Source organism: Aeribacillus sp. FSL M8-0254, assembly GCF_038008845.1.
Classification (GTDB): Bacteria; Bacillota; Bacilli; order Bacillales; family Aeribacillaceae; genus Aeribacillus; species Aeribacillus composti.
In genome coordinates this window covers 297,843-345,000 of the sequence record NZ_JBBOZY010000001.1, presented here as the reverse complement: position 1 = coordinate 345,000, position 47,158 = coordinate 297,843, and the positions used below count along the sequence as shown (strand labels likewise).

47 protein-coding genes, 1 tRNA gene, 1 pseudogene and 2 other annotated features (2 of these 51 only partly in view) are annotated in these 47,158 nt (G+C 39.1%); of the genes and pseudogenes, 8 read left to right on the top strand and 41 right to left on the bottom strand.

Annotation, left to right across the window (positions count from 1 at the left end; all coding sequences use genetic code 11):
• Positions 1–26, bottom strand: a tRNA-Asn gene (locus tag NSQ44_RS01730) (it extends 49 nt beyond the left edge of the window).
• Between the two features lie 135 nt (positions 27–161).
• Positions 162–620, bottom strand: a complete 459-nt coding sequence (locus NSQ44_RS01725) for a SprT family protein (protein WP_063388239.1) — start codon at positions 618–620, stop codon at positions 162–164.
• Between the two features lie 169 nt (positions 621–789).
• Here NSQ44_RS01725 and cmpA point away from each other — a divergent pair, with 169 nt between their 5' ends.
• Entirely contained in the window at positions 790–903 is a 114-nt protein-coding gene (cmpA, locus tag NSQ44_RS01720; RefSeq protein ID WP_094245000.1) for a cortex morphogenetic protein CmpA, read from the top strand.
• Positions 904–1,045: 142 nt separating this feature from the next.
• Here the strand turns inward: cmpA and NSQ44_RS01715 are convergent, their stop codons facing one another.
• The 15 genes from NSQ44_RS01715 to acpS all read right to left on the bottom strand — a co-directional run bounded on the left by NSQ44_RS01715 (position 1,046) and on the right by acpS (position 13,473).
• Positions 1,046–3,202 carry a Tex family protein gene (locus NSQ44_RS01715; RefSeq protein WP_340854614.1) on the bottom strand — a complete coding sequence of 719 codons (2,157 nt, stop codon included), beginning with the start codon at positions 3,200–3,202 and terminating at the stop codon, positions 1,046–1,048.
• 98 nt (positions 3,203–3,300) lie between these two features.
• Positions 3,301–3,900 (bottom strand): PP2C family serine/threonine-protein phosphatase, encoded by a 600-nt coding sequence (locus tag NSQ44_RS01710; protein ID WP_063388237.1) that lies wholly within the window; start codon positions 3,898–3,900, stop codon positions 3,301–3,303.
• A complete protein-coding gene (sigB, locus tag NSQ44_RS01705) occupies positions 3,897–4,682 on the bottom strand; it encodes an RNA polymerase sigma factor SigB (protein WP_094244998.1) in 786 nt (261 codons plus the stop codon). Before sigB ends, NSQ44_RS01710 begins: the two co-directional genes overlap by 4 nt.
• Positions 4,648–5,130, bottom strand: a complete 483-nt coding sequence (rsbW, locus tag NSQ44_RS01700) for an anti-sigma B factor RsbW (RefSeq protein WP_094244997.1) — start codon at positions 5,128–5,130, stop codon at positions 4,648–4,650. Before rsbW ends, sigB begins: the two co-directional genes overlap by 35 nt.
• Entirely contained in the window at positions 5,130–5,453 is a 324-nt protein-coding gene (locus tag NSQ44_RS01695) for an anti-sigma factor antagonist (RefSeq protein WP_063388234.1), read from the bottom strand. The genes rsbW and NSQ44_RS01695 overlap by 1 nt, the downstream gene beginning before the upstream one ends.
• A 60-nt stretch (positions 5,454–5,513) precedes the next feature.
• Entirely contained in the window at positions 5,514–6,521 is a 1,008-nt protein-coding gene (locus NSQ44_RS01690) for a PP2C family protein-serine/threonine phosphatase (RefSeq protein WP_340854610.1), read from the bottom strand.
• Between the two features lie 9 nt (positions 6,522–6,530).
• Positions 6,531–6,932, bottom strand: coding sequence for an anti-sigma regulatory factor (locus tag NSQ44_RS01685; protein ID WP_063388232.1), 402 nt, complete (start codon positions 6,930–6,932; stop codon positions 6,531–6,533).
• Between the two features lies 1 nt (position 6,933).
• Positions 6,934–7,296, bottom strand: a complete 363-nt coding sequence (locus NSQ44_RS01680; protein WP_063388242.1) for an STAS domain-containing protein — start codon at positions 7,294–7,296, stop codon at positions 6,934–6,936.
• A complete protein-coding gene (locus tag NSQ44_RS01675; RefSeq protein ID WP_130158217.1) occupies positions 7,296–8,129 on the bottom strand; it encodes an STAS domain-containing protein in 834 nt (277 codons plus the stop codon). Before NSQ44_RS01675 ends, NSQ44_RS01680 begins: the two co-directional genes overlap by 1 nt.
• A gap of 197 nt (positions 8,130–8,326) precedes the next feature.
• Positions 8,327–9,442, bottom strand: a complete 1,116-nt coding sequence (locus NSQ44_RS01670) for an IS4 family transposase (RefSeq protein ID WP_340854607.1) — start codon at positions 9,440–9,442, stop codon at positions 8,327–8,329.
• A gap of 476 nt (positions 9,443–9,918) precedes the next feature.
• Positions 9,919–10,269, bottom strand: a complete 351-nt coding sequence (gene ndoA / locus NSQ44_RS01665; RefSeq protein WP_063388230.1) for a type II toxin-antitoxin system endoribonuclease NdoA — start codon at positions 10,267–10,269, stop codon at positions 9,919–9,921.
• A gap of 4 nt (positions 10,270–10,273) precedes the next feature.
• Positions 10,274–10,555 (bottom strand): CopG family ribbon-helix-helix protein, encoded by a 282-nt coding sequence (locus tag NSQ44_RS01660; RefSeq protein ID WP_063388229.1) that lies wholly within the window; start codon positions 10,553–10,555, stop codon positions 10,274–10,276.
• Positions 10,556–10,702: 147 nt separating this feature from the next.
• Complete coding sequence (gene alr / locus NSQ44_RS01655; RefSeq protein WP_340854605.1) at positions 10,703–11,857, bottom strand: alanine racemase; 1,155 nt, start codon at positions 11,855–11,857, stop codon at positions 10,703–10,705.
• Between the two features lie 113 nt (positions 11,858–11,970).
• On the bottom strand, positions 11,971–12,987 hold the full coding sequence (locus tag NSQ44_RS01650) for a LolA family protein (protein ID WP_094244993.1): 1,017 nt from the start codon (positions 12,985–12,987) through the stop codon (positions 11,971–11,973).
• Between the two features lie 123 nt (positions 12,988–13,110).
• Positions 13,111–13,473: a holo-ACP synthase gene (gene acpS, locus NSQ44_RS01645; protein WP_094244992.1), complete on the bottom strand. Its 363-nt coding sequence runs from the start codon at positions 13,471–13,473 to the stop codon at positions 13,111–13,113.
• Positions 13,474–13,570: 97 nt separating this feature from the next.
• On the opposite strand from acpS, the pseudogene NSQ44_RS01640 reads away from it, so the two are divergent.
• Positions 13,571–14,155 (top strand): annotated as a pseudogene (locus NSQ44_RS01640) (rhomboid family intramembrane serine protease); the annotation flags it as partial.
• A 172-nt stretch (positions 14,156–14,327) separates the two neighbouring features.
• Here NSQ44_RS01640 and NSQ44_RS01635 read toward each other — a convergent pair.
• The 5 genes from NSQ44_RS01635 to NSQ44_RS01615 all read right to left on the bottom strand — a co-directional run bounded on the left by NSQ44_RS01635 (position 14,328) and on the right by NSQ44_RS01615 (position 20,576).
• On the bottom strand, positions 14,328–15,755 hold the full coding sequence (locus NSQ44_RS01635) for a PH domain-containing protein (protein ID WP_340854602.1): 1,428 nt from the start codon (positions 15,753–15,755) through the stop codon (positions 14,328–14,330).
• Entirely contained in the window at positions 15,745–16,224 is a 480-nt protein-coding gene (locus NSQ44_RS01630; RefSeq protein ID WP_063388223.1) for a PH domain-containing protein, read from the bottom strand. Before NSQ44_RS01630 ends, NSQ44_RS01635 begins: the two co-directional genes overlap by 11 nt.
• A 136-nt stretch (positions 16,225–16,360) precedes the next feature.
• Positions 16,361–17,740 carry a DEAD/DEAH box helicase gene (locus NSQ44_RS01625; RefSeq protein WP_340858078.1) on the bottom strand — a complete coding sequence of 460 codons (1,380 nt, stop codon included), beginning with the start codon at positions 17,738–17,740 and terminating at the stop codon, positions 16,361–16,363.
• Between the two features lie 317 nt (positions 17,741–18,057).
• Positions 18,058–19,422, bottom strand: coding sequence for a UDP-N-acetylmuramoyl-tripeptide--D-alanyl-D-alanine ligase (locus NSQ44_RS01620; RefSeq protein WP_340854601.1), 1,365 nt, complete (start codon positions 19,420–19,422; stop codon positions 18,058–18,060).
• 56 nt (positions 19,423–19,478) lie between these two features.
• Positions 19,479–20,576 carry a D-alanine--D-alanine ligase gene (locus NSQ44_RS01615; protein WP_340854600.1) on the bottom strand — a complete coding sequence of 366 codons (1,098 nt, stop codon included), beginning with the start codon at positions 20,574–20,576 and terminating at the stop codon, positions 19,479–19,481.
• 160 nt (positions 20,577–20,736) lie between these two features.
• On the opposite strand from NSQ44_RS01615, the gene NSQ44_RS01610 reads away from it, so the two are divergent.
• Positions 20,737–21,057 carry a thioredoxin family protein gene (locus NSQ44_RS01610; RefSeq protein WP_063388220.1) on the top strand — a complete coding sequence of 107 codons (321 nt, stop codon included), beginning with the start codon at positions 20,737–20,739 and terminating at the stop codon, positions 21,055–21,057.
• A gap of 223 nt (positions 21,058–21,280) precedes the next feature.
• Here NSQ44_RS01610 and NSQ44_RS01605 read toward each other — a convergent pair whose 3' ends face one another.
• Positions 21,281–22,075, bottom strand: coding sequence for an HAD family hydrolase (locus NSQ44_RS01605; protein WP_340858077.1), 795 nt, complete (start codon positions 22,073–22,075; stop codon positions 21,281–21,283).
• A 98-nt stretch (positions 22,076–22,173) separates the two neighbouring features.
• Positions 22,174–23,244 carry a branched-chain amino acid aminotransferase gene (locus NSQ44_RS01600; protein WP_340854599.1) on the bottom strand — a complete coding sequence of 357 codons (1,071 nt, stop codon included), beginning with the start codon at positions 23,242–23,244 and terminating at the stop codon, positions 22,174–22,176.
• Positions 23,245–23,429: 185 nt separating this feature from the next.
• Positions 23,430–23,682: a binding site (T-box leader), on the bottom strand.
• Between the two features lie 55 nt (positions 23,683–23,737).
• Positions 23,738–23,987, bottom strand: a binding site (T-box leader).
• Positions 23,988–24,175: 188 nt separating this feature from the next.
• Here NSQ44_RS01600 and NSQ44_RS01595 point away from each other — a divergent pair.
• Positions 24,176–24,655, top strand: coding sequence for a ferritin family protein (locus NSQ44_RS01595; RefSeq protein WP_094244986.1), 480 nt, complete (start codon positions 24,176–24,178; stop codon positions 24,653–24,655).
• A 6-nt stretch (positions 24,656–24,661) separates the two neighbouring features.
• On the opposite strand, the gene NSQ44_RS01590 is transcribed toward NSQ44_RS01595, so the two are convergent.
• From NSQ44_RS01590 to NSQ44_RS01530, 13 genes are all read right to left on the bottom strand, one after another.
• Positions 24,662–26,077 carry an FMN-binding glutamate synthase family protein gene (locus NSQ44_RS01590; protein WP_340854598.1) on the bottom strand — a complete coding sequence of 472 codons (1,416 nt, stop codon included), beginning with the start codon at positions 26,075–26,077 and terminating at the stop codon, positions 24,662–24,664.
• Entirely contained in the window at positions 26,070–27,206 is a 1,137-nt protein-coding gene (locus NSQ44_RS01585) for a GerAB/ArcD/ProY family transporter (RefSeq protein WP_340854596.1), read from the bottom strand. The genes NSQ44_RS01590 and NSQ44_RS01585 overlap by 8 nt, the downstream gene beginning before the upstream one ends.
• A 26-nt stretch (positions 27,207–27,232) precedes the next feature.
• A complete protein-coding gene (locus NSQ44_RS01580; protein WP_066247093.1) occupies positions 27,233–28,429 on the bottom strand; it encodes a Ger(x)C family spore germination protein in 1,197 nt (398 codons plus the stop codon).
• Positions 28,430–28,552: 123 nt separating this feature from the next.
• Positions 28,553–29,416, bottom strand: coding sequence for a VOC family protein (locus NSQ44_RS01575; protein ID WP_340854594.1), 864 nt, complete (start codon positions 29,414–29,416; stop codon positions 28,553–28,555).
• Between the two features lie 29 nt (positions 29,417–29,445).
• Positions 29,446–30,855, bottom strand: a complete 1,410-nt coding sequence (locus NSQ44_RS01570; protein ID WP_063388213.1) for a sensor histidine kinase — start codon at positions 30,853–30,855, stop codon at positions 29,446–29,448.
• Positions 30,845–31,543 (bottom strand): response regulator transcription factor, encoded by a 699-nt coding sequence (locus NSQ44_RS01565; protein ID WP_063388212.1) that lies wholly within the window; start codon positions 31,541–31,543, stop codon positions 30,845–30,847. Before NSQ44_RS01565 ends, NSQ44_RS01570 begins: the two co-directional genes overlap by 11 nt.
• Positions 31,544–31,997: 454 nt before the next feature.
• Positions 31,998–32,741: a glycerophosphodiester phosphodiesterase gene (locus NSQ44_RS01560; RefSeq protein WP_198318557.1), complete on the bottom strand. Its 744-nt coding sequence runs from the start codon at positions 32,739–32,741 to the stop codon at positions 31,998–32,000.
• 50 nt (positions 32,742–32,791) lie between these two features.
• Positions 32,792–34,141 carry an ABC transporter substrate-binding protein gene (locus NSQ44_RS01555; RefSeq protein WP_339210874.1) on the bottom strand — a complete coding sequence of 450 codons (1,350 nt, stop codon included), beginning with the start codon at positions 34,139–34,141 and terminating at the stop codon, positions 32,792–32,794.
• 15 nt (positions 34,142–34,156) lie between these two features.
• The gene (locus tag NSQ44_RS01550; RefSeq protein WP_094244980.1) at positions 34,157–34,969 is read right to left on the bottom strand and encodes a carbohydrate ABC transporter permease; all 813 of its coding nucleotides are present in this window, start codon (positions 34,967–34,969) and stop codon (positions 34,157–34,159) included.
• Positions 34,966–35,892 carry a carbohydrate ABC transporter permease gene (locus tag NSQ44_RS01545; protein ID WP_094244979.1) on the bottom strand — a complete coding sequence of 309 codons (927 nt, stop codon included), beginning with the start codon at positions 35,890–35,892 and terminating at the stop codon, positions 34,966–34,968. Before NSQ44_RS01545 ends, NSQ44_RS01550 begins: the two co-directional genes overlap by 4 nt.
• Positions 35,889–37,010 (bottom strand): ABC transporter ATP-binding protein, encoded by a 1,122-nt coding sequence (locus NSQ44_RS01540; RefSeq protein ID WP_340854590.1) that lies wholly within the window; start codon positions 37,008–37,010, stop codon positions 35,889–35,891. Before NSQ44_RS01540 ends, NSQ44_RS01545 begins: the two co-directional genes overlap by 4 nt.
• Positions 37,011–37,203: 193 nt before the next feature.
• Positions 37,204–38,427 (bottom strand): CynX/NimT family MFS transporter, encoded by a 1,224-nt coding sequence (locus tag NSQ44_RS01535; RefSeq protein WP_340854588.1) that lies wholly within the window; start codon positions 38,425–38,427, stop codon positions 37,204–37,206.
• A gap of 457 nt (positions 38,428–38,884) precedes the next feature.
• Positions 38,885–40,084: a CynX/NimT family MFS transporter gene (locus NSQ44_RS01530; RefSeq protein ID WP_340854585.1), complete on the bottom strand. Its 1,200-nt coding sequence runs from the start codon at positions 40,082–40,084 to the stop codon at positions 38,885–38,887.
• A gap of 163 nt (positions 40,085–40,247) precedes the next feature.
• On the opposite strand from NSQ44_RS01530, the gene NSQ44_RS01525 reads away from it, so the two are divergent.
• The 3 genes from NSQ44_RS01525 (at position 40,248) to NSQ44_RS01515 (ending at position 43,684) form a co-directional block, all read left to right on the top strand.
• Positions 40,248–40,892 (top strand): SDR family oxidoreductase, encoded by a 645-nt coding sequence (locus NSQ44_RS01525; protein WP_063388744.1) that lies wholly within the window; start codon positions 40,248–40,250, stop codon positions 40,890–40,892.
• A 24-nt stretch (positions 40,893–40,916) separates the two neighbouring features.
• Entirely contained in the window at positions 40,917–41,909 is a 993-nt protein-coding gene (locus NSQ44_RS01520; RefSeq protein ID WP_340854583.1) for an LLM class flavin-dependent oxidoreductase, read from the top strand.
• Between the two features lie 287 nt (positions 41,910–42,196).
• Complete coding sequence (locus tag NSQ44_RS01515; protein ID WP_340854581.1) at positions 42,197–43,684, top strand: peptide MFS transporter; 1,488 nt, start codon at positions 42,197–42,199, stop codon at positions 43,682–43,684.
• A 120-nt stretch (positions 43,685–43,804) separates the two neighbouring features.
• Here NSQ44_RS01515 and NSQ44_RS01510 read toward each other — a convergent pair whose 3' ends face one another.
• The 3 genes from NSQ44_RS01510 to NSQ44_RS01500 form a co-directional block, all read right to left on the bottom strand.
• Positions 43,805–44,329, bottom strand: coding sequence for a type 1 glutamine amidotransferase domain-containing protein (locus NSQ44_RS01510; RefSeq protein ID WP_066247109.1), 525 nt, complete (start codon positions 44,327–44,329; stop codon positions 43,805–43,807).
• 573 nt (positions 44,330–44,902) lie between these two features.
• Complete coding sequence (locus tag NSQ44_RS01505) at positions 44,903–45,763, bottom strand: fructosamine kinase family protein (protein WP_340854579.1); 861 nt, start codon at positions 45,761–45,763, stop codon at positions 44,903–44,905.
• Between the two features lie 94 nt (positions 45,764–45,857).
• Positions 45,858–46,061 (bottom strand): hypothetical protein, encoded by a 204-nt coding sequence (locus tag NSQ44_RS01500; protein WP_063388739.1) that lies wholly within the window; start codon positions 46,059–46,061, stop codon positions 45,858–45,860.
• Positions 46,062–46,282: 221 nt separating this feature from the next.
• On the opposite strand from NSQ44_RS01500, the gene NSQ44_RS01495 reads away from it, so the two are divergent.
• Positions 46,283–46,462: an SE1832 family protein gene (locus NSQ44_RS01495; protein ID WP_063388738.1), complete on the top strand. Its 180-nt coding sequence runs from the start codon at positions 46,283–46,285 to the stop codon at positions 46,460–46,462.
• A 564-nt stretch (positions 46,463–47,026) separates the two neighbouring features.
• On the opposite strand, the gene NSQ44_RS01490 is transcribed toward NSQ44_RS01495, so the two are convergent.
• A protein-coding gene (locus NSQ44_RS01490) for a hydroxymethylglutaryl-CoA lyase (RefSeq protein ID WP_340854577.1) crosses the window boundary here: on the bottom strand, positions 47,027–47,158 show its 3' end. Its footprint extends 819 nt past the window's final position; 132 of the gene's 951 nt are visible here — the last part of the coding sequence; the start codon falls outside the window, past its right edge — the gene reads right to left on this strand; its stop codon occupies positions 47,027–47,029.

Genomic DNA, 47,158 nt, shown 5'->3' with positions numbered 1-47,158 from the left:
ATGCTCTACCACTGAGCTACTGCGGAATGAAGAAAAAAATTGACGACTGTAACCATTGTAATGAGCATTTATAATTTTGTCAACAGTTCGTTATATATTGTTTTTCACTGCCATCCAATTAGCGACGGCTTTTATACTTTATCATATCTTTCTCCTTTTCGTCAACCATTATTTTTATAAAATTGAATTTTTCCTCCGCACTTTCCGCATAAATATCGTTCTGGGTTCATTTTTCTACGGCGAATAAAAGTGCTCATACATGATAGGCATTTATAAATATAAATAATATTATTTTTATTTTTTTCTCTTAATGGTGTGCAAAATCTAGGTGCACCTACTTTTTTTAAAAGCATTTTAAAGTCAGAGTCCCGATGCCGAAAACCTTTTCCTTCGATATGAAGATGGTAGTGGCAAAGTTCATGCTTAATAATCCCTATTAATTCGTCCATTCCGTATTGTTCATAATATTTTTTATTCACTTCAATATCATGGCTGTTTAATAAATATCTTCCGCCTGTTGTTCGAAGACGGTGATTAAAATACGCTTTGTGAACAAATTTTTTCCCAAAAAAGGATAGTGAAATTTGCTCCACAAGTTTTTGAAGCTGGTCATCATTCAATGTACTGCACCTACTTTAAAAACATGTTGAACAGGACAACAACTTAACGCATACAATAAATATTACTACATCTAATCGGACTCACATATTTTATTTTAGCATATGCTTTTTTTCTTGACCATAAAATGGCAAGCCAAAAAGAACAATACATCCAAGGAGGTATTAACCAATGCCGAATTGGCTTATAAATCAAATGAAGAAAGCATATTATGAAAAAAACGTTTATCAAATCAAGTTATTAAATCAATGCTGGTATTTCTATAGAAAAAAGCACTGCTCATAATTCAACAACTCTCAAAGAATAGACTAACTTTTTTTCAAAATTTTTGGTTGATAGATCGTTGTTTGCTTCCATCAGCATGCAATATAAGGTTGATAAAAAATCAGCTGTCGACTTTGCCGACAGCCGTGATTTCTGTTGTTATTTATTTAACCATTGTTAAAGCGACTCTTCCTTTATCAACATCAACTTTTTCCACCCAGACTGTCACGATGTCCCCAACCGAAACAACGTCCAAAGGATGCTTTACATATTGTTTGCTTAATTTTGAAATGTGCACAAGTCCATCCTGTTTAACGCCGATATCAACAAATACACCAAAGTCTACTACGTTTCGAACCGTTCCTTGCAGCTCCATTCCTTCTTTCAAGTCTTCAAGCTGCAGCACATCTTTTTTCAAAAGAGGTTTTGGAACTTCATCACGAGGATCGCGCTCCGGTCTCATTAAAGCATCGCATATATCCTTCAATGTATATTCGCCAATATGCAAGGCTTTTGAAGTTTCTTGAATATTCAGCGATCTGATTTTATCTTTCAACAGTTCTGTACCGATATCATCGACTGTCAATGAAAGGCTTGACAGCAGTTTTCTAGCGTCTTCATAGCTTTCAGGATGAATGCTCGTCCTGTCAAGCGGATCGTCGCCGTCCAATATTCTTAAAAAGCCGATACATTGCTCATACGTTTTCTCCCCAAGCCGTGGGATGGATTTTAAATCGTTGCGATTCACAAATTTCCCGATTTCTTCTCTTCGTTTCACAATATTATGAGCCACTGTTTTTGATAATCCAGATACGTATTGCAACAGAGACGGCGAAGCAGTATTTACGTTGACACCGACTTGGTTGACAACTGTTTCCACAACAAACGTTAAAGAGTCATGCAATTTCTTTTGGAATACATCATGCTGGTATTGACCAACACCGATTGATTTAGGATCAATTTTCACCAATTCAGCAAGCGGATCTTGAAGCCTTCTAGCAATGGATACTGCGCTGCGTTCTTCGACTTCAAGATCTGGGAACTCTTCCCGGGCTAAATCAGAAGCTGAATAAACACTTGCTCCCGCCTCGTTAACAATTAAATAATAAATATCTTCTTTTAATTCTTTTATTACATCTGCAACAAATTGTTCTGTTTCTCTTGAAGCTGTTCCATTGCCGATAGCGATTACTTCAATTTGGAAGCGTTGAATAATATCGATCAGCTTTTGTTTTGATTTTTCTATTTCATTTTTTGGCGGATGAGGATAAATCACATCAATATAAAGAACTTTTCCAGTTTCATCGACTGCCGCAAGCTTGCATCCTGTACGGTAAGCCGGGTCGATTCCTAAAACGATCGTTCCTTTTAATGGAGGTTGAAGGAGCAGTTTTCTTAAATTTTCGGAAAAAACACGAATGGCCTGATCTTCAGCTTTTTCAGTCAATTCTTTTCTAATCTCCCGCTCAATCGAAGGCTGTATAAGCCGTCTATACGCATCCTCCAACGTTTCAATTAAAATATCAGCAGCAATTGTCCTTTGATCCGAAACAACTTTTTTCTTCAAATAGGCTACTATTTGTTCTGTCGGCGGCTCGATTGCCACCCTTAAAATCCCTTCCTTCTCCCCTCTGTTTAACGCCAAAACACGATGGGGAACGATTTTTCTGATCGGTTCTTCATATTGGTAATACATTTCGAATACTTTTTTCTCATCTTTTTCTTCGTCTTTACACGTTGAGACGACCATACCTTCTTTCAACGTTTGCTCCCTTATCCATTGCCGATAATTCGGATCGTCTGAAATCCATTCTGCAATAATATCTTTTGCACCAGAGAGAGCATCTTCAACCGTATGGATTTCTTTCTCTTCATTGATGTATTTTTCGGCTTCTTCTTCAATCGATCCCGCTAGCGGCAAGGAATATATCCATTTGGCTAAAGGCTCAAGCCCTCTTTCTTTTGCAATCGTTGCTTTCGTTCTTCTTTTTTGCCGGTATGGCCGATACAAGTCTTCAACTTGCTGCAATTTTTCAGCCGCCAGTATTTCATTTCGTAAAGATTTTGTTAGTTTTCCTTGTTCCTCAATTAACCGAATAACTTCTTCTTTTCTTTTTTCAAGGTTTTGTATGTATTGCCAGCGTTCACTAATGTTTCGTATTTCCACTTCATTTAAAGCGCCTGTTTGTTCTTTTCTGTACCGCGCAATAAAAGGAACGGTGTTGCCGTCTTCAAGCAATGCAATGACATTTTGAATTTGTTTGGTGGATAGTGATAATTCGCTGCTTAACATTTGAAAAATTTTCTCATTATTTAACATTCTTTAGCCTCCACTACTATTTCCATCTACATAAACATTTTACCAAAAATTTTTTCAACATAAAAAGACAACCGTTATCCATCCGATTGTCCCAACAATTAAAAAAGCTGCCCGATTATATAAGTTAAATCATCTGTCCGATCGGAAAGAAATTTATTGAAGCCTTTCGCAATCTCGTGAATAGAAGAATGATCTTTTAACGCCGTTTTAATGTTTGAAGCATAAAGGCCATCAGTGTGAATAATAAATTTTGACCCTTTTTCATATGAAAAAGTGCGGATGCGATATTTTTTCATTTTACCAGGTAAATATCCAGCGGTTGGAATTGGATAAATGTATTCCCCAGAAGGCAAATATAAGATGAAACGAACGTTTCCTACCGAGCCGTATGTAATAGTTTTGTCTACGAAATCCACCTTTAATATTCCGACTGTCGCGCCTCTTTTACCTTTTAATTTCTTATGGCACTGTTTAAAAATCTCATGTACAGTTTCCTGCTGGTATTGCTTCACCGTTTGGCATATGATTTCAGATGATTCACGCGCAGCTTGTCCACTTCCCAACCCATCTGCGACAACACAAACAAATCTATGCTCGTCCGTACAGGTGAAAAAACTGTCTCCACAATAAGCACTGCCTACTTTTCCAACCTGACATGTCAAAAATTGAATATGTTCAGTTTCTTGATATTGAATCATTGCCCTATCTCCATTGGATCATCGTGAACAGCTTTTTTTAATTTTTTTAATGCTTGGCGCAATAGTCTGGAAACATGCATTTGGGAGATGCCTAAAATTTCACCTATTTCTTTTTGACTGCGGTTATGATAAAAAGAATGTAGAATAATTTCTTTTTCTCTCTCAGTTAAAACGTGCATAATGTTTTCAATAGTCAGTTTTTGAAGAATGCGTTCCAAGCCCTCGTCTTTTTGTCCGACAAGATCTAAAATGGTGACCGCGGTTCCATCCGGTCCAGCTTCTATTGAGTGATCAACAGAAAGCGTATGATAGTTTTTGACCATTTCCATAGCTTCCAAAACTTCTTCCTCAGCTGCTCCTAAATATTCTGCTATTTCCTTGACCTTCGGAGAGCGCTCCAGCTGACTCGTCAACTGCTCCACCGCTGCATTTATTTTTGGTCCAAGTTCTTTCATTCTGCGGGGCACATGGACGCTCCACGTTTTATCCCGAAGATAGCGTTTGATTTCTCCAATAATCGTTGGAACAACAAACGCATCAAATGATTTCCCAACTGTTGGGTCGAAGCGATCAATCGCTCCCAATAAACCGATCATCCCGACCTGTACCAAATCCTCCTGATACATTTTCGAACTTGAGTACTTTTTTGCCAGTGCAACAACAATTGGCTGATAAAGTTCAATAATTTGTTCTTGTGCTTTTTCATCTTTATTTTCCTGAACTTGACGAATGAGTGCATGGATTTCGTTATTGCATCGTTTTTGACCATGAGGTTTGTTCATTTCTCATTCGCTCCTCATTTAAAAGCTTGGACATCTTGACAGTTACTCCTGAGTTCATATCGATTGTCACTTCATCCATGAGCGTTTTAATTAGAAACAAACCTAAACCGCCCTCGCTCAATTTTTCAATCGGCATGGAAGGAGAATAAGGCCCAGTGTTTTCTTTCATTTTTGATAAATCAAAATTTTTTCCATCGTCTGAAACAGTGATCTCTAATCGATTTTCAAACAAGCTGAAGCCGATTCTCACTTCACCGTTTTCATCATGACCGTAGGCATGCTGCACCGCATTTGTACACGCTTCACTGACGGCAATCTTTAAATCTTCAATGTCATCATATGTGTACCCCATTCTATTGGCGATACCGGATAGAGTCAATCTGACAATCCCTATATACTCAGTTTTCGCAGGTATTTTCATTTCAATGTAATCAATACATTTATCCATTAATCCTCACCTTTTCTTGAAATCTCGATGATGCTGTCCAAACCGGTAATATGAAATAAGCGCTCCAGCCGCGGCGACAAATTTGTCAATTTCAGCTTTCCGCCTTGTTTTCTGACCGTTTTCAACAATCCGACAAAAACTCCTAATCCGGTTGAGTCCATATATTCAACATCTTTTAGGTTGACTTCAATAAAAGGTTCGCTTTCCTCAGAAATGGGCGCAAGTTTATTTTTTAGCGCTGGCGCAGTATAGGCATCAATCTCTCCTTTTAGATGCACATACGAAACCTTTTTTTCCCTTTTAATATCAATTTCAAGATTCATTCTGATCCCCCTCATAAAAGACAAAATCATCCATTCACTTATACCCTTTTTCGAAGCCGTTTAAACATTTTTTTTCATAATGATTAAGGTGAAATCATCCCGCAATTGAAAACCTTGCATTTTCTCAAAATCTTTATAAATATTTTCTACTATTTGCTGAGCAGGCAAATGTAAATGAGCTCGGATGGCGCTCGTCACTGCAGCTCTATCAATAAATCCTTCCTTCGTTCTTGTTTCAGTTACTCCATCTGACAAAAGAATAATCATATCGTTTTGGAAAAGATTTAATTCATATTGCTCATATTTCACTTGCCGATCAACACCTAAAACAAGCCCTTTTGATTGAAGGTCATAAAAGCGATCCTCACTGGCGCAATAATAAAAGCCCGGTTCATGTCCGGCTGATGCATATGTAATCTTATTCGTCCGAAAATCGTACTTACCAAAAAACATGGTAATAAACATATTGACATCGATGTTTTGTTCAACAACTCTATTTAAATTTTCTAATATGTAGCTCGGATTTTGCCTTGATTCCAGGAGGCTGTCCATCGCATATTTAATCATTGATATACACAATGCTGCAGGTATGCCTTTACCTATGACATCAGCAATCGCAACGCTCATTGTGTTTTCATGTTCTGCAAACTGGTAATAATCACCGTTCATAATTTTGGCAGGAACGCTGATGACCCCTATGTCCAATTCTTCGACTTTTGGAATATTCGTTTGCAGCAGTGCTTGCTGGACGTTTGCTGCAATTTCAATTTCGGATTTCAGTTCAAGCTGCCTGCCCCTCAAAAATTGATGTTCTTGATAAGCCAGACCGTATCCAACCATTACCTCCAATAAAAAGTCAAAGGAATGTAAAATTTTTTTTGGTATGTCTGGAAATAATTCTTTTAAAACTTTTAAATGGATGTTGATGATTTCCTCAGGCGGTATTTTATGTTCAATTGCTTTCCAACTGAAGCGCTGCCCTTCATATAAAGCTTGTTCGGTCAGTTCTTGAATGTAATTTGCTAACATCTCTTTATATTTCATTTGAATATCATCATCAAACGCCATAAAATCCTCCTAACGAAGCCATTTCACCACTTGTACAACGGTCCCTTCGCCTGTCTTTGAGTCGATATAAAATTCGTCCATTAAGCGCTTAACACCAGGCAATCCAGCCCCAAGTCCTCCTGACGTCGTAAATCCATCCTCCATTGCCTTGCGAATATCAGGAATTCCCGGCCCATGATCAGAGGCGGTAATTTTAATTCCTTTTTTTTCTTTTTCTTCAATTTTATCGATGTAAATTTTCCCACCATTTGCATAATGATAAATGTTCCTTGCTAATTCTGATATTGCGGTGGTAATCCGGGCTTGGTCCACTGCGCCGAATCCAAGTTCTTTCGCAGCATGACGACCCAATTGGCGGGCAGCCACAATATCCCATTCGTTCATAATCATTACACAGGATTGGCCATCCATTCTAATCCTCCAGCTCCTTAAGCAATTCCAGCCCTTTTTCCAAGTCAAGCGCAGTATGAATATCTTCCAGTTCAATGCCTAATTCGATCAGTGTAATAGCCACTGCAGGCTGAATACCTGTCAATACGACCGTCGCCCCCATTAACTTAGACATGTTGACACAGTCCCCTAAAATCTTGGCGATAAATGAATCAATGACATCAACCGAAGTTAAATCAATGACAACACCTGTTGCTCCTGTTTCATGAATTTTCTTTAATAAATCTTCCTGAAATTGCATCGCTGTTTTGTCGTCCAGCTCCCACTGTATTGAAATTAATAGATTATTATACAGTTTTAAAATAGGTATTTTTGACGTTTTCATCATCTGCGTTCACCCATTGAAACAATTTTTCGATTGGTCATTTCAAGCGCAGCTTCGATGCCTTTTTGAAGGGTATTTTTCGTCGTAATTTGACTTAAATCAATGCCTAGATTCACTATCGTTTGCGCAATTTCAGGGCGAATGCCGACAAGCAAGCTTTTTGCTCCTACAAGACGAACTGCTTCTGCAGCTTGTATAATGTGATGGGCTACCATCGTATCCACAACAGGCACACCGGTTATATCAATCAGCACCACTTCAGAACGATATTTAACGACCCCTTTTAATAAATTTTCCATAATTCTTTTGGCACGGTCCGTATCAATCGTTCCAATCAATGGCATAACAGTGATGCTATCAAAAACCGGAATCAACGGCGCAGACAATTCTTGCAGAGCCATTTTTTGGAGATTAATGGTTCTTTCATATGAAGAGGTATATTGCAGAAATACTTCCCGATTAACCGGTGAGGTAACTTTCTCTATCTCCGATAATAATTCAAGCGGATCACCCGGTATTTGTTTCTCAAGCAATTTAGCAAATAATATTTTTTCAAAAGTATGTAAGCATTGAGCAATTTTGTCCATTGGCCAGTCAAGCTGGACAATCCGTTTTGAAAATTCATGAATTTTTCTGGAAAATTCATCTTCTTTGTTTTTGCTCCATTCGATGAGAATATTCACATATTCTGCAGCAATTGCTTGATCAATTTGATCAGACTCAGCGGAAATTGATTGGGCATCAGCCTTGTTGAAGCGATCAATCCAATCCTTCATAATCTCGTCTCGATGCATTCGGATAAATTCAACTATTTCAGAAATTTTCAGTGACATGTTGCATGTCTCCTTTCAAAAACTTTGCCTTTTCAACTTTTATAGAAAAACATTAGCATTGCATAAATATAGTTGGAATTTTTTTGTTAATTAATTTTTGTGAATTTGTGCCAAAAAGACAAAACCTAAAGAAAGGTGGCACTGTCCATTTGGTAAATATATACAGTTAAACCAGAGCGACAACGACAAAAGGGAGATTATGGACTGGCTCGCCCATCAAATTTTCGCAACCAAACATAAGCTGGTTTCCACAGAGCTCTCTTTAACCAACGAGTAATTCGAAGTAGGGATTTCTTACTTTTCATCTCCAATTGAATGAGAACATGTAAGCAATACGTGATAAGGGCTAAGAAAATTTGATTTTGAATAGCTGTTTCACTCATTCCATAAAAGTGCTTAATTTCCACGTGTTGCTTGAGCCATTTGAAAAAGAGTTCAATAGCCCAGCGAGATCGGTAAATATCACTTATCTCTTCTGGTTTTAAATCAAATCGGTTGGTGATGAAACGAAGTAAGTTCCCTTTTGTGTCCATAACTTCTAGTAGACGATAGACATTTTCAGTACGATTTTGTGTGGTACCAATGTAGACCATTTTATCGGATAGAACGTGACAATCATCAGGAAGTGAAAATGTATAGACTTCACGAATGACTGCGTTTTTCTTCAGTCTTGAAACGAAGAAATAGCCATCATCTGTCATCCGGTCAAAACGTTCATAGTCCACATAACCGCGGTCAAACACATACATGGCTTCTTGATCATCCACTAGGACTTCGAGTTGATTTCGGTCATGTTCTTTTGCTGTCGTAATCACTGCTTTTTCAGGATAGACGGTGTCTTGATCCATGAAAACGAGCCGTAAGTGTAGCTTTACACCAGCTTTTGTTTGACGGAATTTTGCCCATTTATAATGGGTCAAATTCAACGGGAGTGTACTTGAATCAATGATTTTCAGTGGCATATTCTTTCCGTTTTGATAATGGTGCCGTTGAATTTTCCAAACAAGATCCAAGAACAAATTTGCAAGAATTAGTGGGTGGATCTGATTGTTTTTTCGGGATAGCTGAGAGGCACTTATCGATTCAAATCCGAGTGCTTTTTGAAGATCTTCGTCTACAAGTGCATCACTCATTTCCTCTAAGCTCTTAAATTCGAGCAGCTGGGCTACCAATAAAAGTTTAATATAGGCTTCTGTTGTCAGCTTTTTTGTGTAATAGTCCTGTTTCAATTCTTTGACTTGTTCGCTAAGTTTTTGAATATTTATGGGTGAAACCCATTTACCAAATGATGAAATTAGTGTATTCTTGTCCATAATGGTTATCCTTTACGATTGGATTTGGACAGGAACCACCTGTACTTCCATTGTAAAGGATTTTTTTGTTTCGAAATCAATAAAAAATTGAACATTCTTAGTATTTTGAATCATCAGATTTAATTACTGCAATGCTAGTGATAGAAAAATAAAAAAAAATTATAGATATGTTCCCGTTTTTATCATTTTTCTTCCACAATATCTGCTAAGCTGTCGCATTCATTGCTTACAGCTATTTTATAAAGGGAATGCGGCAAATCTTCCTTTCACTTCTCGACTATGGAAGATGCTGTTATTAAATGCTTCCTCGTTTAAAAAAGCGAATGCAGCTTGTCAGCACGTCTGTTCATTTTTGTGCAAAAATCAAAAATACCACAGTTTCGCAACTGTGGACATTTTTTCAATCTTATTTATCTTAAACATTCTACCTGCAGGCAGTCCTTTTGAAAAGATCGTTGAAATATACGTAAAAAATATTAGAAATCGATCAGCCCTAAACTGATTTGTAAGGCATCGTCCACTTTATCCATCATTTCATCATCAAGATGGGTAATTTTATCCGTTAATCGTTGTTTATCAATCGTTCTAATCTGCTCAAGCAAAATGACCGAATCCCGTTCAAATCCATATTTTTTCGCATCAATTTCAACATGAGTCGGCAATTTTGCTTTTTGAATTTGTGCTGTAATAGCGGCTACGATCACCGTTGGACTAAAACGATTCCCTATATCATTTTGGATAATTAAAACTGGACGAACGCCGCCTTGCTCTGAACCAACTACAGGGGATAAATCAGCAAAATAAACGTCGCCGCGTTTAACAATCAAAAGATTACCCCCCGCTAACTAAGCGTTCAACGGTGTGTTCAGCCTCATACTCTGCCAGAAAAGCCTCCGATGCAATATTTAGATTGATCTTCGCCATTTCCATATAACCGCGTCTCATTGACTCGCGAATTTGGCGTTTTTTACGCTCTCTCAAATACATTTTCATTGCTTGATAAATAAATTCACTTCTGTTTCCGTTTTCCTGTTTCACGATTCCATCTAATTCAGAAACAAGTGCTTGTGGCAATCGAACAATAATTTCCGTTGTTGAGCTGGATTCAGACACCAAAATACACCTCCACCGTTCCTACAAAGCCGAAATCATTTTATTCCAATATTAATATTAACATTTATATTCGTTGAAGCAAAGCCATTTTTCAAATAATTTCTTCAATATTATCGGCATTGATATGAATATTTTATTCAAGTTTCTTCATTTTTCAGTAAGCAGAGGATTTCTTACGTTTGTTTTGCCTCCATTTCTTATATAAATCCGAGGAACCCGCCAATTGATCATGCATGGAATTTCATAATTAATCGTTTCCAGCCGTTTGGCCACTTCATCAACTGAAATCATGTCATTGCCTTGTGAACCGATAAGTGTCACTTTTGTCCCGACAGGTTTTTTTTCCGGAAGCTTAATCATCAGTTGATCCATGCAAATGCGCCCGATAATAGGAACGCGCCTTCCATCGACAAGAACTTCCGAACCAGTCAATTTTCGAATCCATCCATCAGCATAACCGATTGGAACCGTACCGATCCATTCCTCCTCTTTCGCTGCGTATGTTGCTCCGTAACTTACTTTTTCCCCTTTTTTTATTTTTTTAATATGAACAATCTTTGAGTGTAAAGAAAAGGCTTCATATAACGGAAAAGGCAGCGTGCTTTTGATAAATTCCGATGGCGCCAAACCATACATGGAAATGCCAAAGCGAACCGCATTAAAAGTTTTTGTTGGAAAGCGAAGAGTCGCAGCACTGTTAGCACAATGAATAATCAAACCGTCTGTATCCACGATTTGCAATAATTCCAGGAAACGTTCATATTGCTGTTCAAAATATGCTGTATCGTGTTCGTCTGCTGTGGCAAAATGAGTGAATATACCTTCTAATCGACATAACTGCTGTCCCTTTATGAGCGAAATGGCTTGTTCGAGTTCTTTTTTATCTCTTATTCCGATCCGTCCCATACCTGTGTCTAATTTCAAGTGGATGTTGACTGATGTTTTCCCTAAATATTTTCCCGCACTTTCCAGCCATTCAGCTGAATAGGCAGTCACACTTATCCCATTTTCTCCTGCAACTGTAACATCTTCTGGTCTTACCGCTCCTAAAACGAGGATAGGGGCCTTTATTCCTGCTTGTCTCAATTTCAATGCTTCATCTAGAAAAGCGACTGCTAATTTAGAAACACCTGCTGACAATGCTGCTTGGGCAACTTCCACATCTCCATGACCATAAGCATTAGCTTTCACAACAGCAATAATTTCAGTTTCATTCGGCAAATGTTCCTTTAATCCATGAATGTTCGCTTCAATATGATCTAAATTAATTTCTGCCCATGTATCTCGGAAATAGTTCTGCATCTTAATTTCATCTCCAACGATATCGTTTTGTTTATTTTATATCACTGTTTCTTTTTAAACAATAGTACATAAAAAAGGCGGCAGAAGATCGTTTCTTTTGCCGCTCAATTTTACTACTTCCCTGATTGGCTTTGTACAGAACGAGCAACTGCAATCATTTCTTCTTGCGTCAGTTCGTTTGAAGCGAGCATATAATCCACACCATTATATGTCCATGTTAAAGAATTGTCGGTCAGCGCTCCAACTGCAAACCCTAAGTCGACCAGCTCTCCGCTGACAAATTCTGAAGAGGTAACTGGTGAAACTTCCGCAAGCTCCTCAATAAGAGTAAATGATTTTTCGCCTCCGTAAGTTAATACTACTCGTTTTCCGCTATCTGTATTCAGCTCTTTTTCTTGGACGAGATCGACACCTTCCGGCAAGTCTTCTTTAAGCGGATAAAGAACAGCAAATTGTTTGTTCGCTGATTGAGCCAAAACAGGAATATCCACTTGGGCATTGGACATCGTTTTTTCTATTTCAAAGGCATTTTTATCAAATTTTGGATTCGATTCAAAATTGGAAAATTCAACAGAAACGAGCGCATTCCGATCAACATCCATCACTTTCACATATGAAGGTGTCAAATTTTTCTTATGAAATGCAATTTTTTGGTATGGGAGCATTTGATTGTTTTGATAATTGGTTTTTGTTTCAAATACATAGTTCTTTTCCCCGACTTCGAATTTCGCTTCTTTATCCTTCAATATATCTTGGACAAGCGATTCAAACAGGTAAGCTTGACTCGAATTTTGCGGCCAATTGCTTTGGAAACGGAAGCTTTTGTTCAAAGCAGGAGTCAGAACAAATACCCCATCATCATTTCTTAAAATAATCTGGCTTTGATCCCTGTCATCATTTTTTAATAGCACTCGATAATAATGGGGCTTTTTGTGCCAAATTTCCACTTCATACACATGCGGCTCTTCCGCTGTTTTGATCGTCATTTTGGCGTTCACCTTATAGCCTTTTAATTCTTCAATTTTTTTGTTCAATGCACTTGAAACGTCTTCTTTTGATTTTACGCCACATGCAGATATTAATCCCACAAAAAGCAAACAGACAATCACGAGCTTTACGCCTCTCGTCAAATTTTTCAACCCCTTTGCCTCAATTAGCGTCACTAGGAAGTTTTGAAGAGTCAGTGAACAATTTCTGACTTGTCTCCCCTACCGCATTACAACTATATGAGGCAAGGTCAGCAAATATGCAGACTAGCTTGACAGGCTTTCAATGATTACTTGTGCAGCAGCAAATTTTTTTGAATGAGTGATTGTCACAAACACCCGGTCTGATGTAATATTTTGCACAATGATCGGTTTCCCTTTTTCATCATGTAAAATTTCAATATCTAAAAAGCCCACTGTCTTTCCGATTCCTGTCCCTAATGCTTTGCTAAATGCTTCTTTAGCGGCAAATCTGCCTGCCAAAAACTCCAATTGTCTTGAATCCCGCAATTTATTAAAGATTTCCTTTTCGCGAAACGATAAGATTCTGTCAATAATGTTTGATCTCCGCTCCATAATCTCTTTCATCCTGTCCATTTCAACGATATCAAGTCCAATCCCAACGATCACACCATCACATCCCTTTAATTTTCTACTGTACTATTTATAAATTGAAAATCATACAAATGATTATAGAATACTTGTCCTGTTGAAAAGGAGAATTCACATGTTTCGCAGAACAGAAAGCCTTCACACTTTTATTCGCCTTTATCCTGCTGTTACGATCATAAGCTGCATACATGTTGTGTTATGGATTATGATGAAACTTTCTTTCCCAATTTTTACGCTTCTATTTTCTTTTTTAACCGGATACAATGCAGGGGTTCATTCAGGGGAATGGTGGCGGCTCATTACACCAATTTTTTTGCATACTAGCTTTTCCCATCTTTTGTTTAATACAATCACACTTATTATTTTTGCCCCGCCGCTGGAACGAATGGTAAAGTCAATTTATTTTCTGGTCATTTACAGTGCATCAGGCATTATAGCTAACATTGCAACCTATTTGATCATGCCAATGGATTATTCTCATGCAGGAGCTTCAGGGGCGATTTTTGGCATTTTGGGCACGTACATGTTCATCTGTTTTTTCCGAAAGGAATATATGGATCAAAAAAACTCTCAAATGATCTTAACGGTTACAGCCATAGCTCTCGTACTGTCTTTTATTGATGCCCATATCAATGTAGTTGCACATGTAACAGGACTTCTGGCTGGATTTTTGCTAGGTAAAGTGTTTGTCCGCAAAAAACCAAGCTTCATTCATTATACGTATTATCATCAACCGGTTCGACAGGAAGGAATGAAATTATTTTTCAAAAAATGGTCGATATGGATTTTTGTTTTCGTTTTTATACTTGCGGCTATTTTATATGTGTTGTAAAAATTTAAATCACTCCCATCCACATGAGAGATGGGAGCTTCTAAACTTGTCCTTCACTTCTTCTTGAAAACCATTTATAAATTTCCATTCCGTCCTTTTCCTCGAGGTTTTTAACAGCAAAAAAGCTTCCAGTAGACTTGGAAATAATACTGCACTGAACAGAAGTCAGATCTTTTTGTCTCTGAAAATAGGATTGTTTCAATTCCAATGATTGAATCCGCTTTTTTTCGAAAAAGACGGTTGTCTTATTCAACACGCGGAAAGACAGCGTCAATTCTTTTCCATTTAAATACCAACCTGTATCTTTATATTGAAAATATCCGAGCACCAGTGCAAAAGGAATGAGAATAAGTGATAAGTAGCCCCATGGTTTAAAAAACAAGCATAAAGGGACGGCTATGAGAAGTGATAAAATCAGCATACGGAGCAAAAATCTGGACAACGCACGCCGCGGAACCGGGTGCAGTGTCTCGTTTATCGTCAAATGAAAAAAGCTTTCAACCTTTTCTTTAACTTGTTTCTTCCGAATTAACGGAAACAAAATGGTCTCGACATCCTTGTCACTTCCGCCTCCCGCCGATTCAATATGTACAGTTGCATATCCAAAAGGCTGGCGCAGCCAATTTTCTGTTACTTTAATTGCTTGAATACGATCTATTGGTATAGAAATCTGTTTTTTTTCAAAAATGCCACTTGAAATAATAATCTGTCCGGCTTCTTCTCGAACTATAAAATCTCCGTACTGGAGTAAAACCCCGATAAAGCTTATAATCCACGCAATGATCAAACCAATCAAACATAAGATGACAATCATCGTCACACTTGCATGGACAATCCATTCCAGCTTGTCAAATATTTTTTCGTACGGAATAATTTCATCAAATTGGCTTAAAAAGGCTACGATTGACAGAGCAACCCCTAAGCCGCTTGAAGTTGCTGCAGTAATAAGCAGTTCGTTAAAGCTTATTTTGTAAAGAACCCTTCCTTCTTCCAGTTTGTCTTGCTCTGCTTCTCCTTGTGCTATTTGTCTTTTTTGCTCCTTGATGATTGTCCGAATCTGTTCTGCCTCTTCTTTCCGTATGGCGCTAAGTTCAACCTCTGCTTCGCCCATGCCGCCCGCTGTTTCGATTTCAAGCTTCACTACACCGAAGAGGCGCTGGATGAAACCGGCGGTTACATTTATGGATTGAATTCTTTCAATCGGTATATATCGATTTTTTTTAAAAAAAACGCCCTGCTCAACACGAAATTCATTTTCTTCAATGCGATAAGTAAATTTCAACCAATTTAACACACTGAAAATGATCGTGAGTATAAGTGCTAGAATCGTTCCGATCAATAAAAACGACCGGATGTTTCCTATGTTTGTGACAAACAAGAAAATATTCGTTACTATAATTTCTTTAATCGCCTTCGCAATTTTCACTAAAACAGCTACGGGATGCAATCTTTTCTGATCATACATCATCCTTCGCCTCCCGTGCCAATTTCGAGATATAATCGCGAAGCTGATCCGCTTCTTCCATTTCCAGGGCAGGAATCTCGTGAACCGTTGCTGCAGTGGAAATAGTTACAGTCGCCAAGTTATATTTTCTTAAAATCGGCCCTTGTGAGGTATCTACATGCTGAACTCTCACCATTGGAACAAGCACACGGGTAACTGTAAACAATCCATGCTGCAAATCCAGTTCATTCTCATGAACTTCATATCGCCATATTTTCAACCGAATATTTGGAAAAATGAAAATGGAACAAATAGAAGACACCAACCAAATAATTGCCAATATAGGAATAATCCATTTCGGCCAGTTGAAAAAAAATATCAATAAGGATATGCCTATGATCACCAGCAACTCAACGATGCTCCAAATAGCCGCAGTGATCTTCCATACAGTAACAGCTTTAGGACTAATGCGATTTTGTGGTTCGCGCCGCAAGTTTTTCCCTCCCTTGTCTCCTTCTGTAAAAAATTACGTTTCATTTAGGCAAAAAGTTTCAAATATATAAAAAGGAGGCAGCTCCAAGTTTTGGAATGCCTCTTTTTCCATGTCTGATTATTCTTTTTCATTCCAATTATTTTGGGCTAGCCCATCCTTTTGTCGATCTTGCTGAATGAAAGGAGCGTTTCCGTCCAACCCGTTTGTTTTTTAAATCAAGCTTTCGTTTATTTCTGCTTTTTTCTTTCTTCATAGGGAGAGGAGGTTCCTCCGTCAATTTTACAGGTGTCGTATCCGGCTCCTTCGTTAACATTTTAATAGCTGCAGCAAGCAATGGGACGGAATCATATTTTTCCAATAGCTCCGCAGCAAAATTTTTATACTGATCTAAATTTTCAGTTTCCACTACAGAGCAAATTTTTTCGACCGTCATTTTTTGTTTTCCTACTAGTGCTTCATCTAAAGTAGGAGGACGCATTCGATCCATTTTTCTTTTTGTTGTATGCTCAATGGTTTCCAAAATACCGCGTTCCCTTGCGGTTATAAACGTCATCGCTTTTCCTGACTTCCCAGCCCGTCCTGTTCTTCCAATTCTATGCACATAGCTTTCAGGGTCTTGAGGCACATCAAAATTATATATATGGGTGATACCAGATATATCAAGCCCTCTGGCTGCTACGTCTGTTGCAACAAGTACATCAATGGCTCCATTTTTAAATTTGTTCAAAACTGATAAACGTTTCGCTTGGCTTAAATCGCCATGAATTCCTTCTGCTGAATAGCCGCGGACATTTAATGCTTCAGAAAGTTCGTCCACTCGGCGCTTTGTCCTGCCAAACACAATCGCAAGCTCCGGTGATTGCAGATCAAGAAGTCTTGTCAAAACGTCAAATTTTTGTTTTTCAGGCACTTCTAAATAATATTGCTGCACATTTGGAACCGTTACTTCTTTCGCTTTTACACGGACATGAGTCGGATTTTTCATAAAGCGTTCTGCAATTGATTTAATTGGACCAGGCATTGTCGCAGAAAAAAGAAGGGTTTGACGCTCCCTTGGAATATTTGAAAGAATGTGCTCAATATCATCAATAAACCCCATGTTGAGCATTTCATCCGCTTCATCTAAAACGACAGTGTGCACAGAATCAAGCCGCAGCGTATTGCGCCGTATGTGATCCAATAACCTTCCAGGTGTTCCAACAATGATGTGGGGCGGCTTCTTCAAAGCCCGAATCTGCCTGGAAATGTCCTGGCCTCCGTAAATCGGCAATACTCTTGTCCGTTTATCATAGCCGATTTTATATAACTCTTCTGATACTTGTATAGCAAGTTCCCGTGTTGGGGCTATCACAATCGCTTGAACAGCTGAATCATGAACATTAATTTTTTCTACTAAAGGGATGCCAAAAGCTGCTGTTTTTCCTGTCCCTGTTTGCGCTTGTCCAATGATGTCTTTATTGTTCAAGCCTAAAGGGATCGCCTGCATTTGAATGGGAGTCGCTTCTTCAAAGCCCATTCTTTTTATTGATTTTAACAGCTCCGGACTCAACCCGAACTGGTGAAACAAATTTGTCAATTTTTCCAAACTCCTTTAAGACTTTTATTAAGCGCTGCTGGATAAAAAGGCTCTTGTGCGTATTTTCTAGAAACTGTAAGCTTATCATAGTCGTGAGAATCAGTGTAAACTCCGATTTTTTGCTAGAAAGTACGCATAGGGATTTTTATCCATTCACCGCAGGTGTTATCATACCATTTCCATCAATCTATTTCAACTTACCGCACTATAGCTAAAAAAGCATAAAAACAAAAGCACAAGCAAAATGATGTTTTATTTTATTCTTCCATTAATGCATGAACAACATCTTCCAGCTTCATTCCTCTAGACGCTTTCACTAACACAAGATCTTTTGAGCCTAGAGCTTTCTTTAATTCATGAATTAGTTCATCTTTGTCAAAAAACACATGAATTTTTCTTTCATCTATAACTTTCTTTGCACCAACGGCAATTTCTTTTCCGAGCTTTCCAAATGTAAAGAGGTGATCAATTTCTTGATCAGACAGCATCATTCCTACTTCTTGATGAAGTTCAACTTCTCTTTCGCCAAGCTCCAGCATATCCCCTAAGACAAGAATTTTTTGCGAATATCCTTTTAGACCATGGACTAGATCAATGGCTGCTTTCATCGCTGTAGGATTCGCGTTATATGCATCATTTATGATGGACAGACCGTTCTTCGTTTGAATCATTTCAAGTCTCATGTTTGTTATTTTCAAATCGCGAAGCCCTTTTTCAATACGATCCAGTCCGATCTTTAGGAGTTCTCCAACAGCGATCGCTGCCAATGCGTTTAAAACATTGTGACGGCCTAAAACAGGGATAAAAAAAGGCTGTTCAGCTATATTGGCGCGAAACCGTGTTCCTTCACCCAACAGCTCCATTGATGTCGGAAAAAGATTATTGTTTTTATTTTCTCCAAACGTTACGGTTTGACATGAATAATCTTTTTTTAGCAAAGGCTCATCACCATGATAAATGAGCGTTCCATTCTCTTTTAAACCCTTTATAATTTCAAGCTTTGCTTCCGCAATCCCTTCACGAGAGCCTAAATCTTGTAAATGAGCATCGCCGATATTGGTAATGACGGCTATATCAGGACGTGCAATTGATGATAATAATTCAATTTCTCCCTTAGCGTTCATGCCCATTTCTAATACGGCCACTTCTGTATCTTCAGGCATATCTAATATTGTTAAAGGCAGACCGATATGGTTGTTGAAATTCCCTTTCGTTTTATGCACGCGATACCGAGTGCCCACAACCGATGCGATCATATCTTTTGTCGTTGTTTTGCCATTAGAGCCTGTAATCCCTACTACTTTTGGGTTTACTGCCAACAAATAGTGAGAAGCAATCTGCTGCAATGCTGCCAAGGTGTCGTCGACAATGATCAATGGTTTGTCTTGCGGCGGATTCGGGACTGATCTAGACCATAAGGAGGCATGAGCACCATTTTCGAACGCTTTCTCGACAAAGTCATGTCCATTAAACTTTTCGCCAATAATGGGTACAAATAAGTTTCCTTTACGGACATTCCGCGAATCAGTCGTTACTCCTTCGATGGTAATCTTCTCAAATTCCTCTTTTAATTCTGCGTTGTTTGCCATCTGCTTAATTGCTGATAATTGCCGTTTTATCATGCTATTTTGTTCTCCTTTCAAAAGGCGGCTTTACACAGCCGCCCTAAGAACGATCTTTAAATAGTATACTTGATTCTCTGTTTTAGTTCATATCGCTCGATTCCAAGCTGAACCAATTTTTCAATCAACGCCGGATAATCGATGCCGCTGTGCTTCCATAAAAGAGGGAACATGCTAAACGGCGTAAATCCAGGCATTGTGTTCACTTCATTGATCAACGGTGTTCCGTCTTTTCTCAAGAAAAAGTCTGCCCGAACAAGTCCAGAACCATCGATAGCTTTAAATGCTTTCAGCGCCATTTTCTTGATTTGTTCATATTGCTCTTCCGTTATGTCAGCTGGAATAATGAGCTCCGTATCTCCGTCTTCATATTTCGCTTTATAATCGTAAAACTCTTTTTTCGGAGCAATTTCCCCAACAACAGAACAGATCGGTTCGTCATTTCCAATTACTCCGATTTCAACTTCCCTTCCATCAATACTTTCTTCAATAATCAGCTTCCGATCATACAGAAACGCTTCTTCAATAGATTGAATGAGCGATTGCCGATCTTTTGCCTTGCTGATACCTACGCTTGAACCGAGGTTGGCTGGCTTTACAAAGCAAGGATATCCGAGCTGCTCCTCGACTTTTTGAAAAACCTCCTCTTTATCTTTTTCCCAGTCTTTGTTCGTAAACCAAACGTACTTTGCCTGAGCAAGTCCTGCTTGGGCAAATAAATTTTTCATAATGATTTTATCCATTCCTGCTGCTGAAGCCAAAACTCCATTCCCAACATAAGGTATATTCAGCAATTCCAGCATTCCTTGTATCGTTCCATCTTCACCATTCGGTCCATGCAATAGCGGAAATACGATATGGACTGGATCAGCGCTTCCTGGAGCGTTAAATAGCTCTTGACTGAAAGGTACCGGCAAATGTTCACCTTTTTCTCCAGCTTCGGAATTTCCCGCTAGAAACTTCAAGTCTTCTACTCTTTCAACTGGACCGTTCAATTGCTTTCCTTTTACCCATTGCCCTTGCTCCGTAATGTAAATTGGATATATGTCAAATTTATTTTTATCGAGAGCGTTTATTACTGCCCGAGCTGTTTGTAATGATACTTGATGCTCGGCAGATTTGCCCCCATATACAAGCGCCAGTTTGATTGCCATTTATTTTTTCCTCCCGTTTTGAAAAAAATCATCTGTTTTATTTTATCATTATATAGGTTGTTTTTGTTATCATTGCCGAACAATTTATTTGCGGGAGAAAAAAATTCACTTCTTCTTTACCATGAATTAAAATAAATACGAAGGAAGGAGGGGTTATCCAATGAAGCCAATAGAGACAGCAGAACAGTTTGAACAAGTGATTCAGAGCAATCAAGAAACCATCATCAAGTTTTTTGCCGATTGGTGCCCTGATTGCAAAAGAATGGACATGTTTATCGGCGACATTTTAGAAGAATACGGTCAATATGAATGGTATGAGATCAATAAAGATCAATTCCCCGACCTAGCTGAAAAATATCAAGTAATGGGAATTCCAAGCATTTTAATTTTTAAAAACAACGAAAAAATCGCTCATCTGCACAGCGCATACGCAAAAACACCTGAGGAAGTGAAAGAATTTTTAGGCTCGCATCTTAAATAAAGAAAAAGCCGCTGGGGGTGTCTAATAAGTCGTTTTTACGGCTTATAGACGCCCCTATTAATGTTTTAGAAACGTTGATATATCGGTGTTTATGATTTTTTGTTTTCAATGGCGATTTGATTTTCTAAGACAGCCCTTTCATAAAAAGCACGAATCTAAAAAAACTGGACTTCGGATGTTTTTTCATCCAGTCCAGCCTCATTCTTTTCCTATCAAAATATTTCTATTCCTTTTTTAAATCCTCTAAAACCGTCAATAAATCTCTTAATTGGCTGATTTCATAGTCTGGAGTGACTTCTCCGCTAAGCTCCAACTGCTTTCGATTAATCCAAACAGACCGGATATTTGTCCGTGATGCCCCAAGTATGTCAGTGCTCAGTTTGTCTCCAACCATTACCACTTCATTGCTTTGAACACCCATTAAGTTTAGTGCGTGTTCAAAAATTGACGGATCAGGCTTACCTTTGCCGAACTCACCTGAAATGACAATATGCTCAAAATACGATGAGAGAGCAGAAACACTAGCAATCTTTTCTTTTTGCAGGCTTGGATCCCCGTTTGTTAAAAGAAGCAAACGATAGTTTTGTTTCAGCCGTTCTAATACTTCAAATGTATCTTCATATACGAGCGGTCTTTTGCGCCGTTCTGCATGAAAAAGCTCAGCCAGCTTTTCCCCGAATTCAGCATCATCTATACCGACCGCCTTCAAACCGTTCGTCCAAGCATCTTTTCTGTAAACAGGCGCCAATTGATTAAGCTTCCCAAACTGTTCGTGCACGATTTCGCTAAAATTCGCCCAAAGGCCTTCAAACGGATTGATGCCAATCATTTTTGTAAATGGATATGTTTCATAAGATTCATACAATTTTTTCGCTTCTTGACGAACCGCTTCCTCAAGCTGTTTTGAATCAACCCCGTATTGTTCTTCGGCTGTGGTGCAAACATATTGGAATGTGTCGCTGACGCTTTTTTCATCCCAAAGAAGTGTATCATCTAAGTCAAAAAAAACAGCTTTAATCAATCATCTATCTCCTCTCCATATTCTGTTCCATTCTTACCTAAAAACAATTTTTTGACACTGCCAATATTTCTGATTCGAAAGCAAATAAAATTGAATTATACCTCTTTCGTCCAGCCGAACTTGTCTTCCGCTTTTCCGTATTGAATGTTCGTGATCGTTTCATAAAGCTTTTTAGAAAACTCGCCTGTTTCAGAATTATTCAATAGCATTTTATGCTCATTCCATTTCAGCTCTCCGACCGGCGAAATTACCGCTGCTGTTCCTGTTCCGAAAACTTCTTCCAATTCCCCGTTTTTGTAGGCATTGAAGATATCTTCTATTGAAATGCGTTCTTCATGCACCGGTACTCCCCAATCTTTCACTAGCTGGATAACGGAGTCTCTTGTTATACCGCTCAAAATGCTTCCGTTTAATTTTGGCGTGTACACTTCACCGTTGATTTTGAAGAAAATGTTCATGCTTCCAACTTCTTCAACATATTTATTTTCTTTTCCATCGAGCCAGAGCACCTGATCGTATCCTAATTCCTCCGCTTTTTTTTGGGCGTATAAGCTAGCTGCATAGTTTCCGGAAGTTTTAACATGACCGACTCCTCCCGGTACAGCGCGAACATATTCATCTTCAACATAAATTTTTACAGGCACGAGCTGACGGCCTGAATAGTAAGCTCCAACTGGCGACAGGATAATCATAAACTTGTATTCGCTTGCTGGTCTAACTCCTAAATATGGTTCGGTTGCAATGATGAACGGTCTGATATATAAAGAAGTGCCTTCTTTATTTGGAATCCAATCTCTTTCCACTTCAACAAGCCGTACAATGGCTTCCAATACTAGATCAGGGGCAATGGGCGGGATACACATTCGTTCGCAAGAGCGGTTCAATCGCTCTATATTTTTATCCGGTCTGAATAACAATGTGCGGCCGTCATTCGTTTTATAAGCTTTCAGCCCTTCAAAAATTGCTTGTCCGTAATGGAATACCATTGCTGACGGCGACAGCACCAACGGTTCAAAAGGCACTATACGCGGGGAATGCCACCCTTGCTCCTCATTATAATCCAATATAAACATATGGTCTGTAAAATGTTTTCCAAATCCTAACGATTCAAGATCAGGCTTTTCTTTCAACCGGTCCGATTTAATAAATTCAATAACTTGATTCATGTTCATCCATCCTTTCTCATTATTTTAATTTTATTGTGCGCTGCTGACTAGACCTATTTGGTTGCCAATTTTTATTGAATGCTTGATTGGCTAAAACGGGCTTTTCTTTTAGCGGGCAGCATGGCGAAATAGCCAATTAAAAAAACATGCCCCAGCAATCACCAACGCATAAAATATCGGTTGATTGCTGGGGCGAGATGCTTCGCGGTACCACCCAGCTTCTCTGTATTCCTCACAGAATACAGACTCAGCAAGTCACACATAGATGACTTTCTTCGTAACGGAAGATCCGTTGTTTTATACTTTGGCAAAAAGCCATTTCTAAAACAAGGCTCCAAGGCGATCTTCAAAGAGAGATAACGGCTGGCCTTTCAGCCTATGGGTCAGCTCTCTAATACGTCATCGCTCTCTTCTACTGCTCCTTTTCCTCACCTTTTTCATATGAAATTATCAAAATAAAAACTCGCCCCAATCCAAAAAAGAAGTATTGGATTGTTGAGGCGAGTTATTCGCGGTACCACTCAACTTTTCTGTATTCCTCGCGAAATACAGACTCAGCAAGTCATGTACATGACTTTTCTTGATAACGGAAGAACCGTTGCTTTATACTTTAGCTTGCGCTATTTCTAAAACAAAGCTCCAAGGTGACCTTCAAAGAGTGGTGGACGGCTGGCCTTTCAGCCTGAGGGTCAGCTCTCTATGCGCCACCGGCCTCTTTTACTGCTCCTTTTCTTTGCTTTTCTTATCTGAAAATAATTTATTTAGTAAATAATTTTGAAAATGATTATATAATCTCTTTCGTTTTAAGTCAATAAGAATTTAGTTTTTAACAAAAATTTGTTTCCGACACGTCTCGATTTCATCCAATTCATCACTTTTTCTCTATATCTGAATACACTGACATAAGAAAAATGAAAGGTGGGATATTTGCATGTATGCTAATACACATTATGTAAACTACTATTATCCAGTTTACGACCACAGCTTCATTAGACAAAATAGATATAACAGCTCCATTGACAATATACTGAAGGCTATCTTAAACGGAATTTCATCTGAAGCAAGTGCCATTGATTTTTACACAAGATTGGCAAAGGCGGCGGCAACTTCTGAACAGAGACAGGCAATTGAACATGCGCTAGAAGACGAAAAAATACATTTACGAACATTCACGCAGCTTTATCAAACATTAACAGGAAAAAAACCGGTTTATCAAACAAAAATAACTCGATTCCGAAATTTCCAAGAAGGTCTGCGGATCGCTTATGAACAAGAATTGGAAGCATATGAGACATACCGCGATAATTATTTATCTACACAAGATCCAATGATTCGAGATGCTTTCTTTAGAGCCATGACTGATGAAATTGAACATGCGTTAAGATTTAGCCACGTACTAAACAAGAAATAGTCGAAATCAATTTTTGCTTCCAGTCATATGAGCGGTCTCATTTGGGTCAAATGCTAAAGGGACTTTTGTGATTTTACTTGTTGTTTCATCAAGTGCGACAAGATCACTTTTGTTCACATCATGAACATTTGTTTTCCCTAAACCTTTGACAGCGACCTGTATTTCTTCCGAAAATGACGTTAAAAAATTAGATAAATAATATGCTGCCTCCTCTTTATTAAATTGATCCGCCATTCTTCCCCTATAAAAGGCCAATACCGTCGGTGGCTCAAATGGTATTGTTTTTACGACCTGTGTATGCGTCATTGCCCATAAAGCAGCAGTTCCTATATAAACAGCGTCTGCTCCAAGCGCCAAAGCCTTCAATGCATCCCCGGGAGTATTGATTCCGCCGCCAATCAATAAGCTCACTTTTCCTTTCATTTCTCTTTTTGTTATATAGTGGACAGCCCTAGTCAATGCATAAATCGTCGGCAATCCGAAATCATCTTGTATGATCGGCGCCGATCCTTTTGTACCTGCCTGACCGCCATCAATCGAAATAAAATCCACACCTGCCAAAAGTCCGTATTCAATATCTTCTTCAAGCCTGTTGCTTGCACAAATTTTGATTCCGATCGGGACTCCTCCAGTGAGTTGTTTTAATTCTTTTACAACCTTTCTTAAATCGTTCGGACTGTTCCATTCATTGAATCTTCTTGGAATAACTGCGGTCTCATCCGGTTTTAAACCTAATATATCACGGGCTTTTCCTTGCAAAAATTCAGGTGAAATTCTTGCCGGGACAGCAGCTGAAGCTCCTTGCCCAATATGGATTTCCACAGCATCTGCCTGTTTTAATACATCTGCATTTTTCCCCCAATTCGCAGTGTGGTATTGAACGATCAAATGCTTTGCACGTTCACGTTCCTCTTGCAAAAATCCCCCTTCACCGATGTTACAGGCTGTTCCGACAACGGCTGTTCCCCAGGCTTGGGCAATTCGAACTTGTTCGCTTACGCCAAGACCATATGCCATCCCGCCAAGCAAAACAGGCATATCAATTGTGAGAGGTTTTTTGGCCAAGGGACCAATAACCGTTTTCATTTCCACTTTTGCGTCCTCTTTTGCAGGAAAAATTGCAAGTTGAGCGGGTGAAAAAACAAGTCCGTCAAAGTTAAGAAATTTTCGCGGGCTACCAAACGGACGGTCAATAATTTTCCCTTCTGCAGCCCTCAAGCTGTTCTCAACGACAATCCTTGGACTTATCCGCGTAAAGGCACTGACCATTTCCCATACATTTTCCATATAGGGATCACCCATGAGAATTTTCGTAAACGATGAAGCAGCTCTTTTAATAAGAGGGCGAATAGTTAATAACACGATCGCATATGTCAGCAAGGGACTTAATAATAATGCACCTATTACCAAAAATTCATTCATCCTTCATCGATCCTTTTGAATAAGGTTGTAGATGCTTTCTTTTTTGCCATTTGCCGCGAATGGCTATGATCACCAGCAATATACAAGGAATAATAATTAAAATCGGCAGCTCAATGAACAATGGAAGCTTTTCCTTAAAAAGCTCTTTTTTTTCAATCTCATTTTCCACACTTACAATTGCAATGACAAAAATCAAGATTGCTGCAGGCAGTATAAAAGGCTGGTGCTTTTGTTTTTTAAACAGCTCCGCCATCCCTACAACTCCTGCATAAAAAAAAATATTTAATTTTACGAAAAGGCCGATAAACAAAGTTAAAATGACAATCGGATCCATTCTCTGAAAAAAGTCGCCGACATTGATTTTTTGTGCTGTATCAAGCAAAGGGAGATCGGCTAATTCCGTTCCGTACACCCCAAGCACTGCAATAGTTAATGCAAAAGTCCATGAAACGGCCAAACCGCTGAATAAAACCGATAACGTTCCAATTCGCACACCGTTCTGAGGTTTGTTTAAGTATGGAAGTATCATGAAAAAGACAACCATTTCGCTATAAGAAATGATAGACGGAAACACCGCTTTGATTAAAGGAAATAAGCCATCTTCTAAAATTGGCAAAAGATGTATTGGATCAACAATTCCGGAGGCAAACACTAAAAAATTTCCCATTATCCCTAGAGTGATCATGATAAAGAAAAGCAGCTGGGCAACTCTTGCGAACACTTCAATTCCTAAAAAGCATGAATAAGAAATAAGTAAAACTCCCATCAATAAAACCACTTCAATAGGCGTTTCAGGCAAAAGATATTTAATCATGTTATCCCCAGTATCCCGCAATATAAAGCCGGCGATTAAGATAAAATAAAAATTATATATGATTGAAAGCACTGTACCAACAATTTTCCCTGTGTTTTCCAAAAATATTCCTGTCAAGGTGAGGTTTGGAAAACGATTATAAATTGGACCGTAAATCAATAAAATAAGGAGAATGTTAATTCCGGAAACAACTAACACGGCGATCCAATTATTTTGCTTTACTTCCAATCCTAGCCCTGTGACAATCAGACTTCCAAATTGAAACAAAAACATAAATGAAAACATCTGTAACCCATCGATTTTTGCTTTTTCCATATAAAATTCCTTCCATTTCCCTGCTCTCAATCCTCCATCTTGTGAAGCGGAGGATTGTTGATCGTGCCTGTTCTTCGAATTTTGACATCAACAGTAGTTTTTATTGGAAGTTCAGTGAACGTTTCCTTCCAATGTTTTTTTATTTTTTTCCAATTTTTATAATCGTCCCGATACAATGATTTTCCAAAACCGAAAGCATCGACTCGGTAATTTTGCTGAACATTCGAAAGAACTTTTTCAACTTCTTGTTTTATTTTTTCTTCCGTCTTTTTTTCTATCTTCCTTATCGTTTTTGTATTTGTTATTGTGAGATGCTTGCATTGTACATCCGCTACATTTCCTTGAGCCTCGATATGAACTTCACCAACGGGATTGCCTTTATGCATTTTTGTTTTTAGCTGACTTTTTGCAGAAAAAATGTCAATGCTTATCTTTCCGTCATTCTTGCATGAAATTTCTTCGATCGTTCGATGTACTTTGCCGATAATATAATGAAGTGCTCTGCTCTGTTGTTCATCCAGCCAGCCTATTAATCGGTCTTGGTGAAACAAAGCGATTCCTTTAAATTTTAATTTTGCTTCAGGGTCAATTTGTTCATAATTGGCTTTCGTTTCACCGACTTGCTGATTGCCTTCTACTGATATTCCTGTCAGTTTCACTTCGATCCCTTCGCTGCTTAAATCCGATAACAATTGATCAAGAGTTACAGATATTGTCGGCGCCCATTGCTTATCTGATAATTCAAGAGAATTAAAAAGCTGGTTCGCCGGGATATCTTCTAACGCTGTTAAAACTTTTAAAATATCCCCTGCCTTGGCATCCTTTGCAACAGTTATATAAAAATCTGTTCTCATTTCATGATCGCGTGACAAAAGATCAAGCACCTCCCCAATTCCCTCTTTTGCTAATTCCTCACCGATTACTAAAATCCGCAAATGAGAAGAGTAAATTCTCCTTGGAACAGCAGTGGTCATTCGCCGTATAGCTTCAATGATGGTGTGACCTTTCTCTTGATAAGTCATAACAGGAGTTTTATCCCCTTTACTCATCAGCATGGCAATTTGACCAGGGTTTACTATTTGCGAGGTCACCACATACTGGTCTCCTTCTTTATCGATCCCTAAACCCACTTGAATGGCAATCGTGTTTAATTCTCTTCGGTTCCAGCAGCCGGATAACAACAACAAAACAACAGCAAATAAAAGCATCTTTTTGAATTTCATTTTTGCTTAACTCCAGCATTTTTATTTCTTGTTAATATTTGCATTTTTCGTTTTTTTATTCTTAATGCAAGAAAAATTTGCACAAAAAAAAGACGCCAATGCGTCCATGTTCATGATCGATTTTTAATGAGCTGTCGTTATTTCAATTTGATTTCCGGAAGGATCAATTGTGTATATTTTTCCATCTTTTTCAGTTATACGTGCATTTATTTCTTTTAATCTCTTGATCACCTGATCTTTTTCTTCCTTATTCGGCAAAATGATTGTGAACCATTTAAGCCCGACACTATTCTCAGGAGGCTTTGGAGCCCCTATACCGTTCCAAGTATTTAACGCAATATGGTGATGGTATTTGCCGCTAGAAATAAATAATGCATGAGATCCATATTTTGATGTCATTTGAAAACCGAGGCCTTTACAATAAAATTGTTCTGCTTCATCTAAATAGGCAACATGCAAATGAACATGACCAATAATGGTTGCTTCAGGCATCCCTTGCCAGCCCTCTGAATCTCTTTCAGAAAATAAATCGTTTATATCTAACGGAATCGTGTCCATCACAACTTGATTTTGATTCCATTCCCAATTCGCCGACTTTCGATCAGCATAAATTTCAATGCCGTTTCCATCCGGGTCTGCCAAATAGACCGCTTCACTGACCAAATGATCGGAAGCACCCTGCAGCGGATAGTTCATTTGAATGAGATGATAAAGGGCATTAGCTAAATCTTTCCTTCCCGGCAATAAAATGGCAAAATGATATAACCCTGTCGTCCGAACTTGTTTTCTTATTACATTATCCGGTTGTTCGACAATCAATAGCGGCTTCTTTCCATCAGCAGAAAAAACGACTTTATTTTCCTTTTGCTCTAATATTTTAAACCCCAATAAATTGTGGTAAAACGCAATAGATCTCTTAAGATCCTCCACTTTGATCGATACTCCCCCGATATATTTATTGGGCGAACGATGAAATGCAAGCTCCATGTATTATCCAATCCCTTCTACAAGATTCTTTAGCTTTTGACAGGCAGTTTAATCTCAAATTTCGTTCCTTTGCCTTTTTTACTTGTCACGTTGATTTCTCCTTGATGCAGGAGCACTAACTGCTTCACAATTGAGAGTCCTAACCCGAATTCCCCGTATTTATTGTTTGTTCTTGACAGATCTGCTTTGTAAAATCTCTGCCAAATGTTTTCAATTTCTTTTTCGTCCATTCCGATCCCGGTATCTTCGATTTCAATGATTGTTTCCTTATATCCAGGTTTCCCCCGCAAAAATATTTTTCCGTTTTGTGTAAACTGAATGCTATTTTTAACAATATTGATCAAAATTTGAATGAGGCGATCATAATCAGCATAAATGATTTCATTTTCATCCGCTTCAATGATCATAATGTTATTTTTCTCCTCAGCTTGTGAAAGAAGCTGTTCCTTCACAATTTCAAACACATCAATTAACTGTATAGGTTCTATATTTAGCTTTACTTGATTCGACCGAATTTTTTCATAGTCCAAATTTTCATTAACTAGCCGAATCAGCCTTTTTGCCTCTTGGCTTACTAATTGAATGCCTCTTTCTTTTTCTTCTTCAGGAATCATATCGCTTTTTAATCCTTCAATGACACCGCTGATCGTTGTAAGCGGAGTTTTCAACTCATGAGAAACATCTGCAATAAACTGTCTCCTTCTTTTTTCAAGCCTGCTTATTTCCTCCTGAGAAGCTTTAAGCTTTTTTACCATTTCATTAAAGTCGCTTGCCAGCTCACCAATTTCATCGATTTTGGAGGCATTCACCTGGACGTCATAGTTTCCAGATGACACCATTGACGTTGCTTCACGAATCCTCTGAATTCTCCGAACATGCAGCTTCGATAAAAGACCGCTTAGCAAAAATGAAACCGTCAACGAAATTAAAATTGTATAAAATAAAAACTGATTAATGTCGCTGATGGTCTCTCTTGAACCGCTTATCGGCGAAACTAGGAGAACTCCTCCCATCAGCTCCCCGTTCACGATGAATGGCAAAGAAACGAAGGATACCGCCTGATCAAACCGTTTTAAATCTTGCTTGACCACGACAATTTTGCCATCCTCCAAACTCTCCCATTCTTTTTCTGACATTGTGAACCGCGGGAAAAAGCCAGCTTCCGGATAAAAAATTTCGCCTTGTTGATTAAACACACTGAACATAATATTTCGTGTCCTCAGCACCTGCCGGTATTGATCCAAAATCCGGTTTCCGCCCCAATTATCGCGGCTATAATCATGTAAAATGTTTTGGCCGTAGGCAATCAATTCTTCTACTTTATTTTGATAAACATAGTTTTCAACATATTTTGCAAAGGAAAAGCTCAAAATCAAGAATGCAATGACTAAAACTCCTATATGGCTAATAAGCAGCTGATACATATATTTAAGTTTCATCGTGCTTCACCGATTCGTCGAATTTATATCCCACCCCCCAAACCGTGTGAAGGAAGTTTTGCGCTTCAGGCCCGAGCTTCTTTCTCAGCCTTTTCATGTGGACATCAACCGTTCTTTCATCCCCGTAAAATTGATACCCCCATATACTTTCCAGCAACTGCTCTCTCGTAAATACTTGGCGCGGATGTGTGAGAAAATGATAAAGGAGGTCAAACTCTTTTGGAGTTAGGTTATTAATCGATTGTCCTTTAAAATACGCTTCTCTTGCATCTTTGTCCACTTTAAAGTGTTTGGTTGTCACAATGTTTTTTTGACGAGGTTCTTGCTTGTTATATCTTCTCGCCACTGCCTTTATTCTCGCCATTAGTGCAATCGGGCTAAACGGTTTCGTGACATAATCATCGGCTCCCATTTCAAGTCCGATCACTTGATCGGATTCACTGTCTTTAGCGGTCAGCATGATGATCGGAACGGAGTGTTCTTCTTCTCTTAATTTTCTGCAAAGCGTGACTCCATCCATTCCGGGAAGCATCCAATCGATGATGAGCAAGTCCCAATTGCCACTCTTAGCGGATTGGTAGCCTTCAAGTCCATCATGGACAAATTCCCCTTCAATCCCTTCCTTTATAAAAAACATATTTAGCATCGAACAGACGCTTTCATTATCTTCGATCACTAAAATTTTCATTTCTCTTCCTCCCGCTAAAACAACTCTTATTTTCAAGATAAACGAGCCGGTAATCAGAATCAACCGCCGCAGCCTCTGTTCCGATAAATTAATTTTTCCATAACAGTTTGTCATAATTTGTTCATCTGTTTTAGATAAGCTTACTCATGAAAAACAGCAACGGAGGGAGAGGATAAATGAATTTTTTAAAGGCGCTGTTGAGCATATCGTCCAAAAGGCAAAAGCCTTTAAAATTATCATTTTTCCCATCATATATGTGTACTTGTCCTTTCAAAGACTTGGCGACGTACGATCCGGCCATTGCAACCATTGCATATGCGGCATTTTCAACTAAAAGCTGAACCTGAAAAATGGGGTTTCAGCCTAATCATAAAAAACAAAACCCAAGAATGTTGTTATATCTACATTCTTGGGCCTTTTATTTGGAAACATATGATACGAAAATGGTCTTTTTTCAGACAGCCCCTTCATTTACAAGGCTTATAAATGCATCCGGAACATCTGTGATAATGGCAGACACATTGGCCTCCTTCAAGGGGATATAGTCTTTTACATGATTGACAGTGTAAACCCTTAAACGGCATCCTTCATTGACAGCTTCTTTTCCATATTTACTTAAGGCAAAAGATTTTTGGCAATGGATGTCCGCATGAATGGCTTTCGCTTTCTCAACGGCATTTCTTTTGATGCCTTGTATTAGAAAAGCTAAAGAAATGTTCTCGTCTAAACTTCGAACCTTTTCCAAACTTTCGTAGCAAAATGATGAAATAATAATGCGATCCTGCAAAGAATAGCGATAAACCTCATGCAATACATTTTCCTCTAAATTCAAATAGCGAAACAGACTGTTTTTCAGTTCGATGTTTACCGTTATCGGATCGCCGATTGACGAAATAAACCGCAAAACTTCTCCCAATCTCGGAACCATTTCGTTTGAAAAATCCGGGTGAAACCAGCTTCCTGCATCAAATCGGCTTAGTTCTTGATACGTATAATCTTTCACAAAACCTGTCCCGTTTGTCGTTCTGTCCACTCGCTCATCATGAATCACTACAACTTCACCATCTTTTGTCATCTGCACGTCCAATTCGATGCCCTCCACTTTTAATTCGGCTGCTGCACGGAAAGCAGCCATCGTGTTTTCAGGATATTTGCCGCTAAACCCGCGATGAGCATAAATATGCATCGTTTCACCCATTTTCATCTCTCCTTAAAACTACAAATCTATAAAACATTTCGCGCTGCATGTTAATTTTCCTGTTTTTTGTTTGCAACTTCCAACGCACGATCCACTTCTTGGGCGGCCCGGTCAAGAGCCTGTTTCGGATCCATGCCTTGATAAATGTTTTCCATTGCGGTTACAATCTTTTGCCGCGCTTCAGGAAATACGGAAATAAGCGCACCTTGAGTAGCGGCCGTTGGCTTTGTATCATGAAGCTGGTCAACCGTCACTTTTAATTGCGGATATTTTTCCCATTCTTGTTTCACAATATCTTCTTCATACGCTTTTGGATTGATTGCAAAATAACCAGATTCTACATGCCATTTTGCTTGTACTTCCGGTGTTGTTAAATATTTCATAAATTCCCATGCCGCTTTTTGTGTTTCTTCCTCTATGCCCGCTGACATCCAAATAGATGCCCCGCCAATAATGACGCCTTGTCTTTCAACATTATCCGGCACCGGCAAATATGAAACGCCAACATCAAATGGGGCGTTGTCTACAATTGCTTTCACGCCGGCGGAGGAATCCAAATACATGGCGATTTTGCCTGACTGAAAGGCGGCGCGGATATCATCCCAGTTTGTTCCAACATTATAATATGTACCTTCTTTGTACATGTCGGCTATCAATTCAAAAACTCTTAAACCTTCTTCACTATTAAAAACCGCTTTCTGTGCATTGCCCTCGCGTCCGTTTTCTTGGTCAACGAAATGCCCGCCTTGAACTGCTAAAAGCTCCTCAAAAAACCAGCCGTAATTTAAAATGGAAAAGCCGTAGCGTTCTTGGCCTTTCGTCAATTTTTTGGCTGCGTCTTTCAACTCGCTGTATGTCATTGGCGGCTTTTCTGGATCCAAACCGGCTTCTTTAAAGACATCTTTATTGTAAATCAATACGGGGGTTGAAGAATTAAACGGCATCGAATATTGCACTCCGCCAACCGAATAATAGTTTGAAATGTTTTTTTCCCATTGGGAAGTATCATAATTCTCCTCATCAATGAATTTTTGCACCGGTTGTATTTTTCCGCTATCGATCATATACTTCGTCCCCACTTCAAAAATTTGCATTATGGCAGGGGCATCTTTCGTACCTGCGACAGTATTAAACTTTGTCAGCGCTTCTTCATATGAACCTTGAAAAATCGGCTTTACTTCAATATTCTCCTGCTTTTTATTAAATTCGTCCACGATTTCATTGAGAACAGGCTCTAATTCACCACCCATCGCATGCCAAAAAATTACTTCCGTTTTTTCTCCATCGGACTGATTTTGCTTTTCCCCATTTGCTTCAGAACTGGATGGTTGGTTGGAACTTGAACATGCACTTAAAAAAAGCAGTAGGCAAAAGAAAAGCAGCATCATTGGTTTTTTCATAATTGGACAACCTCCTTATTTAATTGCGCCCTGTGTCAACCCGCTTTGCAACCTTTTTTGTCCAGCAAACAGCAGAATTAACGTCGGCAAAATAACGATGACCACAGCTGCCATAACCACCCCCCATTCAGTAGAAATTTCTTGCGACTGCATTTGCTTCAGACCAATTTGCACCGTTCGGACCGAATCATTGTTTGTCACAAGAAGCGGCCACAAATACATATTCCAAGCCGTTAAAAAGCTGTAAATCCCTAAGGTTACTAAACTAGTTTTGGAAACCGGAAGAACGACGCTCCAAAAAAAACGAAAACGGGAAATGCCGGCCACCAGTGACGCTTCATACAATTCGATTGGAATCGTTTTGAAATGCTGCCGAAGCAAAAATGTCCCAAATGCGAGAGCAAAAAATGGAACGGTCAAACCTGTATATGTATTAAGCCACCCCAATTTTTGCACGGTCATAAAATTCGGAACCATCGTTGCTTCCCATGGAATCATCATCGTGGAGATAAAAAGGAAAAACAGAAAATCTCTTCCACGAAACGTCAAAAAAGCAAAAGCAAACGCAGCTAAACTTGACACAACTAATTGGCCCACCATGATCGCCAGCGAAACGATAAAGCTGTTCCACAAATAACGCAGAAGCGGCACTCGTTCAAAAGCGGACATGTAATTATCAAATGTAAAAGATTGCGGTATAATGCGTCCTCCTAAAACTTCTCTTCCTTCCATAAAGCTGATCATAAATGCATAAAAGATCGGAAAAACCATAACCGCCGCTGACATGATCAAAAGGATGTATAAAATGATGGTTTTGGCCGTTCTCATTGGTAATGCACCTTCTTCTCGCCAATCTTAAATTGCAGCAATGTGACTAGCAAAATGGCAAAGAACAACAGCACCGCCTGAGCACTTGCAGAGCCGATATTATGATTTATAAAAGCATCTTTGTAAATGGAATAAACAATCACATTGGTTGTTTCAATCGGTCCGCCTTTTGTTAACATATCGATCTGCCCAAAGGTTTGGAACGCATTGATCAGCGAAACCGTAATGATGAAAAACAAAGTGGGCGACAACAGCGGAAGAGTAATCTTCCTTAATTGATAAAAATAGCCGACACCAGCAATTTTGGCATACTCGTATAATTGTTGATCGATGTTTTGCAGGCCTCCCAGCAGCACAAGAAAAGCAAAACCGGTATTCATCCAAATCGTTGCTGCCGAAACGGCCAACAGCGCATATTTCGGATCCAGCAGCCATTGCGTTTCAGAAAGCCCAAAAACTTGAACAATTTGATTGAATAGGCCGATCGCCGGGTTATACATAAACATCCAGATGACAGAAGACGCTGCGACACTCATCCCCATTGTCGAAGAGAAAATTGTTCGGAAAAAACCGATCCCCTTTAACTTTTCGTTTGCAATAATTGCTAAAAACAGAGCGAGCAAAATGCCCGCAGGCACCGTATAAAGAACAAATAAGACGGTAGCTTTTATACTATTTTGAAAGCTTGGCGACTGGAATAAATAAGTGAAATTTTCGAACCCGACAAAACGGATCGGCTCTCCTTGTCCATCGGTCAAAAACAAGCTCAAATAGATTGTTCTAGCCATCGGATAAAACAAAAAAATGAAAAACAGCACGAGCGAGGGTGACAAATAAAGTGCTCCTTGGACAAACATCGGCAATGTCCGCCGCCCTTTTTCTTTTTCTTCAACCTTTACCGGCAGCTCTGTCTCAGCTTTCATAGCAGTATCTCCTCCTCCAAAGAAAATGAACTTTTTTCTTGTGGAGATGAATATAATCGTTGGCCATTTTTTGCACTAAAAAGAAAAATGTCTTGTTCATTGACAATAATTGGTATTTTCTTGCCAATTGGTATGTTCCATTGCCCATTCCAACGAGCCACCCACTGAACATTTGCCATTTGAAAGGAAATAAAAGTTTCAGTACCTAATATTTCACTATTGACTGTTGTGACCACTAGGGCATTTTCTCCGTTTCGAGCCAATCGGATCGCTTCAGGCCGAATACCGATCAGCAAATCTTTTTCTTTTACAGTTTTGCTCACTTTTTCAGAAATGGCAAAGGCTCGCCCATCTTCAAAAATCAGCACATTCCCTTCAAACTTCACCTTCGCAAGATTCATCGGGGGAGAACCGATAAAGGAGGCGACAAATGTGTTGGCAGGCCGATTATAAATATCAAGCGGCCTTCCGATTTGCTGGATTTCCCCCTTATTTAAAACCATCATGCGGTCGGCCATGGTCATGGCTTCGATTTGGTCGTGTGTAACATAAATCATCGTAATGCCTAATTGCCGCTGGATTTGCCGTATTTCCGAACGCATTTTTGCTCTTAGCTTCGCATCAAGGTTTGACAAAGGTTCATCCATTAAACAAATTGAAGATTGCGTGACAATCGCTCTCGCTAAAGCAACACGCTGCCTCTGTCCCCCGGAAAGTTCGCGAGGTTTGCGGTCTAATAATTCCGTCAAACCAAGCATTTCAGCCGCTTCTTGGCATCTTCTTTTTTGTTCTTGCTTGCTGATTTTCTTTGTATGCAAGCCGAAGCGAATGTTTTTTTCGACAGTTAAATGGGGAAACAGCGCATAGTTTTGAAACACCATTGAAATGTCACGTTCATGAGGAAGCAAATGATTGGCCTTTCTCCCCTCTATCCAAATTTCACCTTCGGATATATTTTCTAATCCTGCAATCATCCTTAACATCGTGCTTTTCCCACAACCGGAAGGCCCTACAAGAACAAAAAATTCTCCGGTTTCGATTGACACAGAGATCTCGTGAATGACGTAGTGATGGCCGTCGTATGATTTTGAAACATTGAGTAAATCCACTTTTTTCATTTCGGAATCTCCTTTCTGCGAAACATGCCGAATCCACCTTTTTTTACAGGGAATTACATGGATTCCATACATTTCATTTTAAGCGGAAACTTTTAACGAAATGTTAATAAAGATTGGAAAATTGTAAAATTGCTTTGAATCTTTTGTAAAAAACATTTTTTCAACAAAAAAAAGCGGCAATCAACATCCGCTTTCATTCCCGTTCATCTGCTTCCATTTCAACATATTTATTTCGCCCGGCTCCTAAACCGAACGCCGTCATCAAAACACAAGCGGCAATAAATGAAATGATGGTCATCGTCCAAGAATGGGTCTGATCATACAAAAAGCCAAACAAAATAGGGCCGAAAGCAGCCAGCAAATAACCGATTGACTGAGCCATCCCCGACAATGCAGATGCATGTTCGGCGCTTCTCGTTCTAAGACCGAAAAAAGCCAAAGCCAGCCCGACGCTCGCTCCTTGGCCAATGCCAATGAAAGTCATCCATAAGATGATCCAAAAAATACCGCCTCCATTTAACAGACCAATCAAACCAACTATATAAACCACTCCTAAAACGGCTACAATCCATCTTTGATCTGCAAACTTGTCAGCAAGCGCCGGAGCCATAAAGGTGGTAGGCAAACCGGCAATCTGCATAAGAAATAACATCCAGCCGGCAGTTGCAGCATTCAGCCCATCCGCCTGTAAAATTTCCGGAATCCACGCAATGGAACTATAAAACAAAAATGATTGAAACCCCATAAAAAAAGTGACCTGCCAAGCGAGAGGCGAGCGCAGCAAAAATCCACCTGCTGCGTTTCCAGTTTGCCGAGGCGCACGGCCTTCTTTCCAATGTATTTGAGGAAGCCATAAAAATAAAGCCAAAATAGCCAATACTGCCCAAAAAAGCAAAGCGTTCCTCCATCCTAGCCCCAAACCTTCCGACAGTGGAATGCTCAATCCTGAAGCAGTGCCTGCCAGCATCCCCATCGCCGTTGAATAAACACTTGTCATCAAACCAACTCTTTCTGGGAATTTCTTTTTTACAATCCCCGGCAGGAGGACATTGCTAACAGCAATACCAATCCCGATCATAACAGTCCCTAAAAATAATCCAACGGTAGAACCAAAGGATCTGACAATCATCCCAGCAAAAAGTACAACTAGCCCGCCAAAGACAGCTGCTTCATTGCCGTATCGATTTCCCATCTTCGGAGCAAGAGGCGAAAGAACAGCAAATGCAATGAGCGGAATTGTCGTCAAAAGGCCTGCCGCCCCATTGGTAATTCCTAGATCATCCCGAATAGAACCGACGAGCGGCCCCACCGATGTAATGGCCGGACGCAAATTAAACGCAACAAGGATGATGCCGATAATGAAAAACGTATTCCGGGCATGTATTGCTTTTGCACTTTCCAACGCATTGTGCTCCATCAAAATCCCCCCTTATTTCCTTTAGCCTGCCTTAACAACCAATATTTATATACTAATCCCCCATCACCAAAAAAATCAATAAAACAAACAAAACCGAATGTAAACTTTTCAATTGAAAATAAAGAGGTTACAATAGGTGTTAATTATGAGGAAGAATAATCAATATTATTAATCACTATCAACAAGCTGGAATGGGGCTGTCAAGAAAATCGTTTTTCACTGACTTTCTTGACAGCCCCTTCTTAAACATTGCATCCATCGCCGATGTGAACATTCATTTATCAAATGGAACCTTCCAAATACAATAAAAAGCTTGGGGTTGTCCAAAAAGTCAAATCCCCATTGAAAACAAACAATCATAAACACCGATATATCAACGTTTCTAAAATATTAAAAGGGGCAGTCAATAAGTCGAAAAAACGACTTTGAACTGCCCCGGCTTTTTATTTAGTTCTTTTTACACATACTTATTTCGTCCGGCATTCAAACCAGCAATGATCATCAAAACACAGACAGCAATAAACAATAAAATGGGCGCCACCCACGAATGAGTTTTGTCATACAAAACGCCAATTAAAATGGGCCCAAAAGCAGCAAGCAAATAACCAATTGATTGCGCCATTCCCGATAAAGCGGAAGCTTGCTCGGAGCTTCTTGTTCTTAAACCAAATAGCGCTAATACGAGCCCAATGCTTGCCCCTTGTCCAATACCGATTAAAATAATCCAAAAGACAATCAGTAAAAGAGGCCCGCCATACAATAATCCAACGAGACCTGCTAAATAAATAGCTCCTAAAACCGCTACAATTCGCCTTTGATCTGCATATTTGTCCGACAGTGCCGGAGCGACAAATGTTGCCGGCAAGCCAGCAATTTGCACAAGAAACAGCATCCAACCAGCTGTTGAAGCACTTAATCCGTCCGCCTGCAAAATTTCAGGAAGCCATGCAACCATACTATAAAATAAGAACGATTGAAGACCCATAAAAAATGTGACTTGCCATGCCAGCGGCGACCGGAGCAAAAAACCATTTGAAATATGTTCAATTGGCGGTTTCGCGGATCTCTGTTTTCCACTAATTAATGGAAACCATAAACATATCGCCACAATTGCTAAAATTGCCCAAAATAATAAGGCATTTTTCCATCCAAATTTTAATCCTTCCGACAACGGAATTGCTAAACCGGAAGCGATCCCTGCAAGCATACCCATAGCTGTTGAATAAACGCTTGTCATCAGTCCGATTTTATCCGGGAACCGTTCTTTTACAATACCCGGAAGAAGCACATTTCCAATGGCAATGCCTACTCCAATCAATACAGTTCCTAAAAGCAGACCGATCATCGCTCCGAATGTTCGAATAATCATTCCTGCAAGAAGCACGACTAACCCGGCAAAAATCGCCGTTTCATTTCCATATTGGCTTGCAAATTTCGGAGCTAATGGCGAAAGAACCGCAAAAACGATTAACGGGATAGTCGTTAGTAAACCCGCAACCCCGTTGGAGATTCCGAGATCTTCACGAATATAACCGATGAGCGGTCCGACCGAAGTAATAGCAGGACGCAAATTAAAAGCAGCAAAGATGATTCCAACTATCAAGAGCATTTTTTTACTAGAAATTTCTTTTTCTGCCCTTACCGTATAGCGTTCCATACTCACCCTTCCTTTACCCCCTTGAACATCTTAAAAGTCAATTATTAATATACTAATCCCCATCGATGGGAAAATCAACCACATACCATGTATCGATCATTTGAGAAAACAGCCAGCTTCTGGAATAATGTTAATAAACGATGTTTGAAAGGAGAGTCCGTTTATGGAAATTGTTGTAGTTGGCGCCAATGGAAAAATCGGAAAAATTCTTGTTCAGTTATTAAAAGAAAGCAACGAGCACACAGTGAAAGCAATGATCCGCAACGAAAACCAAAAAGAATATTTTGACTCGATCGGAGTCAAGACGGTTTTAGCTGATTTGGAAGGCACAGTCGATCAGATTGCCGAGGCGATCAAAGGAGCGGAAGGGATCGTCTTTACCGCAGGTTCAGGCGGACATACAGGTGCAGATAAAACTCTTTTAGTAGATCTAGACGGTGCCGTAAAAACAATTGAAGCAGCAGAAAAGACAGGCGTTCAACGGTTTATAATGGTCAGCGCTTTGCAAGCCCATAATAGACAAAATTGGAACGAAAAGATTAAACATTATTATGTTGCCAAGCATTATGCCGACCGTTTCCTTGTCCAAAGCCGTTTAAACTATACAATTGTCCGGCCGGGGGCGCTATTGGATGAGAAAGGAACCGGAGAAATAAAAATTGCCGAAAATCTTGAAAGAGCCGCCATTCCAAGAGAAGATGTGGCTTCGGTTATTTTTGCATCAATAACGGAGAAAAACACTTTTCGCCGCTCATTTGACCTAGTCTCAGGAAACACCCCGATTCGCGAAGCATTAAAAAATTTTTAATATACGAAGAAAGGTTGGCGAATAATGCAGGTTAGCATTTTAGACCAAGCACCGATTTTGAACAACTCAACAGCAAAAGAGGCGTTGGAGCAATCCATTCAACTGGCCGTATTGGCGGAAAAACTAGGCTATACCCGCTACTGGATTGCGGAGCATCACAATCTTTCTGGACTTGCCTGCTCCGCTCCAGAAATTATGCTCCCAGTTATAGGGGCAAAAACAAAATCGATTCGCATCGGGTCAGGCGCAACGCTTCTCCCCCACTATAAGCCGTATAAAGTTGCGGAAATGTTTAATATGCTGGCAACATTATTTCCTAACCGCATTGATCTTGGGATCGGGCGGGCCCCCGGAGGAGACGCTCAATCAAGCATTGCGTTATCCGGCAATTATCTCGAAAATGTAAAAAACATGCCGAAAACCGTTCAAGAGCTGCTTCATTTTTTATATAATGACTATCCAAAAAATGAATTATTTTCAAACATCTCAGCTTCTCCTTTGCCAAATATTCCTCCTGAACCTTGGATCCTTGGCACAAGCATAAAGAGCGCCTTTTTAGCAGCTGAAAACGGCATTTCCTATGCATTTGGCCAATTTATGAGCAATGAAGACGGGCGGCAAATTATTCAAACATATAAAAATCAGTTCCAGAAAAAAAGAAAACAGCAGCCAAAGACAATTGTCACAGTCTCGGCAATATGCGCTGAAACTAACGAAAAAGCGGAGCAAATTGCCTTCAGCAGCTTTTTATGGAATCTTCAGCATCATAAAGGAAAAACACTTGATTTTCCATTAAAAGAAGAAGCAAAGCAGCAATGGCTGAATTCTGATGAATTTCAACAGTTTCAAAAGAATATGATCATTGGCGATCCAACATTTGTCGTTCACCGTTTATATGAATTAAAAAATTGGTATGAAGCAGATGAAATGATGATCATAACAATAACTGGAAGCTATGAAGAACGCACAAAATCGTATCAATTGATAGCAGAGGAAATAAATAGAAAGAAATCTTAACGTTAATATAATCAATATGACCATGGATAAAATCGGTTTAACCTATATGGGAACCGATTTTTTCTTTTGCCAATCACCAATTTCATATTGTATCCTCCCCTTTTTTTAAAAATTCCCTAACTTACAACTGTTTCAAATATTATATATATATAATTTTATGCTTTTAACAGTTGACGTTTTAATTATATTAAAATATTATTTAAAGAGCGGTAGGGCGGTTATTTTTTATTTTCGGACAATTCTAAACATCTTAAAAATTATACAAAAATAATGGAGGTTTATTTTTTATGATAACAAAGGAGCAGATTGTCCAAAGCCTTCCGCAAAAAGGTTTTTTTGGACATCCAAAAGGATTATTTACGCTGTTTTTTACGGAGTTTTGGGAACGTTTTTCCTATTACGGAATGAGAGCAATACTTCTTTATTATATGTATTATGAAGTTTCTAAAGGCGGTTTGGGAATAGATGAAGCTACCGCTGCATCGATTATGGCGATCTACGGTTCTCTCGTGTATATGTCGGGAACGATTGGAGGATGGATTGCAGACCGCCTGTTAGGGACAAGCAAAACTGTTTTTTACGGCGGAATTTTAATCATGCTCGGCCATATCGTCTTATCCTTCCCTGGAAATATTGAAGCTTTATTCATTTCCATGACGCTGATTGTTCTTGGTACTGGACTTTTAAAGCCGAATGTATCAAGTGTTGTCGGCGATCTTTATGCAGATAACGATGCCCGCCGCGATTCAGGGTTTAGTATTTTTTACATGGGTATTAATTTAGGTGGATTTTTAGCTCCCATTATTGTTGGAACTTTAGGACAAGGATATAATTTCCATCTTGGCTTTGCTCTTGCTGCTATTGGTATGTTTTTTGGGCTTTTGACATTTGTCCTAACAAAAAAGAAAAACCTTGGTCTCGCCGGAACACAGGTGCCTAACCCGTTACAACCGGAAGAACGAAAAAAAGTATTCACTATTTTCGGCATCGGCGCTTTAGTAATTATCGCCTTTTTAGCTGTCACCATCCCTGCAGGACTTTTGACTATAAATAGCTTTACTATGATTGTCAGCATCCTCGGAATCGTAATACCTGCATGTTATTTTATATTTATGTACCGGAGTCCTAAAACAACAGAAGTGGAGCGTTCGCGTGTAATTGCTTACATTCCGCTCTTTATTGCCGCAGTAGTTTTTTGGGCTATTCAAGAACAAGGGGCTATTATTTTGGCCACTTATGCAGATAAGCGCACCCAATTATCCTATGCAGGACTTGAACTGCACTCATCATGGTTTCAATCATTGAACCCTTTATTTATCATCTTTTTGGCGCCGGTTTTTGCATGGTTTTGGGTGAAGCTTGGAAAGCGTCAGCCATCAACACCGAGCAAGTTTGCATTCGGACTTATTTTTGGCGGTCTATCATTTCTAGTTATGATCATTCCTGCTTATGTAAACGGTACTGAGTCATTAGTTAGCCCTTTATGGCTCGTACTTAGCTTCTTCCTTGTTGTAATCGGAGAGCTGTGCTTGTCCCCAGTAGGACTTTCAGCAACTACAAAGCTTGCTCCAGCGGCTTTTTCAGCGCAAACAATGAGCCTATGGTTTTTAACTAGTGCAGCCGCTCAAGCCATTAATGCCCAGCTTGTAAAATACTACACAGTTGAAACAGAAATTGTTTATTTTGGCATTATCGGCATGGTTTCAATTATTCTTGGCCTTATTTTATTCTTCATGGCACCTATGATTAAACGTTTGATGAAAGATGTTCTATAATAAAGTCTTGCTGCATGATAAAAACCTGCCTGTTCAAACATAAACAGGCAGGTTTTTTGCCATATATGAAGTTTGTTTTTGCCAAAATCACTCAGCAAAAAATTTTGAATTTCTCTCCGCTTACTTTGATACTTTATCCAAAAGCTTCAATGATTCTCTATTAAATGCTTCTAAGTCAGCAGGTGTGCGGCTTGTAACCAATTGGTTTTGGCACACGACAACTTCTTCGTCATGATAGTTGGCGCCTGCATACTCCATATCTACGCGAATTGATTTATAGCCAGTTGCATCCCGACCTTCCAATGCTTTTGCCGAAATTAGCAGCTGAGGTCCATGACAAATAGCAAATACCGGTTTTTTCGCATCCATCATAGCTTTTACAAAAGAAACAAAACGGTCATCCGCACGCAAAATGTCCGGCGAGAAACCTCCCGGCAAAAGAAGTGCATCAAAATCGTCCGGTTTTACATCATCAATCGAATAGTCAATTTTAACTTCCGCTTCACCTTTTTTTCCTTTAACTTTTTTGCCAGCTTCTTTTTCAATTGTGACCACTTCATGACCTGCTGATTGAAATGCTTCTGCAGGACTTGTGAACTCACTGTCTTCGAACAAGTCTGTAATAAGAGTAGCTACTTTTGCCATGTGATCAACTCCTTTATTTTAGATTATCATAAAAAATTTTGTGGAAACATTTATTTGCTTCATATATTATTATCAATTACCTATATTACTATTCAAACGTTTGTTTAACAATAAATATGATTGCCAAAATCAGCAGTCTCGCAATGCGGCTGCCTTCATCGGCGTTTAGAGGCGGAATTTTTCGGATAAATCGAATCAACCGAGACAAAATGGACCAAGCAAGCTATTAAGCCTGTTCCATTTGTCTTCAATATAGAAATGCTGTCAGCTTCAAGTCCTTGCATTTTGATGCTGAGTTCAGTATTCCAACCTCTTTCAGCTAATAAACCGAATGCGCCGGGCAGCGAAGCTTTGACATTACAGTTGAATTAGAAAATGAAAACGTTCGTTTATAAATTTATTTGAGAAGAGCGGGCTTTTAAATAAGAATTTCGGGGAGGGACGACAACTATCCTTTTCTTTCTGGAAGAAAACATTTGATCGTTTGCACAATTAGGGAGTTGCAAGCTCTTAAAACGAAAGGAAACAGTTGTCTAAACCGAAAAAACTAACGGTTCTCAGTCCTCATCTTTTTTAAACATACATTTTTAATATGCGGTCTACTGCTCCACCATATGATTCCCCAAACAAATTCAGATGGACAAGCAAATAATAAAGCTGGTACAAAGGCTTGATTTCCTCATATCTTTCGGAAAGAGGGTAATATTCTTCATATGAGCGGTAAAAATCTTGGGAAAAGCCGCCAAATAATTCGGTAAAGGCAATTTCAAAATGGCGATCTCCATACATTACGGACGGATCAATTAAAAATGGTTCCCCATTCGGTCCAACTATCCAATTCCCTCCCCATAAATCGCCGTGTAAAAGAGAAGCCTCCACGTTTGCTGGAATCCATTCATGCAAGCGATTAAGGAGAGCTTCCAATCTTTTTCCACGTTCACCACGTATATAATTTTTCTTGATCCCTATTTCCATTTGTCCGCTTAAACGGTAGTCCCGATAGTATTCAAGCCAAGATGACATAAGGCGGTTTCTTTGAGGCAGCGTTCCAATATATGTATTTTTCGAATATCCGTGATATACAAAATGGCTTTTGTGTAAAGCTGCCAGCTTTTGGCCTAACAGCTTTTCTGTATTATCATCTTTTTTACCGTTCACCCATTCCATGATCAAAAATCCCTCGTTGGAATTCTCGGAGTAAGCAAACACCTTCGGTACGCGCACGGTGTTAGTATCCCTAATCAGTTGAAGCCCTTCCGCTTCTAGACGGAAAAAATCTTCGGGAGCTTCTAAATTGTACTTTAAAAAATACGTTTGGTTTTCTGTCTGTACAAAATAGCTTTCGTTAATATCACCTCCGCTTACTTTCCGAATGTTTTCGATTACTCCAAAATCTCCAGCAGCCCTTAATGCTTCCGCTATAATTTTTTTCATCCTGCCTCCTCTTTTTCTTTTTTGTACTTATCTTTTCATAAATCATATATCTTTTGCAACGAAATCAACAAAGCAGCCTTTGTTAATTGAAAAGTTATTTTTCTTTAGATTTCATTGTTCCAACAATAAAATATTCAAGAGCTTTTACATCTTCTATTAATTTTCTCCGTAATTGTTGATATGTTTCAAAAGATTGGTAGTCTAAATGATGATTTTCTTCAAACATTGTGCACAAATCGTTAAAGTTTTTGTAGATTCGGTCAAAATTTTTTTCCATCAGCACCAAAACATTTTTCATTCTCCTTTTCCTACTCCTTTTCCAAAAACCCCTTAAAAGAGACGGCGCAAAAATTCTCCTTATTTTATTTCGGAAAAAATAATTATATTTTCGACTCTTTCATAAATAATAGTTACTTCTCATACATTTTTAGTTGGAATCACTCATATCGTGTATGGCGTCATTCCGACATTCATGATAAAATGGTAAAAAGGAAATCAGATACATTGGAGTGAATATTGATGACAAAACAAGAAATTGAACAAAGAATCGCCGAATTAAAATCTGACTATATCCGCATTCAAGGGGACATCGAAAAGCTTGAATCAGTCGGAGGAAATATAGAAAAAGCGGAACAGCAGCTTACGGAAATTGAAAACGAGTTGGCCAATCTTAGAACGGCGCTGAACAAGCAGCGTTAACACCAAGATCAAATTCCGCTGTCCGTTTCCTTTCATAATCCATTTTCATTGATCCATTGGATGGGAAAAAAGAAGGTTCTGTGTGGTTTTATCCCCTCCAGGTGGAAAGTAAAAAAAGTGTTCTTAGGAGTCTGCCGGAGAGGGGATTTTTTATGGTGAAAAATCAAACATGTAACTCATATTCAGAAGATCTGAAGCGTGAATCGTTCGTTTGAAATGAAAGGAGGCTCCCTTATCGGCAACTTCATGAACACTTTGGAATTAAGCGGCATACGCAAAATTTAAGAAATGAAAAAATGTAGAGGCTTTATGATGCGTTTTTACGATCGGCGGGAAGTATGAAAACACATGCAATTTAAAAATTTAGAAGAAGAAAGCACAAGTCGATTTGCTTAAAAAGTGAATCGGCTACACTTAACTGGTCACTTTTCAGCCCTGCTACGACTCTTTATTCAATGCCTAACAGATTGGGTTTACGCATTTCAACTGGCTCTTTTTTTGACGGCAAAAAATAGATCGATCATATTAGATCGATCTAAAAATATGTTTTCCATACCAATCACTTTACTTTTCTAATTTTTCCTGAGCAGTTGGTTTTGGACTCAATTTCGAACAAGGTCCTGCCTGAAGCATGTAGCTTCCTCCATCGTGACCGAGCATGTTTCTTACATCTTTTGCAACGTCAATTATGCGATC

What these genes read in the sequence shown, in the direction of transcription:
- NSQ44_RS01575 (WP_340854594.1), bottom strand. Translation starts at nt 29,416, where the DNA reads ATGGAGCTTGCATTTCATCGTTCGCCCAATAAATATATCGGGGGAGTA.
- cmpA (WP_094245000.1), top strand. Translation starts at nt 790, where the DNA reads ATGCCGAATTGGCTTATAAATCAAATGAAGAAAGCATATTATGAAAAA.
- NSQ44_RS01595 (WP_094244986.1), top strand. Translation starts at nt 24,176, where the DNA reads ATGTATGCTAATACACATTATGTAAACTACTATTATCCAGTTTACGAC.
- NSQ44_RS01555 (WP_339210874.1), bottom strand. Translation starts at nt 34,141, where the DNA reads ATGAAAAAACCAATGATGCTGCTTTTCTTTTGCCTACTGCTTTTTTTA.
- NSQ44_RS01620 (WP_340854601.1), bottom strand. Translation starts at nt 19,422, where the DNA reads ATGATAAAACGGCAATTATCAGCAATTAAGCAGATGGCAAACAACGCA.
- NSQ44_RS01515 (WP_340854581.1), top strand. Translation starts at nt 42,197, where the DNA reads ATGATAACAAAGGAGCAGATTGTCCAAAGCCTTCCGCAAAAAGGTTTT.
- NSQ44_RS01525 (WP_063388744.1), top strand. Translation starts at nt 40,248, where the DNA reads ATGGAAATTGTTGTAGTTGGCGCCAATGGAAAAATCGGAAAAATTCTT.
- alr (WP_340854605.1), bottom strand. Translation starts at nt 11,857, where the DNA reads ATGCAGAACTATTTCCGAGATACATGGGCAGAAATTAATTTAGATCAT.
- NSQ44_RS01520 (WP_340854583.1), top strand. Translation starts at nt 40,917, where the DNA reads ATGCAGGTTAGCATTTTAGACCAAGCACCGATTTTGAACAACTCAACA.
- NSQ44_RS01710 (WP_063388237.1), bottom strand. Translation starts at nt 3,900, where the DNA reads ATGATTCAATATCAAGAAACTGAACATATTCAATTTTTGACATGTCAG.
- NSQ44_RS01590 (WP_340854598.1), bottom strand. Translation starts at nt 26,077, where the DNA reads ATGAATGAATTTTTGGTAATAGGTGCATTATTATTAAGTCCCTTGCTG.
- NSQ44_RS01565 (WP_063388212.1), bottom strand. Translation starts at nt 31,543, where the DNA reads ATGAAAATTTTAGTGATCGAAGATAATGAAAGCGTCTGTTCGATGCTA.
- NSQ44_RS01690 (WP_340854610.1), bottom strand. Translation starts at nt 6,521, where the DNA reads ATGGCGTTTGATGATGATATTCAAATGAAATATAAAGAGATGTTAGCA.
- NSQ44_RS01600 (WP_340854599.1), bottom strand. Translation starts at nt 23,244, where the DNA reads ATGAATCAAGTTATTGAATTTATTAAATCGGACCGGTTGAAAGAAAAG.
- NSQ44_RS01545 (WP_094244979.1), bottom strand. Translation starts at nt 35,892, where the DNA reads ATGAAAGCTGAGACAGAGCTGCCGGTAAAGGTTGAAGAAAAAGAAAAA.
- NSQ44_RS01585 (WP_340854596.1), bottom strand. Translation starts at nt 27,206, where the DNA reads ATGGAAAAAGCAAAAATCGATGGGTTACAGATGTTTTCATTTATGTTT.
- NSQ44_RS01570 (WP_063388213.1), bottom strand. Translation starts at nt 30,855, where the DNA reads ATGAAACTTAAATATATGTATCAGCTGCTTATTAGCCATATAGGAGTT.
- NSQ44_RS01610 (WP_063388220.1), top strand. Translation starts at nt 20,737, where the DNA reads ATGAAGCCAATAGAGACAGCAGAACAGTTTGAACAAGTGATTCAGAGC.
- NSQ44_RS01695 (WP_063388234.1), bottom strand. Translation starts at nt 5,453, where the DNA reads ATGAATCTTGAAATTGATATTAAAAGGGAAAAAAAGGTTTCGTATGTG.
- NSQ44_RS01530 (WP_340854585.1), bottom strand. Translation starts at nt 40,084, where the DNA reads ATGGAACGCTATACGGTAAGGGCAGAAAAAGAAATTTCTAGTAAAAAA.
- NSQ44_RS01680 (WP_063388242.1), bottom strand. Translation starts at nt 7,296, where the DNA reads ATGAAAACGTCAAAAATACCTATTTTAAAACTGTATAATAATCTATTA.
- NSQ44_RS01510 (WP_066247109.1), bottom strand. Translation starts at nt 44,329, where the DNA reads ATGGCAAAAGTAGCTACTCTTATTACAGACTTGTTCGAAGACAGTGAG.
- NSQ44_RS01635 (WP_340854602.1), bottom strand. Translation starts at nt 15,755, where the DNA reads ATGATGTATGATCAGAAAAGATTGCATCCCGTAGCTGTTTTAGTGAAA.
- NSQ44_RS01535 (WP_340854588.1), bottom strand. Translation starts at nt 38,427, where the DNA reads ATGGAGCACAATGCGTTGGAAAGTGCAAAAGCAATACATGCCCGGAAT.
- NSQ44_RS01560 (WP_198318557.1), bottom strand. Translation starts at nt 32,741, where the DNA reads ATGGGTGAAACGATGCATATTTATGCTCATCGCGGGTTTAGCGGCAAA.
- rsbW (WP_094244997.1), bottom strand. Translation starts at nt 5,130, where the DNA reads ATGGATAAATGTATTGATTACATTGAAATGAAAATACCTGCGAAAACT.
- NSQ44_RS01615 (WP_340854600.1), bottom strand. Translation starts at nt 20,576, where the DNA reads ATGGCAATCAAACTGGCGCTTGTATATGGGGGCAAATCTGCCGAGCAT.
- sigB (WP_094244998.1), bottom strand. Translation starts at nt 4,682, where the DNA reads ATGAACAAACCTCATGGTCAAAAACGATGCAATAACGAAATCCATGCA.
- NSQ44_RS01675 (WP_130158217.1), bottom strand. Translation starts at nt 8,129, where the DNA reads ATGTCACTGAAAATTTCTGAAATAGTTGAATTTATCCGAATGCATCGA.
- NSQ44_RS01495 (WP_063388738.1), top strand. Translation starts at nt 46,283, where the DNA reads ATGACAAAACAAGAAATTGAACAAAGAATCGCCGAATTAAAATCTGAC.
- NSQ44_RS01500 (WP_063388739.1), bottom strand. Translation starts at nt 46,061, where the DNA reads ATGAAAAATGTTTTGGTGCTGATGGAAAAAAATTTTGACCGAATCTAC.
- NSQ44_RS01540 (WP_340854590.1), bottom strand. Translation starts at nt 37,010, where the DNA reads ATGAAAAAAGTGGATTTACTCAATGTTTCAAAATCATACGACGGCCAT.
- NSQ44_RS01670 (WP_340854607.1), bottom strand. Translation starts at nt 9,442, where the DNA reads ATGGACAAGAATACACTAATTTCATCATTTGGTAAATGGGTTTCACCC.
- NSQ44_RS01505 (WP_340854579.1), bottom strand. Translation starts at nt 45,763, where the DNA reads ATGAAAAAAATTATAGCGGAAGCATTAAGGGCTGCTGGAGATTTTGGA.
- NSQ44_RS01580 (WP_066247093.1), bottom strand. Translation starts at nt 28,429, where the DNA reads ATGAAATTCAAAAAGATGCTTTTATTTGCTGTTGTTTTGTTGTTGTTA.
- NSQ44_RS01550 (WP_094244980.1), bottom strand. Translation starts at nt 34,969, where the DNA reads ATGAGAACGGCCAAAACCATCATTTTATACATCCTTTTGATCATGTCA.
- NSQ44_RS01625 (WP_340858078.1), bottom strand. Translation starts at nt 17,740, where the DNA reads ATGGGCTTTGAAGAAGCGACTCCCATTCAAATGCAGGCGATCCCTTTA.
- NSQ44_RS01715 (WP_340854614.1), bottom strand. Translation starts at nt 3,202, where the DNA reads ATGTTAAATAATGAGAAAATTTTTCAAATGTTAAGCAGCGAATTATCA.
- NSQ44_RS01685 (WP_063388232.1), bottom strand. Translation starts at nt 6,932, where the DNA reads ATGGATGGCCAATCCTGTGTAATGATTATGAACGAATGGGATATTGTG.